The 53,370-nt window shown below is 71.8% G+C and carries 46 protein-coding genes and 1 tRNA gene (1 of these 47 only partly in view); 21 read left to right on the plus strand and 26 right to left on the minus strand.

What is annotated here, in order from left to right:
* The 3 genes in view from V8J39_RS02605 to lptF are tightly spaced (each overlapping or abutting the next) and all read right to left on the minus strand, a layout consistent with a single transcriptional unit that may run on beyond the window.
* A protein-coding gene (locus V8J39_RS02605; RefSeq protein WP_336459307.1) for an LPS-assembly protein LptD crosses the window boundary here: on the minus strand, positions 1–539 show its start. The gene continues 1,612 nt to the left of window position 1, outside the view; only the first 539 of its 2,151 coding nucleotides appear in the window; the start codon lies at positions 537–539; its stop codon lies off the left edge, out of view.
* On the minus strand, positions 539–1,630 hold the full coding sequence (gene lptG / locus V8J39_RS02610) for an LPS export ABC transporter permease LptG (protein WP_336459308.1): 1,092 nt from the start codon (positions 1,628–1,630) through the stop codon (positions 539–541). The genes V8J39_RS02605 and lptG overlap by 1 nt, the downstream gene beginning before the upstream one ends.
* On the minus strand, positions 1,627–2,757 hold the full coding sequence (gene lptF, locus V8J39_RS02615; RefSeq protein WP_336459309.1) for an LPS export ABC transporter permease LptF: 1,131 nt from the start codon (positions 2,755–2,757) through the stop codon (positions 1,627–1,629). Before lptF ends, lptG begins: the two co-directional genes overlap by 4 nt.
* Before the next feature lie 204 nt (positions 2,758–2,961).
* On the opposite strand from lptF, the gene V8J39_RS02620 reads away from it, so the two are divergent.
* Complete coding sequence (locus V8J39_RS02620) at positions 2,962–4,434, plus strand: leucyl aminopeptidase (protein ID WP_336459310.1); 1,473 nt, start codon at positions 2,962–2,964, stop codon at positions 4,432–4,434.
* Positions 4,434–4,913 carry a DNA polymerase III subunit chi gene (locus V8J39_RS02625; RefSeq protein ID WP_336459311.1) on the plus strand — a complete coding sequence of 160 codons (480 nt, stop codon included), beginning with the start codon at positions 4,434–4,436 and terminating at the stop codon, positions 4,911–4,913. Before V8J39_RS02620 ends, V8J39_RS02625 begins: the two co-directional genes overlap by 1 nt.
* A 121-nt stretch (positions 4,914–5,034) precedes the next feature.
* Here V8J39_RS02625 and V8J39_RS02630 read toward each other — a convergent pair whose 3' ends face one another.
* Positions 5,035–6,630, minus strand: coding sequence for a glucan biosynthesis protein (locus tag V8J39_RS02630; RefSeq protein ID WP_336459312.1), 1,596 nt, complete (start codon positions 6,628–6,630; stop codon positions 5,035–5,037).
* A gap of 447 nt (positions 6,631–7,077) precedes the next feature.
* Between V8J39_RS02630 and purF the strand changes: the two genes are divergently transcribed.
* Positions 7,078–8,556 carry an amidophosphoribosyltransferase gene (gene purF, locus V8J39_RS02635; protein WP_336459313.1) on the plus strand — a complete coding sequence of 493 codons (1,479 nt, stop codon included), beginning with the start codon at positions 7,078–7,080 and terminating at the stop codon, positions 8,554–8,556.
* A 218-nt stretch (positions 8,557–8,774) separates the two neighbouring features.
* Here purF and V8J39_RS02640 read toward each other — a convergent pair whose 3' ends face one another.
* Complete coding sequence (locus V8J39_RS02640) at positions 8,775–9,332, minus strand: biotin transporter BioY (protein WP_336459314.1); 558 nt, start codon at positions 9,330–9,332, stop codon at positions 8,775–8,777.
* Between the two features lie 844 nt (positions 9,333–10,176).
* Between V8J39_RS02640 and V8J39_RS02645 the strand changes: the two genes are divergently transcribed.
* A complete protein-coding gene (locus tag V8J39_RS02645; protein WP_336459315.1) occupies positions 10,177–10,881 on the plus strand; it encodes an SDR family NAD(P)-dependent oxidoreductase in 705 nt (234 codons plus the stop codon).
* 231 nt (positions 10,882–11,112) lie between these two features.
* Here the strand turns inward: V8J39_RS02645 and acnA are convergent, their stop codons facing one another.
* Positions 11,113–13,869, minus strand: coding sequence for an aconitate hydratase AcnA (acnA, locus tag V8J39_RS02650; RefSeq protein ID WP_336459316.1), 2,757 nt, complete (start codon positions 13,867–13,869; stop codon positions 11,113–11,115).
* A gap of 544 nt (positions 13,870–14,413) precedes the next feature.
* On the opposite strand from acnA, the gene V8J39_RS02655 reads away from it, so the two are divergent.
* Both V8J39_RS02655 and V8J39_RS02660 read left to right on the plus strand, forming a co-directional pair.
* Positions 14,414–15,421 (plus strand): DUF1223 domain-containing protein, encoded by a 1,008-nt coding sequence (locus tag V8J39_RS02655; protein WP_336459317.1) that lies wholly within the window; start codon positions 14,414–14,416, stop codon positions 15,419–15,421.
* A gap of 82 nt (positions 15,422–15,503) precedes the next feature.
* The gene (locus V8J39_RS02660) at positions 15,504–16,052 is read left to right on the plus strand and encodes a DUF1003 domain-containing protein (RefSeq protein ID WP_336459318.1); all 549 of its coding nucleotides are present in this window, start codon (positions 15,504–15,506) and stop codon (positions 16,050–16,052) included.
* Between the two features lie 44 nt (positions 16,053–16,096).
* Here V8J39_RS02660 and V8J39_RS02665 read toward each other — a convergent pair whose 3' ends face one another.
* The 5 genes from V8J39_RS02665 to purB all read right to left on the minus strand — a co-directional run bounded on the left by V8J39_RS02665 (position 16,097) and on the right by purB (position 22,421).
* On the minus strand, positions 16,097–17,026 hold the full coding sequence (locus V8J39_RS02665) for a lysophospholipid acyltransferase family protein (RefSeq protein WP_336459319.1): 930 nt from the start codon (positions 17,024–17,026) through the stop codon (positions 16,097–16,099).
* A gap of 103 nt (positions 17,027–17,129) precedes the next feature.
* Positions 17,130–18,071 carry a DMT family transporter gene (locus tag V8J39_RS02670; RefSeq protein WP_336459320.1) on the minus strand — a complete coding sequence of 314 codons (942 nt, stop codon included), beginning with the start codon at positions 18,069–18,071 and terminating at the stop codon, positions 17,130–17,132.
* Between the two features lie 1,434 nt (positions 18,072–19,505).
* Positions 19,506–20,582 (minus strand): flagellar motor switch protein FliG, encoded by a 1,077-nt coding sequence (locus tag V8J39_RS02675; RefSeq protein WP_442902540.1) that lies wholly within the window; start codon positions 20,580–20,582, stop codon positions 19,506–19,508.
* Positions 20,583–20,807: 225 nt separating this feature from the next.
* Positions 20,808–20,972 carry an adenylosuccinate lyase gene (locus V8J39_RS02680; RefSeq protein ID WP_336459322.1) on the minus strand — a complete coding sequence of 55 codons (165 nt, stop codon included), beginning with the start codon at positions 20,970–20,972 and terminating at the stop codon, positions 20,808–20,810.
* A 141-nt stretch (positions 20,973–21,113) separates the two neighbouring features.
* Entirely contained in the window at positions 21,114–22,421 is a 1,308-nt protein-coding gene (gene purB, locus V8J39_RS02685) for an adenylosuccinate lyase (protein WP_336459323.1), read from the minus strand.
* 140 nt (positions 22,422–22,561) lie between these two features.
* Here purB and V8J39_RS02690 point away from each other — a divergent pair, with 140 nt between their 5' ends.
* Together V8J39_RS02690 and V8J39_RS02695 are read left to right on the plus strand one after the other, a co-directional pair.
* Entirely contained in the window at positions 22,562–22,819 is a 258-nt protein-coding gene (locus V8J39_RS02690) for a type II toxin-antitoxin system Phd/YefM family antitoxin (RefSeq protein WP_336459324.1), read from the plus strand.
* On the plus strand, positions 22,800–23,066 hold the full coding sequence (locus V8J39_RS02695; RefSeq protein WP_336459325.1) for a Txe/YoeB family addiction module toxin: 267 nt from the start codon (positions 22,800–22,802) through the stop codon (positions 23,064–23,066). Before V8J39_RS02690 ends, V8J39_RS02695 begins: the two co-directional genes overlap by 20 nt.
* Before the next feature lie 23 nt (positions 23,067–23,089).
* Here V8J39_RS02695 and trpE read toward each other — a convergent pair whose 3' ends face one another.
* The 6 genes from trpE to fabI all read right to left on the minus strand — a co-directional run bounded on the left by trpE (position 23,090) and on the right by fabI (position 30,113).
* Positions 23,090–24,601 carry an anthranilate synthase component I gene (gene trpE / locus V8J39_RS02700; RefSeq protein WP_336459326.1) on the minus strand — a complete coding sequence of 504 codons (1,512 nt, stop codon included), beginning with the start codon at positions 24,599–24,601 and terminating at the stop codon, positions 23,090–23,092.
* Positions 24,602–24,854: 253 nt separating this feature from the next.
* Complete coding sequence (locus V8J39_RS02705; protein ID WP_336459327.1) at positions 24,855–26,705, minus strand: peptidylprolyl isomerase; 1,851 nt, start codon at positions 26,703–26,705, stop codon at positions 24,855–24,857.
* Between the two features lie 38 nt (positions 26,706–26,743).
* Entirely contained in the window at positions 26,744–27,949 is a 1,206-nt protein-coding gene (locus V8J39_RS02710; protein WP_336459328.1) for an aminotransferase, read from the minus strand.
* A gap of 89 nt (positions 27,950–28,038) precedes the next feature.
* Positions 28,039–28,539 (minus strand): xanthine phosphoribosyltransferase, encoded by a 501-nt coding sequence (gene gpt, locus V8J39_RS02715; RefSeq protein ID WP_336459329.1) that lies wholly within the window; start codon positions 28,537–28,539, stop codon positions 28,039–28,041.
* 73 nt (positions 28,540–28,612) lie between these two features.
* Positions 28,613–29,287, minus strand: a complete 675-nt coding sequence (locus V8J39_RS02720; RefSeq protein WP_336459330.1) for a LysE family transporter — start codon at positions 29,285–29,287, stop codon at positions 28,613–28,615.
* Position 29,288: 1 nt separating this feature from the next.
* Positions 29,289–30,113, minus strand: coding sequence for an enoyl-ACP reductase FabI (gene fabI, locus V8J39_RS02725; protein ID WP_336459331.1), 825 nt, complete (start codon positions 30,111–30,113; stop codon positions 29,289–29,291).
* Positions 30,114–30,262: 149 nt separating this feature from the next.
* On the opposite strand from fabI, the gene pdxH reads away from it, so the two are divergent.
* From pdxH to V8J39_RS02760, 7 genes are all read left to right on the plus strand, one after another.
* Positions 30,263–30,898, plus strand: a complete 636-nt coding sequence (gene pdxH, locus V8J39_RS02730; RefSeq protein WP_336459332.1) for a pyridoxamine 5'-phosphate oxidase — start codon at positions 30,263–30,265, stop codon at positions 30,896–30,898.
* A 230-nt stretch (positions 30,899–31,128) separates the two neighbouring features.
* Positions 31,129–31,728: a cold-shock protein gene (locus tag V8J39_RS02735; protein ID WP_336459333.1), complete on the plus strand. Its 600-nt coding sequence runs from the start codon at positions 31,129–31,131 to the stop codon at positions 31,726–31,728.
* The gene (locus tag V8J39_RS02740) at positions 31,728–32,309 is read left to right on the plus strand and encodes a DUF192 domain-containing protein (protein WP_442902541.1); all 582 of its coding nucleotides are present in this window, start codon (positions 31,728–31,730) and stop codon (positions 32,307–32,309) included. The genes V8J39_RS02735 and V8J39_RS02740 overlap by 1 nt, the downstream gene beginning before the upstream one ends.
* A 103-nt stretch (positions 32,310–32,412) precedes the next feature.
* Positions 32,413–32,489, plus strand: a tRNA-Pro gene (locus tag V8J39_RS02745).
* 32 nt (positions 32,490–32,521) lie between these two features.
* Positions 32,522–33,004 (plus strand): GNAT family N-acetyltransferase, encoded by a 483-nt coding sequence (locus V8J39_RS02750; protein WP_442902542.1) that lies wholly within the window; start codon positions 32,522–32,524, stop codon positions 33,002–33,004.
* Between the two features lie 207 nt (positions 33,005–33,211).
* Entirely contained in the window at positions 33,212–33,634 is a 423-nt protein-coding gene (locus tag V8J39_RS02755; RefSeq protein ID WP_336459334.1) for a hypothetical protein, read from the plus strand.
* 625 nt (positions 33,635–34,259) lie between these two features.
* A complete protein-coding gene (locus V8J39_RS02760) occupies positions 34,260–37,922 on the plus strand; it encodes a vitamin B12-dependent ribonucleotide reductase (protein ID WP_336459335.1) in 3,663 nt (1,220 codons plus the stop codon).
* 97 nt (positions 37,923–38,019) lie between these two features.
* On the opposite strand, the gene V8J39_RS02765 is transcribed toward V8J39_RS02760, so the two are convergent.
* From V8J39_RS02765 to V8J39_RS02805, 9 genes are all read right to left on the minus strand, one after another.
* Positions 38,020–40,050 (minus strand): ASKHA domain-containing protein, encoded by a 2,031-nt coding sequence (locus V8J39_RS02765; protein WP_336459336.1) that lies wholly within the window; start codon positions 40,048–40,050, stop codon positions 38,020–38,022.
* Positions 40,051–40,172: 122 nt separating this feature from the next.
* Positions 40,173–40,799, minus strand: coding sequence for an SOS response-associated peptidase (locus V8J39_RS02770; RefSeq protein ID WP_336459337.1), 627 nt, complete (start codon positions 40,797–40,799; stop codon positions 40,173–40,175).
* A gap of 136 nt (positions 40,800–40,935) precedes the next feature.
* A complete protein-coding gene (locus V8J39_RS02775; protein WP_336459338.1) occupies positions 40,936–41,064 on the minus strand; it encodes a hypothetical protein in 129 nt (42 codons plus the stop codon).
* Entirely contained in the window at positions 41,061–41,282 is a 222-nt protein-coding gene (locus V8J39_RS02780; RefSeq protein ID WP_336459339.1) for a hypothetical protein, read from the minus strand. Before V8J39_RS02780 ends, V8J39_RS02775 begins: the two co-directional genes overlap by 4 nt.
* A gap of 402 nt (positions 41,283–41,684) precedes the next feature.
* Positions 41,685–41,957 carry a hypothetical protein gene (locus tag V8J39_RS02785; protein ID WP_336459340.1) on the minus strand — a complete coding sequence of 91 codons (273 nt, stop codon included), beginning with the start codon at positions 41,955–41,957 and terminating at the stop codon, positions 41,685–41,687.
* A 93-nt stretch (positions 41,958–42,050) separates the two neighbouring features.
* Positions 42,051–43,496 carry a UdgX family uracil-DNA binding protein gene (locus tag V8J39_RS02790; RefSeq protein WP_442902560.1) on the minus strand — a complete coding sequence of 482 codons (1,446 nt, stop codon included), beginning with the start codon at positions 43,494–43,496 and terminating at the stop codon, positions 42,051–42,053.
* A complete protein-coding gene (locus tag V8J39_RS02795) occupies positions 43,493–44,725 on the minus strand; it encodes a putative DNA modification/repair radical SAM protein (protein WP_336459342.1) in 1,233 nt (410 codons plus the stop codon). Before V8J39_RS02795 ends, V8J39_RS02790 begins: the two co-directional genes overlap by 4 nt.
* 127 nt (positions 44,726–44,852) lie before the next feature.
* Positions 44,853–45,374, minus strand: a complete 522-nt coding sequence (locus V8J39_RS02800) for a pyridoxamine 5'-phosphate oxidase family protein (RefSeq protein ID WP_336459343.1) — start codon at positions 45,372–45,374, stop codon at positions 44,853–44,855.
* Between the two features lie 139 nt (positions 45,375–45,513).
* Positions 45,514–45,672 (minus strand): YqaE/Pmp3 family membrane protein, encoded by a 159-nt coding sequence (locus V8J39_RS02805; protein WP_336459344.1) that lies wholly within the window; start codon positions 45,670–45,672, stop codon positions 45,514–45,516.
* Between the two features lie 99 nt (positions 45,673–45,771).
* Between V8J39_RS02805 and V8J39_RS02810 the strand changes: the two genes are divergently transcribed.
* From V8J39_RS02810 to adh, 6 genes are all read left to right on the plus strand, one after another.
* On the plus strand, positions 45,772–46,746 hold the full coding sequence (locus tag V8J39_RS02810; protein ID WP_336459345.1) for an agmatinase: 975 nt from the start codon (positions 45,772–45,774) through the stop codon (positions 46,744–46,746).
* Between the two features lie 72 nt (positions 46,747–46,818).
* Positions 46,819–47,622, plus strand: a complete 804-nt coding sequence (locus tag V8J39_RS02815; protein ID WP_336459346.1) for an SDR family NAD(P)-dependent oxidoreductase — start codon at positions 46,819–46,821, stop codon at positions 47,620–47,622.
* Between the two features lie 127 nt (positions 47,623–47,749).
* Positions 47,750–48,556, plus strand: a complete 807-nt coding sequence (locus V8J39_RS02820; protein WP_336459347.1) for an RlmE family RNA methyltransferase — start codon at positions 47,750–47,752, stop codon at positions 48,554–48,556.
* Positions 48,549–49,649, plus strand: coding sequence for a hypothetical protein (locus V8J39_RS02825; protein ID WP_336459348.1), 1,101 nt, complete (start codon positions 48,549–48,551; stop codon positions 49,647–49,649). Before V8J39_RS02820 ends, V8J39_RS02825 begins: the two co-directional genes overlap by 8 nt.
* A gap of 510 nt (positions 49,650–50,159) precedes the next feature.
* Positions 50,160–51,119, plus strand: coding sequence for a GAF domain-containing protein (locus V8J39_RS02830; protein WP_336459349.1), 960 nt, complete (start codon positions 50,160–50,162; stop codon positions 51,117–51,119).
* Between the two features lie 546 nt (positions 51,120–51,665).
* Positions 51,666–53,192, plus strand: coding sequence for an aldehyde dehydrogenase (gene adh / locus V8J39_RS02835; protein WP_336459350.1), 1,527 nt, complete (start codon positions 51,666–51,668; stop codon positions 53,190–53,192).
* Positions 53,193–53,370 lie beyond the last annotated feature (178 nt).

A 53,370-nucleotide genomic window follows, 5' to 3' on the forward strand; every position in this document is an offset into this window, starting at 1 on the left:
GCGTTCTCGAAATAGATCTGCTTCTCTTCGGTGTCGTGGGTGACGCGGGTCGCCCGGATCTCCCACAGCGGCGTCGGGTTCGCGGCGCAGACCTCGCAGGACGAGGCGCGCACGCGGGTCGCGCGGGTATAGCGGGTGTCGATGCGCTCGAGCTCGGCGGCGGCGATCTGCAGCTGGCGGTCCATCACCAGCCGGGCGCCCTTCAGGATGCCCTGCTGCATGTCCTTGGACAGGTCGCCCTGGTCGGCGAGGATGATCTGGCTGCCGTCCTCCTCGATCAGGGTGATCGGGCCGGTGATCGCGATGCGCTCGGTCTCGGGGTCGTAGACCACCTGGTCGGCGGTCATGCGCCGGCCGGCCTGGAACGCCTCGACCGAGCCGGCGGCGGTCAGCTTGCCGTCGGCATCGATGAAGACGCTGTCGGCCACCAGCGAGGCGGGGGCGTCGGTCGTTTCCTGCGCGGTGCCGCTCTGGGCCCAGGCGAAGACGGCGGTGCCGAGGGTCAGCGCGGCGAGCGCGGAAAGGGCGAAGCGGCGCATCAGCCGTCCTCCAGGTGAAGCAGCAGTCCGAGCGAGAGCATGATCGCCGCGGCCGGCGGGCTCCAGGCGGCGAGCGCGACGGGGATCTGCCCGTTCTCGCCCAGCACCTGCGCGAAGTTACGCAGGAAGAAGATCGCGAAGCCAGAGGCGACCGCCAGCAGCACGAGCATTCCCGTGCCACCGAAGCGCGCGTGCCGCATGGTGAAGCCCGCGCCCATCAGCACCATCCCCGCCAGCAGCAGCGGCAGCGCCAGTTCCATCTGGAACCACACCGCGTGGCGGCGGGTGGCGAAGCCGGCCTCGGACAGGCCCTCGATGAAGCCGGGCAGCTGCCAGATCGGGATCTCGGACGGGGTGCCGAAGCTGTCGCGGATCCCGGCCGCGGTCAGGGGCGAGGGGATCTCGAGCGTTGGCAGGATCTTCGCGTCGCGCTCGGGATTGTCGCTGGTCAGGTCCCATTCCTTGACGCCCTCCAGCTGCCAGGCGCCGTCGCGCAGCACCGCGCGGGTGGCGTCGACGCGCTTGACCGGGCCGACATCGGGCCGGAACGACAGGAAGGTCGCGCCCTCGAGTTCGGTGCCGTCGCCGTTCGAGCGCTGGCCATGGATCACCGACTGGCCCTCGGGGCCGCCCTGGCGCAGCCACAGCCCCTCGGCGCTGATCGACAGCGCCGAGCGGTCCGAGCCCGAGAGCCGCGACGACAGCAGGTCCGACTGGCGCTGGGTCGCGGCCACGATCGGGTTGCCAAGCGCCACCGCGACCACCCCGAGCGCCAGCGCCGTCAGCACCGGCGGCACCAGCGTCGCCAGCGCCGAGCGGCCCGTCGCGCGGATCACCACCAGTTCCGACGACCGCGCGAGCGCGAGGCAGAGCGCGATCGAGGCGAGGATCATCACCAGCGGCAGGATCCGGTAGATCCCCGCCGGCGCGTCCAGCGCCGCCAGATGCGCCGCCCCGGCAAGGCCGATGTCGACGCCGAAGTCGCGCACCTTCTCGATCATGTCGACGAGGAACAGGATGGTCAGGAACACGGCGAACACGCCGAGGAAGGTCTTGAGGAACCGCCGCGCGATGTAGAACCACAGCCTCATGCCGCCACCTCGCGGCGCAGCTGGCGCGGCACGCGGCGCGACCGTCCGGCCCACCACAGCAGCCCCGCGTCGATCAGCGCCCCCACCAGCACCGGCAGGTAGACCGCCGCCACCGGGCCGCCGTCGCGCTCGGCCATCTGGTTGCCGATGTTGGCCATCAGCTGCACGACGATCGCCAGCGCCACCGCCAGCGCGATCACCCGCGCGTTGCCGAAGCGGCTGAAGGTGCCCGTCAGCAGCGCCGCCACCCCCAGCACCGCCAGCATCGCCGCCGTCAGCGGCTGGGCGATGCGGCTTTGCACCTCGACCCGGAAGGCGTGGGGGTCGGAATCCGTCAGCATCAGGTCGGCCTCGGTCTCGGCCAGCAGCCGCGGCGTCGTCAGCTCGCGGATGTCGATCGAGCCGCGCTCGCCGGTCTGGAAGATGCCCGAGATGTCATAGGTGAAATCGGTGAAATGCGTCACCGCCAGCCGCTGGTTGTCCAGCGTCAGCGCCTGCGAGATTCCGTCGAACATGATCATCTTCGGCCCGTCGTCGTCGCGCGCCAGCAGCGCCCGCTTGGCGAAATACGACGTCCGCTGCCCCGGCGCGCGCCCGTCCGAGATGTAGACGTCGAGCATTTCGCCCGTGGCCGCGATCTCGCGGATGTAGATGGTCAGGCCCTTGGTGGGGTGCTGGAAGCTGCCCTCGACCAGCATCCGCGCGCTGGTGTTGTTGGACACTTCGAAGCGCTGGTTGGCCAGCTGGTTGCGCGCGGCGGGCACCAGGAAATGGCTCAGCACCAGAAGCAGCGCCGCCACGACCAGCCCGAAATACAGCGCCGGCCGCGCCATCCGCCAGGGCGAGAACCCGGTGGCCTGCATCACCGCAAGCTCGCTTTCCGACGACAGCCGGTTGGTGACGTAGACCGCCGCCACGAAGGCCGCGATCGGCAGCACGAGGCGGATCACGTTGGGCAGCGTCATCAGCGAGAAGCGCACGAAGACCATCGCCGACTGCCCGTCCGAGATCAGCTGCTCGAACAGCGCGACGGCCTGGTTGATCCAGTAGATCGACACCAGGATCAGGCCGAAGAAGCCGAACAGCGCCATGAGCTGCGACAGCATGTATCTGTCGAATCTTGCCACGGCCCGCCCTTCTTTCTGCCCCTTGGTGTTTTTTTGCATAGCTATCCCAAACGGCCGGCCGGGAAAACTGCTATCTGGCCTTGCCGGGCCCGGGGGGCTAGGGTCGCCGGCGCCGGTCCGCCGATGCCGCCGCCATCGCCCGCGATGCCGGCCGTGCCGGGCGGGCCCCGTGATCCGAGACCCACCACGACATCGAGGTGTCCCATGACCGTACCGCCCGCCATTTCCTTCCGCGCCCCCGAAACCGCCGACCTCGCCGCCGTGACGGGGCGCCTCGCGGTGCTGGTGGCCGAGGGCGGTGCGCTCGACCCGCTCGCGCGCAAGCTCGACCGGCTGGTGAAGGGCGCGATCTCGCGCTTCGCGGCCTCGCCCGCCTTCGCCCGGCTCAAGGCCGGCGACGCGGCCGAGCTGGGCTGGCCCGCGGGCATCGCGGCCGAGGCCGTGCAGGTGATCCGCCTCGACCGCAAGGCCGGCACCGCCGAGGCGCGCAAGGCTGGCGCCGCGATCGGCCGCGGGCTGGGCGCCGCGGGCGTCACGGTGCTGGCGGGCGCGCATCCGCGCGCGGCCGAGATCTCGTTCGGGATCGCGCTCAGGGCCTATGATTTCGACATCTACAAGTCGGGCGAGAAGACCCCGGCCGGCGCCGTCGAGATGCTGGTCGCCAAGCCCGAGGCCGTGGCCGAGGCCGCGCGCCCGCTCGCGGCGCTGGCCGAGGGCGTGTTCTTCACCCGCGACCTGACCAACGAGCCCGCCAACGTCCTGACCACCTACGACTTCGCCGCCCGCCTCGCCGCGATGGGCGAGCTGGGGCTCGAGGTCGAGATCCTCGAGGAGGAGGAGCTTGAACGGCTGGGCATGCGCGCGCTTCTGGGCGTGGGCATGGGGTCCGAGAGCCCGTCCAAGGTCGTGGTCATGCAGTGGAAGGGCGGGCCCGAGGGCGAGGCGCCGCTGGCGCTGGTGGGCAAGGGCGTCGTCTTCGACACCGGCGGCATCTCGATCAAGCCCGCCGGCGGGATGGAGGAGATGACGATGGACATGGGCGGCGCCGGCGTCGTCGCGGGCGTGATGCGCACGCTCGCGCTGCGCAAGGCCCGCGCCAATGTCGTGGGTCTCGTCGGTCTGGTCGAGAACATGCCCGACGGGCGCGCGCAGCGCCCGGGCGACATCGTGCGCTCGATGAAGGGCGACACGATCGAGGTGATCAACACCGATGCCGAGGGGCGGCTCGTGCTTGCGGATGTGCTCTGGTACGCGCAGGAACGCTTCAAGCCCACCGGGATCGTCGACCTCGCGACGCTGACCGGCGCGATCATCGTGGCGCTCGGGCACGAGAACGCGGGCGTCTTCTCGAACGACGACGCCTTCGCGGGCCGGTTCCTGCAGGCGGCGGCGGCCGAGGGCGAGGGCGCCTGGCGGATGCCGCTGGGCGCGGCCTATGACGCCAAGATCAAGTCGCGGCTGGCCGACATGAAGAACACCGGCGGCCGGCCCGCGGGCTCGATCACCGCGGCGCAGTTCCTGCAGCGCTTCATCGCCGAGGGCATGCCCTGGATCCACCTCGACATCGCCGGCGTGGCGATGCCCACCGGCGAGACCGTGCTGGCGCCCAAGGGCGCGACGGGCTGGGGGGTGCTGGCGTTGAACCGGCTGATCGCCGACGGCTACGAGCGGGGCTGATGCCCGCGCTGTTCTACCACCTCACCCGCTCCTCGCTCGAGGACACGGTGGCCACGATCCTGTCGCGCGCGCTGGAGATGGGCTGGCGGGTGGTGCTGCGCTGCCCCGCGGACGGGGCGGCGCTGGCGGCGCGGCTGGACGAGCGGCTCTGGACCCGCGACGGCGGCGCCGAGGGCACGGGCTTCCTGCCGCATGGCCGCGCGGGCGGGCCGCAGGACGCGGCCCAGCCGGTGCTGATCTGCGAGGGGCCGCGCGACGCGGGCCCGGCGCAGGCGCTGATGGCCGTGGGCGGCGCCGAGGTCGCGGCCGCGGAGATCGCCGGGCACGAGCGGGTCTGGATCCTGTTCGACGGCAACGATCCCGAGGCGCTCGCCCGGGCGCGGGATCAGTGGCGCGACCTGACCGGCGCGGGCGCCGCGGCGCAGTACTGGAGCGAGGAAGGCGGGCGCTGGGAGAAGAAGACCGAGCGCGGCGGCTAGGTCCCGGGGACGCGTCGGTCAGCGGCCCGGGGAGGTGCTGGCCGGGGGGCGGAGGGGGCTCTGCCCCCGCGGCCTGCGGCCGCCCCCCGGGATATTTCGGCAAAGTCGAGGGCCGCGGCCGTCACTGGCCGGGGGCGGGGATCAGGTTGCCCTGGCGGAACTGGTAGAGCCAGGTTTCCGTCAGCGGGCCGCCGTCGAGCGCGAGGTACATCCTGAGTTCCGCCAGCGCGTCGCCCGCGATGTTGAGGTCGAAGACCGCGCGCCAGGTGTTGCCGTTCGGGACCGGCTCGATCAGCTTCTCGCCGATGGTGCCGTTCGAGGTCGTGACCTCGATCGTCGGGTAGACGCCGTAGGGGATGCGCTGCATCACCTCGGGGCGGTCGAATTCCACCGCGATCTTGTAGACCCCCGGCGGGCGCGGCAGGCCGGGCTGGCCGCCGCGGCCGACCCGGGTCGCCGTGGCCTGGGCGATGTTGGTGGCCGGATAGGGCTCGGCATCCTGCCAGAACAGCCGGTAGTGCAGGTCGAACCGGCTGCCCGCCACCGCCGGCGCCTCGGGCACCCAGAAGGCGCCGATGTTGTCGTGGATCTCGTCGTTGGTCGGGATCTCGAGCAGCTGCACCGCGCCGCGGCCGAGCGGTTTGATCGGTTCGACCCAGAGGCAGGGGCGGCGGTCGTAGAACACGCCGTCGCGGTAGTGGTCGAAATTGCGGTCGCGCTGCAGCAGGCCGAAGCCCTTCGGGTTCTCGTCGGCGAAGGCCGCGACCTGGGTCGCGGTCGGGTTGACGAGCGGGCGCCAGATCCGCTCGCCGCCGCCGGTCCAGAGCGCGAGGCCGTCGCTGTCATGCACCTCGGGGCGCCAGTCGAAGGGGCGCTCGCGGCCGTATTCGCCGTACCAGAACATCGAGGTCAGCGGCATCAGCCCCAGCCGGCCGACATCGCGGCGCAGGAACATCGCGCTCTCGATCTCCATGTTCACGCCCTTGGTGCGCTCCATCCCGCGCTGCAGGCGGAACCGGAACGCGCCGGTGATCGAGGGGCCGTCCAGCAGCGCGCAGACCGTCACCGGCGCCTCGCTGTCGCCGGTCTCCTCGATGTAGAACTCGGTGAAGGCGGGGAATTCCTCGTTGCGGTCGGGCATGGCCGCATCGACCACCACGCCGCGCGCCGACAGGCCGTACTGGCCCGAGGCGCCGATCGCGCGGAAATAGGACGCGCCGAGGAAGGCCACCCAGTCCTGCGTCGGCCAGTCGGGGGAATAGACCGCCTCCTGCAGGCGGAAGCCGGCGAAGCCCGCGTCGGGCGGCAGCTGGCGGGCGACCGAATCCGCGGGCATGTCGAAGAGCGCCGCGTCATAGGCGACCTCGCGCGCCTGGCCGTCGCTGACGAGGAACATGCGCACCGAGTTCTGGAAGTACTGGCCGAGGTGGAAGAAGGTCACCGGGTAGGCGCCCGAGCCGTCGGAGAACGGCGCCCGCTCGGTGCGGAACTTGATCGCGCCCCAGGTCTGGTAGTCGATCGTCGCCGTCACCTCGGGCATCGGACGGTAGGGCGCCTTGTACTCGGCCTTGGCCATCGCCTCGGCCCGCGCGGTCAGATCCTCGAAGCGGAACGGCTGCGGCGCGGTGTCCTGCGCCAGCGCGGCGCGGGGCAGGGCCGCCCCCGCCAGCGCCACGAGGGCGGTCTGCAGCATCAGGTTGCGTCTGGTCAGCGTCATCCTGCACTCCGGCAAGCGTTAAAAATCACGCGAACACAGCTAGGACATCCGTTGGCAAAGGCACAGCGGCAAAATGCTGCGCCCGCAAGATCCCGCAAGATCCCGCCGGCGCGTGCCCGGCCTGCGCCCGGGTGTCGGGCGCGCGTGCGAGGCGTGCCTGGCGCGTGCCCCTCCCGCCCGTGGCCCGCCTGTGGCCCGCCTGCGGCCCGCCTTTTGCTCGCCTGCGGCCCGCCGGCGCAGGGGCTTGCGGCGGCCCGCCCGAAGGCCCGCCCGACCGCCTGCCTGACGACCCGCGCGAGAACCGCCTTGCGCGTGCTGCACAGCGGCCGTGCGTCGCAGGCGGGACTGTCGGCGGAAAATGACGCGGTTGGATCGTGACAGTGACGCGACAAGCGCCTAAATAGCGCCTGAACTCCCCACTGACGGCCCCGGATTCGGAGGACTGCCATGCGTCCCTTCCTGAGCAACCCCTTTGACGACGACAAATTGAAGGAGGAATGCGGGGTCTTCGGCGTGATCGGCACCGCCGACGCCGCGAACTTCGTCGCCCTCGGCATGCACGCGCTGCAACACCGCGGCCAGGAGGCCGGCGGCATCGTGACCTATGCGCCCGAGCACGGTTTCAACTCGGCCCGCCGCTTCGGCTACGTGCGCGACAACTTCACCTCGCGCAGCGTGATGGACACGCTCCCCGGTGCGCTCGCCATCGGCCATGTGCGCTATTCGACCGCCGGCTCGAAGGGCAACACCCAGATCCGCGACGTGCAGCCCTTCTTCGGCGAATTCTCGGCCGGGGGCGCCGCGATCGCGCACAACGGCAACCTGACCAACGCCGCCGCCCTGCGCCGCGAGCTGATCGAGCGCGGATCGATCTTCCAGTCCTCGTCGGACAGCGAATGCATCATCCACCTGATGGCGCGCTCGATCCAGCGCACGGTGCCCGAGCGGATGAAGGACGCGCTGCGCCGGGTCGAGGGCGCTTTCTCGGTCATCGCGATGACCCGCACCAAGCTGATCGGCGTGCGCGACGCGCTGGGCGTGCGGCCGCTGGTGCTGGGCCGGATCGGGCCGGAAGGCTCGGGTGCCTATGCGCTGTCGTCCGAGACCTGCGCGCTCGACATCGTCGGCGCCGAGTTCATCCGCGAGATCGAGCCGGGCGAGATGGTCGTGATCGAGCATGGCCGCATCGAAAGCTCGCGCCCCTTCGGTCCGCCCTCGCGCGGGCGGTTCTGCATCTTCGAGCAGGTGTATTTCTCGCGCCCCGACTCGATCCTCGGCGGCCGCTCGGTCTACGAGACCCGGCGCCAGATCGGCGTGGAGCTGGCGCGCGAGGCGCCGGTCGAGGCCGACCTCGTCTGCCCGGTGCCGGATTCGGGCACGCCGGCCGCGATCGGCTTCAGCCAGGAATCGGGCATCCCCTATGCGATGGGGATCATCCGCAACCAGTACATGGGCCGCACCTTCATCGAGCCGACCGAGCAGATCCGCAACATGGGCGTGCGGCTGAAGCTGAACGTCAACCGCGCGCTCATTCGCGGCAAGCGGGTGATCCTCGTCGACGACTCGGTGGTGCGCGGCACCACCTCGCGCAAGATCAAGGACATGATCCTCGACGCCGGCGCGGCCGAGGTGCATTTCCGCATCGCCTCGCCCCCCACCGCCTGGCCCTGCTTCTACGGCGTCGACACGCCCGACCGCGACAAGCTTCTGGCCGCGAAGATGAGCGAGGAGGAGATGCGCGACTGGATCGGCGTCGACAGCCTCAAGTTCATCTCGCTTGACGGGCTCTACCGCGCGGCGGGCGAGGCCGAGGGGCGCAACCGCGCCAACCCGCAGTTCTGCGATGCCTGCTTCTCGGGGGAATACCCGGTGGCGCCGGCCGACATGCTGGAAAAGGGCTTCCAGATGAAGACCGCGGCCGAGTGAGCGCAGCCGGGTGACCCGGACCGGGTGACCCCAGCCGGGTGAGCGGCGCCGCAGCCTGAACCGCAAGGCCGTCCCCCGGGGCGGCCTTTCGCGTTCCGGGGCAAGGGCCGGGGGGAGCGCAGTCGCCCCGCGCTCGGATCTCTCGCGCCCCACGGAGCGCAAAAGGAAACGCCGCCCCCCGGGGGACGGCGCTCGGGTGGTCGCGATATCGGGCGGGCTCAGCCGCGGCGGGCCGCCAGCGCACCCCAGGCGCCCGAGACGATCAGCGCGGCGAGGAGCGCCTTGACCGCGTCGCCGCCCAGGAACGGCATCATCCAGCCCGACATCAGGTCGGGCACCGACTTACCCATCACCAGCGCCGGCCAGGCCAGGCCCGGCACGTAGATCAGTGCCGAGGCGGCGAGCGCCACCAGCGCGGTGCCGACGAAGCCGCGCACGCCGCGGTCGGCGGCGAAGCCCGCCACGGCCGCCATGGCGACGAAGCCGAGCAGGAAGCCCGCGGCCGGGCCGATCAGCGCGGCGGTCGAGCCGCCATGGGCGAAGACCGGCAGGCCCATCGCGCCCTCGGCCAGATAGGTGACCAGCGCGGCGGTGCCGAGGCGGGCGCCGAGCGCGAAGCCGACGGTCAGGATCGCCAGCGTCTGCAGCGTCATCGGCACCGGGACCATCGGCACGGTCACCTGCGCGGCGACCGCGATCAGTGCCGAGGCGCCGAGAACCAGCGCCGCGCGGGCCAGCCGGCCTTGCGACGGGACGAGGGCTTGGGTCAGGGTCATGATGTCTCTCCTCAGGGGACCGGGTGGGGCCGGGCCCGGTGACGGGCCGCCTGACCGCCCAAAAGCCCGATCGGCGCGCCGCTGTCAATCCGTGGCGCCGGGCGACGCCGCGTAGCCGCCTGCGACCTTCGGACAGGGGCGGCGACGCGGCCCCGACCCGGCCGCGCCGGCCCGCCCGGCGCGCCCGCGCCGCACCCGGCGCCGGAGCGGGATCCGGCCGGTGACGCGACGCCCGCCCGCAGGCACAGGACGGGGCAGCCCGACACGAGCGTCCATGCCGCGCCGCGCTTCATCGCGCCCCTCGTCCCGCGCGACCGGGCGCGTTTTGTCGGCCCGGGCCGTGGTGTGGCACGGTGCGCTGGGGGCGCGCAGGCGCCGGGGACGGCTGCGATGCCTGGCGCAGGGGCTGCCTTTGACCACCGGGCGCGCCACCGGCCCTGTGGGGCGAGGCCGGTCGCAGGCTTGCGCGAGAGGGCCGGGGTCGCCCCCGGGCATGGCAGGTCGGCGCTGGGGATCGGCCGCGATCTTCGGGCTGTGATCCGGGGCGCGCGCAGCCGGGCCGCCGCGGGGCCCGCGGGCGGGGAGGTGGCGCGGCAGCGGCGGGCGGTGGCGGAGGGCCATGGCGGAGGCCCGGTGGCGGGGGGCGGTGGCGAGAGGCGGCCGCGGGCAGGGCGGCCGCGGCGCTTGCGCGCGCGGGGCGGGACATGCCATGCAGCGCCAGAGGGGGCCGGAGGGGGCGCTCCGGGGAGGGCGCCGGGACCCGCGGCCGGCCGCGCGGCGCAGTCGCACTCTCCCCGGGATCTCCGCCGCGCAGCCCCGCACCCGATACCGAAAGGCCCGATCCATGCCCGCCAGCGACCCGACCGCAGACCCCGCGCCCGCCCGCCTCGCCCTTGTCACCGGCGCCTCGCGCGGGCTTGGCGCCGCGATGGCCGAGGCGCTTGGCGCGCGCGGCTGGCACGTGGTGGCCGTGGCGCGCACCACCGGCGCGCTCGAGGAGCTCGACGACCGGATCCGCGCCGCCGGCGGCGCGGCGACGCTCGCGCCGATGGACGTGACCGAGGCCGAGGCGATGACCCATCTCGCGGCCTCGATCGCGGCGCGCTGGGGCGGGCTGGGGCTGTGGGTGCATGCCGCGGTGCATGCCGCGCCGCTGACCCCGGCGGGCCATGTCGACGGCAAGGACCTCGCCAAGGGCGTCGCCGTCAACATCACCGCGACGCAGCACCTGATCTCGGTGCTCGAGCCGGTGCTGCGCGCGGGTGGCGCTGTGGCCGGTCCTGTCGGCGGCGGCACCGCGATCGGCTTCGAGGACCCGGTGGTCGGCAGCCGCTTCTCGGGCGGCTACGGCGCGACCAAGGCCGGGCAGCAGGCGCTGTGGCGGGCCTGGGCGCAGGAATGCGAGAAGATCGGCCCGCGGGTCCTGACCGCGACGCCCGCGCCGATGCCGACCGCGATCCGCGCCCGCTTCCATCCCGGCGAGGACCGCGCCGCGCTGACCCCCTGCCGCGACGAGGCGGAGCGGATCCTGGCAGGCTTCGGACTGTAGGACGCCCCGGGGCGGCGGCCGGCACCCGCCCTCCCGGCCTCCGGCCCATCGCGTCGCCGCCCGGCCGATCGCGTGGGTCCCGGCAGGGGCAGGCGCGGCCCTGGCTTGACCCACATCCGGCGCACCTCTGGCCCGGCTCCGGGGCCGCTCCGGGACAAGACGATGCGAAAAGGGCCCGGGGATCGCTCCCCGGGCCCTGTTTTCTGCCGGCAGGCCTTGCCGCGCGGGCGATCAGGCCTTGGCGAGGTTGCGCAGCACGTAGTGCAGCACGCCGCCGTTCTCGAGGTATTCGATCTCGACCGCGGTATCGATGCGGCTCTTGATCTCGATCTTCTTCTCGGTGCCGTCGGCGTATTTGATCGTGCAGGGCACGGTCGAGAGCGGCTTGATGTCGCCCTCGAGCCCTTCGATCGTCACTTCCTCGTCGCCCTTCAGGTTCAGGTCCTTGCGGGACATGCCGCCGGTGAACTCGAACGGGATCACGCCCATGCCGATCAGGTTCGAGCGGTGGATCCGCTCGAAGCTTTCCGCGATCACGGCCTTGACGCCCAGAAGGTTGGTGCCCTTGGCCGCCCAGTCACGCGACGAGCCGGCGCCGTATTCGATGCCGCCGAAGACCACGAGCGGCTTGCCCTCGGCCTGGTAGGCCATCGAGGCGTCGAAGATCGAGGTCTGCTGACCGTCGGGGCCCTTGGTGTAGCCGCCTTCCACGCCGTCCAGCATCTCGTTCTTGATGCGGATGTTGGCGAACGTGCCGCGCATCATGATCTCGTGGTTGCCGCGGCGCGAACCGTAGGAGTTGAAATCCTTCGGCTGCACCTGGCGCTCGGTCAGGTACTTGCCGGCCGGGGTGGTCGGCTTGAACGAGCCCGCGGGGCTGATGTGGTCGGTGGTGATCATGTCGCCGAGGATCGCGAGGATCTTCGCGCCGACGACGTTGGTGATCTTGCCCTTCTCCTTGGACATGCCCCGGAAGTACGGCGGGTTCTGGATGTAGGTCGACGAGGCCGGCCAGTCGTAGGTCTCGCTGTCGGTGGTCTCGACCGCCTGCCACTTCTCGTCGCCCTTGAAGACGTCGGCGTATTTCGACTGGAACGCCTCGCGGGTCACGGTCTTCTCGACCAGGTCCGCGACTTCCTTCGAGGTCGGCCAGATGTCCTTGAGGTAGACGTCCTTGCCTTCCGGGGTCTGGCCGATCGGGTCCTTGGTCAGGTCGATGTTCATGTCGCCGGCGATGGCATAGGCCACCACGAGCGGCGGCGAGGCCAGGTAGTTGGCGCGCACGTCGGGCGAGATGCGGCCTTCGAAGTTGCGGTTGCCCGACAGCACGGCGGTGGCGACGAGGTCGTTGTCGTTGATCGCCTTCGAGATCGCCGGATCACCCAGCGGGCCCGAGTTGCCGATGCAGGTGGTGCAGCCGAAGCCCACGAGGTTGAAGCCCACGGCGTCGAGGTCTTCCTGCAGGTTGGCGGCCTCGAGGTATTCGGCCACGACCTGCGACCCGGGCGCGAGCGAGGTCTTCACCCAGGGCTTGCGGGTCAGGCCGAGCGCGCGGGCCTTGCGGGCCACGAGACCGGCACCGATCATCACGTAGGGGTTCGAGGTGTTGGTGCACGACGTGATCGCCGCGATCACGACCGAGCCGTCACGGATCGTGTAGTCCTTGCCCTCGACCGGGGCGGTCTTGCGCGCGTCGACCGGGGTCGCGACCACGCCGCCACCCTCACCGGTCATCGCCTGCGCGCCTTCGCCCGCATCGACGCCGCGGTAGTCGGCCACGACCTTGTAGAAGCCCTGGGCCGAGTTGGTCAGCGCGACATAGTCCTGCGGACGCTTCGGACCCGAGATCGCCGGGACGATCTCGCCCATGTCGAGATGCAGGGTCGAGGTGTAGACCGGCGCGTAATCCGCGTCGCGCCACATGCCGTTTTCCTTGGCATAGGCTTCGACCAGCGCGATGCGGTCCTTGTCGCGGCCGGTGTTTTCCAGATAGCGCAGGGTTTCGCCGTCGATCGGGAAGAAGCCGCAGGTCGCGCCGTATTCGGGGGCCATGTTGGCGATCGTCGCGCGGTCGGCGAGCGGCAGGTGATCAAGGCCTTCGCCGTAGAATTCGACGAACTTGTTGACCACGCCGTGCTTGCGCAGCATCTGCACGACCTTCAGCACGAGGTCGGTGGCGGTGGTGCCCTCGACCATCTTGCCGGTCAGCTTGAAGCCGACGACTTCCGGGATCAGCATCGAGATCGGCTGGCCCAGCATCGCGGCCTCGGCCTCGATCCCGCCGACGCCCCAGCCCAGCACCGCGAGGCCGTTGACCATGGTGGTGTGGCTGTCGGTGCCGACGAGCGTGTCCGGATAGGCGACCTCTTCACCGTTCTGGTCGGTGTCGGTCCAGACGGTCTGCGCGAGGTATTCCAGGTTCACCTGGTGGCAGATGCCGGTGCCGGGCGGCACGACGCGGAAGTTGTTGAACGCGCCCTGGCCCCATTTCAGGAACTGGTAGCGCTCGATGTTGCGCTCGTACTCCAGATCGACGTTCTTCTGGAAGGCGCGCGGGTTGCCGAACTCGTCGATCATGACCGAGTGGTCGATCACGAGGTCGACGGGGTTCAGCGGGTTGATCTTCTGGGCGTCGCCACCCAGCGCCTTGATGCCGTCGCGCATCGCGGCCAGGTCGACCACGGCCGGAACGCCGGTGAAGTCCTGCATCAGCACGCGGGCCGGGCGATAGGCGATCTCGCGCGGGTTCTTCCCGCCCTTCTCGGCCCATTCGGCGAAGGCCTTGATGTCGTCGACGGACACGGTGAAGCCACCGTCTTCGAAGCGCAGCATGTTCTCCAGCACGACCTTCAGCGAGGCCGGGAGCTTGGCGAAGCTGCCCAGGCCCGCGGCCTCGGCGGCGGGGATCGAGTAATAGGCGACGGTCTTGCCGCCCGCCGAAAGCGTGCGGCGGGTCTTGGCAGTATCTTGTCCGGTGACGACGGTCATGGCGGCTCCCTTCACGAAAGAACGGGGGTGAGGCTGCACGAGACATGCCGCATCGCCGCGCGGCAATCAAGAGGTTCGGCGGGATTTTGTATGCCGTTGTATGCTGAATTGTGCCGATGGACGCGCCACCGCCGATGGCCGCAGCCGGTTGCCGCCGCCGAACGGTCCCTTGTTGACAGGCGCCGTGTCGGTGGCCCGGTGCAAGCGGGGGAGTGGGGCGCCCCTGCGCCCGCCGCACTGCGGCGCAGGGGCGCCGGCCCGCGTGCACGGCCAAGCCCGGACCGCGGGTGCCGGGACACGAAAACCGGGGCACGGAACGCGGAACACGAAACCCGCGCGCGGTGATCGCGCCGGCGGCGCAGCACGCGGGGCGGCGGTGGCGCGCGGCTGCGGGGCGTGGCACGCCTGCCGCGGCGGGCGGGAAAGCCGCGGGGCAGGGGCGCGGGGGCTGGACAGGGGGCGCGGACCCTCGCAAAACCTTGATTGGCCTTGCCCGGAGCCTGCCGGTAGCAAGGTCTGGACTGTGGGAACCGGAAGACCAGACATGCGCCGTGCGATCCGTGCCCGAGGCAGGACGTCCAACCTGACGGATCGCGCCCTGCGTCCGCGGATCGTCCGCCGGATGCGGCAGCTGTCGGGCGCCTCGCTCGTGATCGCCGTGCTCTGCGGCACGCTGCCCGCGCAGGCCCAGACCCAGACACAGACACAGTCCCAAGATCAGGCCCAGTCGGACACCCAGTTCAGGGCCAGCCCCGACCCGTCCGGCACGGGCGACGACCTTGGCAGCCGGCTGCGGGCCGAGGGCGTCTATGGCGGCACGCCGCTGCCGGTACCGCCGGCCGGTCCGGGGCGCACGCTTCTCAGCCTCATGCCGCCCACCGCCGCGGCCGGGCGCGCCGAGGCCGCCCCGATCGTCGAGCGTCACCCGGTGGTGATCGAGCTTTACACCTCGCAGGGCTGTTCCTCCTGCCCGCCCGCCGACGCGCTGCTGGCGCAGATCGCCCAGCGCGACGACGTCATCGCGCTGGCGCTGCATGTCGACTACTGGGACTACATCGGCTGGAAGGACAAGTTCGCCTCGTCCGGCCACACCAAGCGCCAGAAGGCCTATGCCCGCGCCGCGGGTGAACACGCGATCTACACCCCGCAGATGATCATCGAGGGGCAGGACCAGCTGGTGGGCCTGCGCCCGATGCAGCTGACCGACCTTGTCGAGCGCCACGGCGCCCAGACCAGCCACATCCGGCTGACGCTGACGCGCGAGGACGGGCTGATCCACATCACCGCCGAGGCGCGCCCGCCGCTCGACCGCGCGGTGCAGGTGCAGCTGGTGCGCTATCGCCCGCAAGAGACGGTGCCGATCGAGTCGGGCGAGAATGCGGGCAAGGTGATCCGCTATTCCAACATCGTCACCGACTGGCAGCCGGTGGGCGACTGGTCGGGCAAGGAGCCGCTGGCGCTCGAGCTGCCGATGACCGGCTCCGACCCGGCGGTGGTTATCCTGCAGGAGGCCGGCCCCGGCCCGATCCTCGCGGCCGAGGTGCTGCGCTAGCCCTTCCGGCCGCCGGACCCGGCGCCTAGGATCGCGCCCGCGGGCCCCGCCGCCGGCCCGCCGCATCCTGCCGGAGCCCGCGATGAGCCACGACCCCCAGACCCCCGCCGATCCCGTGCCCGGTGCCGTGCCCACCCCGCGCCTGTCCCCGGTGCTGCAGGCGGTGCTGGGGCGCATCGCCCGGCACGGACATGTCGCGCGCGACACCAACGCCCGCTTCGACGCCGAGGCGACGCTGGGCCAGCGCGTCGCCGACCGCGTCGCGGCCTTCGGCGGCAGCTGGACCTTCATCCTGCTGTTTCTCGGGCTGCTGGCGGGCTGGACGGCGGGCAACTGGCTGCTGGGCCGGGCCGCGCCCGACCCGTACCCGTTCATCTTCCTCAACCTGCTGCTGTCGATGCTTGCCGCGCTGCAGGCCCCGGTGATCATGATGAGCCAGAACCGGCAGGCCGCGAAGGACCGGCTGGACGCGGCGCATGACTACGAGGTGAACCTGAAGGCCGAGATCGAGATCATGGCGCTGCACGAAAAGCTCGACCGGCTGCGCGAGCAGGACCTGAAGGCGATGCTGACCCGCCAGCAGGAGCAGATCGACCTGCTGACCCGCCTGATGGCCGAGCGCCGCCCCTGAGGCCCGCCTGAGGCCCGCCTGACCACACCCGTGAACGTGCGCGGTCAGCGCCGGGCGCCCACGATCGCGCGCCAGCCCTTCTTGCCACCCGGCCCCTTCCAGCGCCGGTGCACCCAGAACCACTGCTCGGGATGGGCGCGGACCTGCGCCTCGAGGCTGTCGTTCAGCGCCTGGGTCATCTCCTCGGGGGTCCCGGGCGCGATCGGCGCCTCGACGAGGATGCGGAAGGTCAGCCCGTCGGGCTGGCGGATGCCGTAGATCGGCACCAGCAGCGCGTCGTATTTCAGCGCCAGATCCGCGGCCGAGGTCGCCGTCATCGCGGTCTGTCCGAAAAAGCGCAGCGGCAGCCCGTGCATCATGTGCTGGTCGACGACGATCCCCAGCATTCCGCCCGTGCGCAGGAACCGCACCATCCCCGACAGCCCCTTGGCGCCGCGCGGGAACAGCGGCTCGCCCAGGGTCGAGATCGCGCGGATGTAATGCGCGTCGAACAGCGCGTTCTTCATGTGCTTGTAGAGGCCGCCGACCCGGAAGCCCTTGGCGATCAGCGCCGCGCGCGCGACGTCGTAATTGCCGAAATGCCCGGTGACCAGCACCACCGGGCGGCTCTCGGCCCGCGCGGCCTCGAGCGTGGCGGCGCCGGGCCCCTCGAGCGGGATCGGCCGCACCCGGTCGACGAATTCGCGCCCCGAATACAGCTCGGCCACCGTGCGCCCGATGTTGTCGGGCACCGCGACCAGCATCCGGCGCAGCTCGGCCTCGGGCAGGTCGGGCCAGACATGGGCAAGGTTCTCGCGGATCCGGCGCGGCCATCCCGCCAGCGGCGCCACCAGCCGCGCCGCCAGCCACCCGGTCAGCGGCACCCGCCAGCGATAGGGCAGCCGGCGCCCGATCCCCAGCAGCAGGCGCAGGCCCGCGTCGCTCACCCTGTCGGCGAGGCTCGGGGGCAGGGGCTCGGGGTTGGTCTCTGGCATCTGGGTCTTCGCGGCAGGTTGGGCGGCGGCTCGGGTGATCGGCAGTGGCGGTCGGCGGTGGTTATCGGCGGTGGCGGTCGGGCCGGGCGGCGGGCCCGGGCGGTCAGGGGTCGGGGCGCGGCGGCGGGGCCTTGGCCCCGGTCATCCCCGCGCGCCGGTCGGCACGGGTCTCGCGGTGCCAGACATAAAGTCCGGCCCCGGCGATCACAACCATTCCCACGAATGTCTGAACGTCAGGCAGCCGGTCCCAGAACAGCCAGCTCCAGACCGCGGCAAGGATCAGGCCGGTATAGCCGAAGGGGGCCAGCGCGCCGGCCTCGGCCATGGTGAAGGCGCGGATCAGGCACAGCTGTCCCGCCGCTCCCAGCAGCCCGACGATGACGAAGCCCGGCAGGTCGGCGGCCGCGACCGGCTGCCAGACCGCCGGCAGCAGCGCGGTCGAGGCGAGGGTTCCGAACAGCCCGGCATAGATCAACGAGGTCGGCACCGGGTCGCGGCTGCCCAGCCGCCGGGTCAGCACCGCGAAGCTCGCATAGCAGACCGCGGCCGCCAGCGGCATCAGCGCCGCCGGGGTGAAGACGCCGCTGCCGGGACGGATCACGATCAGCGCCCCGGTCAGCGCCAGCGCGATGCCCACGATCCGCCGCGGCCCCAGCCGCTCTCCCAGCACCAGCGCCGCGCCCAGCGTGATCAGCACCGGGTTCACGTCCATGATCGCCGTGGCCTCTGCCAGCCCGACGAAGGGCAGCGCGCCGAAGAACAGCGCCGTCGCGCCGAACTGGAACACCGAGCGTGCCGCCTGCAGCCCCGGCGCCCGCGTCCGCAGCACCTGCCCCAGCCGCGGCGCGAACAGCACCATCAGCAGCGCGGTCTGCACCGCGTAGCGCGCCCAGACCACCTGCAGGCTCGCGTAGCGCTCGCCCAGGTGCTTCGCCATCGCGTCCATCAGCGTGTAGAACACAAGCCCCAGCAGCATGGTCAGGATGCCCTGCGCCGTCGGGCTCAGGCTGCGGCTCAGGCTGCGGGAGAGGGAGAGGCTGGGCATGGTCACCTTGCAGGTCGGTCGACAGGGAACCGGCCGGACGCTATCCGCCTCTGCGACAGGGCACAATCCGCGCCGCCGCACGACGATGCGGCACGGCGGTGCGGCACTCTGCGCGCGCCCAGGTCGACCGAACGCCGCCCGCGCCGGCGCAGCGATCCCCCGCACGCCGCGCGACGTCACCGGCTTGGCGCGTCACCCCCCCGAATGACCGTGACGCCCGGTCGCACGGGGCCATCGGCGCCCTGAAACCCGGCTCGCAAGACCCCGACACCCGCGCGATCCGCGCAACCGGGTCCGGCTGCCCAATGGCCGGCGGCGACGGGTCATCGCTATCGGGACCCGACCACCCCACGCCGACCGCCCCCTGGCCGAGGCCCGGCACGCGAGCCGTCGCCGACACCGTCCGCGCACCACTACGACGCTCCGTTTCAACGGGTTCAGTGTCGCGCCGCCCCCTGCGCGCCGCCGCCCAACCAGCGCCGCAGCCGCGCCCGGCACAGGACGATGCCCCCAAGCCCCACGGCCCGCCGGTACGGTACCACGGCGATCACCCGGCTTCGGCGGCTCAGCGGAATCCGGGCACTCTCGCCCGACCGGCGTCACGGCGTCGCGACGTGCAGGGACAAAGCCGCCGACGCCCATGTCCCGGTGGCTCCGCGGAACAGCGATGACACGGCGCCGGCCCCGCTCGCCGTGATCAGGGCGCGATCGCTCGACCGACACCAGGACATGATCCGATCGAGGGACAAATCCGCCGATGCCGACCACCCGATGGCACGGCGCCACAGTGCCAAGACGCCAACGGCGCCGCTCGCCGTGTTCAGTCGCCATGGCCCGGATGGCATCGCGGTTCCGCGCGGTGGAGAGGCATATGCGCCGGATACCCGATGGCACGGCACCAGGGCGATGACCGGGTGACGGCATCGCTCGCTGCGGTCTGGTCGCCATCTGGCCCACGTCACGGCGGCAGGCGGAAAACGGTGCCCGAGTGTGAAAAGAACCTAGGGCGTGGTGGCGCGGATGGGGCGGCGGGGCCGGGACGGGGCTGACCGGGGCCGCGGTGCCCCGTCCCGAGCGCAGGGGGGCGGCGGCGGAGGGTAGTGTCGGGCCGGCGTCGCTGCGCAGCGAGCCTGCGCCCGGCGCCAAGGCTTGCTGCGCGGCATGGGACGGCACGCCCGGAGGCCCGGTCCGGGGCCACGGCAGAGGGTCGTCCCGCCCGGACAGCCACTTGGTGCCCGGGGTGCGGATGCCGCACTGCCGCATGCGGCGGTGCGATCAGCCGTGCCGCGGTGCAGAATTCCCCGCAAGCCACCCGTCGGTGCCGCACTGCGGCATCGACGGCGGGCGGACGCCGGGCGCCAGACCGGGCCGCCAGACGCGCCGCGACGGGTCGGCCACCGGCCGCCGGGAGGCGGCGGGCGGCGGGTCGGGGCGTCACTCCTCGTCGGCGGCGATCAGGAACAGCTCTCCCCGGCCCTCGAGCGTGCGAATCGCCGTCACCACGTCGCCCATCGCCGCCTCGACATCCTTGGCCTTCGGCTTGACCGCCTGCGCCTCGTCGCGGATCGACTGCGCCATGCGCTGCGACATGTTCGACAGCACGTAGTCCACCGCCTCGCGGTCGGCGCCCTGCGCGCCGGCGACGATCTGGATCAGCGCCGAGGGCTCGACCATCTTGACCACCTTCGGCACGTCGCGCCCCTCGATCCGGCGCGGGATGTTGGAGAAGGTGAAGATCGCCTTGCGCACCTCGTTGGCGAAATCGGCATCGGCCTCGTCCAGGCCGGCCAGCACGTCGTCGCGGGTCGCGGCCTTGGACTGGTTCAGGATCGCGCCCACCCGCTGCACCGGCCCCTGGTCGAAGGCCTTGGGCGGCTCGGCATCCAGCTGCGCGGCCAGCGACTTGCCGATGCTCAGCACCGTGTCGGGATCGACATTGCCGGTCAGCGACACCGCATAGGCGATCCGCCGCGCCCGGTCGCCCGGCAACCGCTCCAGCAGCTCGGCCGCCTTCGAGATCGACAGCTTCGACAGCAGCACCGCCCCGATCTCGATGCTTTCCTCGTTCAGCACCGGCAGCAGCCGGTCGGCCTCGAGCCCGGCGATCCGCTGCCAGGGGTCGCCCTTCTGGGTGGCGCCGGCGATGCGGCGCAGCCGGCTGGCCGTGGTCGAGGACAGCTGCCCCCCCAGCAGGTCTAGCGCCCCGGTCAGCCCGTCGGGGAACGACAGGCCGATCGATTCGATGCCGCCGATGAATTCGGCCACCACCTGGTCCAGCGTGTCGCGATCGACCGAGCGCATGGTGCCGATCTGCTCGGCCAGCACGGCCTGCAGGTCCTCGGGCAGGTCGGACAGCGGCAGCTCGGCCCCCTCCTGCACCATCAGCCGCACGATGATCGCCGCCTTCTCGCGACCCGAGAGCTGGCGCGTGCGGGCGGGGGCCGCCGGTCCGAAATCGTCATCGAAGCGCAAGGCTCCGCCCCTTGGGGCGTAAGGGGTCAGATCGGCCATCTTCCATTCCGGCTCCTGCTCCGGGCTGTGCCCGCGGGGGGGCGGCCGGCGGCAGGTGCCGGCCCCGTCGGACAGGGCCGGGAACCGGCCCGCCGCAAGGATGCCCCGGCGCGGGTTAAGGCAGGCTTGAGATCGCCGCGCCGGCGGCCGGCCTCCGGGGCGCGACGCCGCCCCCCGGCCCGTCCACCGCCAGCCGCGCGGCCCGCCGGCCCGCGGGCGGCCGGATCAGCTGGTGGTGGCGATGCAGCTGCGGGTGGCGGCGTCCCAGACCGTGCCCTCGGCACAGGTCATCGACACCGAGCGGTCGCAGTTCGGCGAGGCCAGCGCCAGCCCGGGGGCCAGCGACAGCAGGAGAAGGGCGGGAAGGGTCAGCGCGGCGCGGATCGTCATCGGGTCTCTCCTCGGGGTTGCGGGTGACGCAAGGGAAGCATCCCGGCCCGAGTCGGCCCAAATCACGCGGCCGTGACACACGAAGCGGCCCGCTCCCGGAAAGCGGGGACGGGCCGGGATCATCGCGCCGGTGGCCTCGGCTCAGGCGGCGCCGAACACGCGCCGGAAGATCGTGTCGACATGCTTGGTGTGATAGTCCATGTCGAACTTGGCGTTGATGCCATCCTCGCCCAGGGCCGCCACGACCTCCTTGTCGGCCAGCAGCAGCTGGCGGAAATCAAGCCGCTCTTCCCAGACCTTCAGCGCGTTGCGCTGGACCATGGAATAGGCGTCCTCGCGGCTGACGCCGGCCTGGGTCAGCGCCAGAAGCACGCGCTGCGACATCACCAGCCCGGGGAACTTGTTCATGTTGTCGAGCATGTTCTGCGGGAAGATCAGCATCTTCTCGACCACGCCCGCCAGCCGGTTCAGCGCGAAATCCAGCGTGATCGTCGCATCGGGCGCGATCCCGCGCTCGACCGAGGAATGCGAGATGTCGCGCTCGTGCCAGAGCGCCACGTTCTCCATCGCCGGGATCACCGTCATCCGCACGAGGCGGGCAAGGCCCGTCAGGTTCTCGGTCAGCACCGGGTTCTTCTTGTGCGGCATCGCCGAAGACCCCTTCTGGCCCATCGAGAAGAATTCGGCCCCCTCCAGCACCTCGGTGCGCTGCATGTGGCGGATCTCGATCGCGACATTCTCGATCGACGAGGCGATCACGCCCAGCACCGCGAAGAACATCGCGTGGCGGTCGCGCGGGATGACCTGGGTCGAGATCGGCTCGGGGCGCAGACCCAGCTTGGCGCAGACATGCTCCTCGACCGCCGGGTCGATGTTGGCGAAGGTGCCGACCGCGCCCGAGATCGCGCCGGTCGCGATCTCTTCGCGCGCGGCCTGCAGGCGGGCCTTGTTGCGGTCCATCTCGGCGTAGAAGCGCGCGAAGGTCAGGCCCATGGTGGTGGGCTCGGCATGGATGCCGTGGCTGCGGCCGACGCGCACGGTCATCTTGTGCTCGAAGGCGCGGGTCTTCAGCGCGGCCAGCACGCGGTCCATGTCGGCCAGCAGGATGTCGGCGGCGCGCACCAGCTGCACGTTCAGGCAGGTGTCGAGCACGTCGGACGAGGTCATGCCCTGGTGGACGAAGCGCGCCTCGTCCGACCCGACATGCTCGGCCAGGTGGGTGAGGAAGGCGATGACGTCATGCTTGGTGACGGCCTCGATCTCGTCGATGCGGTCGACGTCGAACTCGACGTCCTTCGCCTTCCAGACGGCGTCCGCATTCTCGCGCGGGATCACGCCCAGATCGGCCTGGGCGTCGCAGGCATGGGCCTCGATCTCGTACCAGATCTTGAACTTGGTCTCGGGCGACCAGATGGCGACCATCTCGGGGCGGGCATAGCGCGGGATCATCGGGGCCTCGGGCTTGATGTGCGAAGGATCGCGCGCCTCTTAGACCGCACGGGGGCAGGTCGCAAGCGCCGCGCGCCCCGGCCGTCTTGACTTGTACCGAATGATGTACACATGCTGTTCCAGCCGTGGAGGGCCGAGCGATGGACATCCTGACCTATACCGACGCCCGCAAGCAGCTGAAGGCGGTGATGGACCGGGCGATCCACGACCGCGAGGAAACCGTCGTCACCCGGTCCGGGCAAGAGGCGGTGGTGATCGTGGGCAAGGCGGAATGGGACGCGATCCAGACCACGCTGCACCTGCTGACCTCGCCTGCCAATGCCGCGCGCCTGCGCGCCGCGATCACCGAGCTTGAGGCCGGGCAGGGGTGCGCGGTGGATGCGGCTGATCTTCTCTGACACCGGCTGGGACGATTGCCAGCACTGGCGCGCGACCGATCCGAAGCTGTGCGAACGGCTGAGCGGGCTGATCCGCGAATGCCTGCGCACACCCTTCGCCGGCACCGGCAAGCCCGAGGCGCTGCGCGGCGACCTGTCGGGCTGGTGGTCGCGCCGGATCACGTCAGAGCATCGGCTGGTCTACCGGGTCAGCGGCACCGGCGCGGCACAGGCGCTGGAGATCGCCCAGTGCCGCTATCATTACTGAGCCGCTGCCACTACTGACCCGGCTCAGGAATTGCCGCGACCGCGCGCGAACAGGCCCGCATCCTCGGCCGCGCGCATCAGGGCGCGCGACTTGTTGACGGTCTCCTGCCATTCGGCTTCCGGGTCGCTGTCGAAGACGACGCCGCCGCCGGCCTGCACGTAAAGCTTGCCGTCCTTGACCACGGCCGTGCGCAGCGCGATGCACATGTCCATCTCGCCATTGGCCGCGAAATAGCCCGCGCCGCCGCCGTAGATGCCGCGCTTCTCGGGCTCCAGCTCGTCGATGATCTCCATCGCCCGCACCTTCGGCGCGCCCGAGACGGTGCCCGCCGGCAGCCCCGCGAGCAGCGCCGACAGCGCGTCCTCGCCCTCGGCGATCTCGCCCGTGACGTTCGAGACGATGTGCATCACGTGGCTGTAGCGCTCGATGATGAACTTCTCGGTCGGCTTGACGGTGCCGATCTTCGCCACCCGGCCGACGTCGTTGCGCCCGAGGTCCAGCAGCATCAGGTGCTCGGCCAGTTCCTTCTTGTCGGCCAGCAGCTCGGCCTCCAGCGCCAGATCCTGCTCGGGCGTGGCGCCGCGGGGCCGGGTGCCGGCGATCGGGCGGATCGTCACCTCGCCCTCGCGCAGCCGCACGAGGATCTCGGGGCTGGCGCCGACGATGTCGAAGCCGTCCATGTTGAAGTAGAACAGGAACGGCGAGGGGTTGGTGCGCCGCAGGCTGCGATACAGCGCGAAGGGTGGCAGCGGGAAGTCCATCGACCAGCGCTGCGAGGGCACCACCTGGAAGATGTCGCCCGCGCGGATGTAGTCCTTGGCCGTCTCGACCGCGGCCAGGTAGTCGGCCCGCGCGAAGTTCGACACCGGCTCGCCGACCGCCGAGGCCTCGCCCAGCGACCGCGTCTCGCCCGCCTGCCGGTCGAGGTCGCGCACCGCGTCCATCACCCGCTCGGCCGCCTGGGCATAAGCGGCGCGCGCCGACAGGCCCGACCCGGCCCAGGCCGGCGAGACCACGGTGACCTCGCCCTTCACGCCGTCCAGCACCGCCACGACCGAGGGGCGCAGCAGCATCGCGTCGGGCGCGCCGATCGGGTCGGGATTGATGTTGGGCAGGTGCTCGACCAGCCGGATCATGTCATAGCCCAGATAGCCGAACAGCCCCGAGGCGATCGGCGGCAGCCCCTCGGGCATCTCGATGCGGCTTTCGGCAAGCAGCGCGCGCAGCGAGGCGAGCGGGTCCGCCGCCTCGTCGACGAAGGCATCGGCATCGAACCGGGCCTGCCGGTTGATCCGCGCGGTGGTGCCGCGGCAGTCCCAGATCAGGTCGGGCTTCATGCCGATCACCGAATACCGCCCGCGCACCTCGCCGCCGGTGACGCTTTCCAGAAGGAAGCTCAGCGGGCCCGCGTCGCTGAGCTTGAGCATCAGCGAGACCGGCGTGTCGAGATCGGCCGCAAGCCGCGTCCAGACGAGCTGGTTCTTCCCCGCGTCGTAACCGGCCTCGAAATCGGCATAGCTGGGGGTAAGTGCCACTGGTCTCGTCCTTGGTCTGAAGCGCGGCAAGGCCGCCGGGGTCTGAATCGCGGCAGCGCCGCCGGGTCTGTGGCGCGGCAACGCCGCGGGGATCTCGGGGCGGCGGGGCCGCCATCATGGTCTGCGGCGGGCCGCCGGCGTCCGGCTTGCGGCAGGGCCGCCGGCGTCTTGTCAGCGGCGGGGCAGCCGCCGGTCTTGCCTGCGGCCCTGCGGCCGCAGTCTTGCCGCGCGGCCGCCGGGGCGGCCGGTCGCGTCAGTTCATCTGCGCGTTCACCGCGTTCACGGCGGACTGGTTGATGCTGACACCGGCCATGTCCTGCGCGGCGCGCGTGTAAAGCTCCAGCGCATCCTGCGCGATCGACTGGCCGATCTGCTGGGCGATGCCGCCCCGGCCCGGATCGTCGGCCGGCGGGGCCGCGATGCTTTCCAGCCGGATCGCCAGCGCCGTGCCGCTGGCCGGGTCGGGCAGGGCGAGCGTGCCGCCCTCGGGCAGGGTGAAGACCTTCGCCACCGCGCCCTGCGGCAGCCCCTCGACAAAGCCGTCGCGGGTGACGGGCGACACCTCGACGACCTCAAGCCCGGTGCCCGCGACCGCGGTGGCAAGATCGGGCTTGGCCAGCAGCGTCCCGGCCTGCGCGGTCAGCGCCTCGGCGGTGGCATTGGCGGTCCAGGCGTCCGAGACCTGCTGGCGCACCGCGTCCAGAGGCCGCAGCGCCGGTTCGCGCACCTCGGTCACCTCGATCGCGAACAGCCCGCCATCCGACAGGTCGTGCACCTCGGCGAAATCGCCGGGCTGGGTCTGGAACGCGGCCTGGCGCACCTCGGCATAGGCGGCGAAGCCATCGGCATCGGCGCCGTCCTGGGTCACGTCGACGGTGCCGGTCTGCATCCCGTCCTCGGCGCCGATCTCCTCGATCGTGGCGCCGCCGGCCAGCGCATCCTCGACGGACGCGCGGCGGTCGGCGATCATCCGGCGGGCGCGGTCCATCGCGGCCTCGTCCGACAGCTCGGCCCGGGCCTCCTCGAAGGGGACGTCGCGCGCCTCGAGGATCGCGTTCATCGAGAACAGCGCCGGCCCGAGGTCGGTCTGGAACGGCCCCGCGACACCGGGACCGGCCAGCGCGAACACGCCGTCGCCCGCGGCGCCCAGCGCGTCCTTCGTCACCTCGCCCATGTCGACATCCTCGAGCGTCAGCCCGCGGTCGTTGACGAAATCCTCGAAGCTGCGGCGCCCGGCCTCGATCTCGGCCTTCGCGGCGGCGGCCTCGTCCTCGGTGCCGAACACCAGCCGCTCGACCATGCGCCGCTCGGGCTGGCGGAATTCCTCGATCCGGTCCTCGTAGGCCTGGCGCAGCGCGGCCTCGTCCAGCTCGACCGAGGGCAGCAGCGCGTCGGGCGACAGCCAAGCATAGCGCACCACCCGGGTCTCGGGCGCGGTGAAATCGGCCGGATGCGCCTCGAGCCAGGCCTGCAGGTCGGCATCGGACGGCGTGGGCACCGGCGCGGCCAGCGCCTCGGCGGCCAGGCGCACGTAGCGGAAGCTGCGGGTCTCGCCGGCCCAGTCGGCGACGCGCGCGACATAGTCCTGCGGCGCGGCGACACCGCCCGCGACCGCGCCCTGCAGCACCGAGCGCGCGGCATCGGCGCGGATCCGGGCCTCGAAGGCCTGCGGGGTCAGGCCCTGCCGGCGCAGCTGCTCGACGTAAAGCTCGCGGTCGAACTGGCCGTTCACGCCCTGGAAGGCGCGGGCGGCGGTGATCTGCTGGCGCACCGCCTCGTCACCGGCCGAGATGCCGATCTCGGCCGCGCGGTCGTCCAGCGCGGCCATCGCCACCAGCTGGCCCAGAACGGCCCGGTCCAGCCCCATCGCCTGGGCCTGGCTCATGCCGATCGGCTGGCCGACCTGGGCCGAGAAGCCCTGCAGCTCGCTCTGCAGCGCGCGGCCATAGTCGTTGACCGAGATGTCGCGCCCGCCGACCGAGGCGACCTGCTGCGCCGAGCCGCCGAAGTTGGTCACGCCGAAACCGCCCAAGCCCAGCAGCAGCAGGAGCACGAGGCCCCCGAACACCGTCTTCGATTTCTTGCCGCGCAAGCTTGTGGCCATGTCGCGCCCTGCCTCTCTGGTCCCCGGTTCGCGGCTGTTTACGGCCTCGCCCCGGCCGGAGCAAGCCCGGGGGCCAGGGCGGCGAGCCTGTCGAACAGGATGGTGATCGCGGGCACGTCGATATTGGCGAAGGCGATGCGCAGCTGGCGCAGGCCCGCGGGATCGTCCTCGGGCATGAACATGGTGCCGGGCAGGGTCAGCACGCCCGCCTCGCGCACCAGCGCCCGGGCGAACTCGGGCGAGGGGCGCGGATCGGGATGCTCGACATAGGCGAAATAGGCGCCGCAGCCCAGCAGCCGCCACCCGGGCAGCCGCGCGAAGCCCGCCCGCATCGCGTCGCGCCGCGCCAGGATCTCGGCGCGCTCGCCCGCGACCCAGTCGCGCAGGTGGCGCATGCCCCACAGCGCGGCATACTGCCCGACCTGGCTCGGGCAGATCGCGACGGTGTCGAGGAACTTCTCGACCTCGGCCAGCCGCGCCTCGCCGGCCACGATCGCGCCGACGCGGTGCCCGGTCAGCCGGTAGGCCTTCGAGAAGCTGTAAAGCTGGATCAGCACCTCGTCCCAGCCGGGATCGGCGAACAGCGCATGCGGCGCGCCGTCGCGGCCGTCGAAATCGCGATAGGTCTCGTCGACGATCAGCGCGATCCCGGCCGCGCGCGCAAGGTCGCGGAACCCCGCGAGCGTCTCGGCCGGATATTCGACCCCGCCGGGGTTGTTCGGGCTGACAAGCACGATCGCCCGCGTCCGCGGCCCGATCAGCGCCCGCGCCGCCTCGGGCTCGGGGATCAGCGTCGGGCCGGTCGCCAGCGGCACCGCGCGCACCCCCTGCATGTCCAGCCACATCTTGTGGTTGAAATACCACGGCGTCGGCAGGATCACCTCGTCGCCCGCGCCCGCCAGCGTCGACATCACCGCGCAGAACGCCTGGTTGCAGCCCTGGGTGATCGCGACCTGTCCCGGCCGGATCTGGCCGCCATAGGCCGCCGACCAGTCCGCCGCCACCTGCTCGCGCAGCGCGCCCATGCCCAGGACCGGGCCATAGAGATGCAGCGCGGGATCGCTCACCACCGCCTCGGCCAGCGCGCGGCGCAGCGCCTCGGGGGGCGGGTCGACCGGCGCGGCCTGGCTCACGTTCAGCAGCGGCCGGTCGGCCGGGAACGAGACCCCCTCGATCCAGCGCCGGGCCTCGGGCACCGGCGGCGAGAAGGTCGCGGCCATCGCGGGGTTGAGGGGCAGGGCCATCTCGTCACTCCCGGGACCGATCGCGGCCCCTCTTTCGCATTGGTCCAAATATCCCGGGGGTCCGGGGGCAGCGCCCCCGGCGGCACCGGTCACTCCTTGCCGCGGTAGGGCTGCACGTATTGCAGCGCCATGTCCCAGGGGAAGAAGATCCAGGTGTCCTGGCTTACCTCGGTGACATAGGTGTCGACCAGCGGCCGGCCCTTGGGCTTGGCGTAGACGGTGGCGAAATGCGCGCGGGGATAGAGCCTGCGCACCAGATCCAGCGTCTTGCCGGTGTCCACGAGGTCGTCGACCACCAGGATCCCCGACCCGTCGCCCATCAGCTCGGCCTGCGGCGATTTCGTCACCACCGCCTCGCGCTGCTGCTGGTTGTCGTAGCTCTTGACCGAGATCGTGTCGACGACCCGGATGTCCAGCTCGCGGCTCAGCACCATGCCGGGCACGAGCCCGCCGCGGGTGATCGCGACGATCGCGCGCCAGCCCCCCTCGGGCGCCAGCCCGTCCAGCCGCCAGGCCAGCGCCCGCGCGTCGCGGTGCAGCTGGTCCCAGCTGACGTGAAAGCCCTTCTCGTGCGGCAGGCGGTCGTTCATCTCTCTCTCCCTCGGCTCGGCCCGGCCGGGGCGTGCCGCCCGGCCCGGGTCGCCGGACCCCGCGGCCCGGCCCTCAGCTCAGCGCCAGTTTCAGCCCCAGCGCGGCCAGCAGCCCGCCGAAGCAACGGTCGATCACGGCCTTCAGCCGGGCATATCCCGCCCGCACCCGCGGCGCGGCGAAGACCCGGGCCACCAGCGCGGTCCACACGAACTCGTTCATCGCCACCGCGGCCAGGATCGCGGCCTGCAGGCCCGGGCCGGCCTGCGCCGGCACCAGGCTCGCGAAGACCGCGCCGAAGAACACCGCGGGCTTGGGATTGGCCAGCTGCACGCCCAGCCCGCGCAGGACGGTCGCCCCGACGCCGTGCCGCGGCCCCGGTCCGCCGCTCCGCGGCCCCGATCCGCCGGGCACGCCCCCGGGCGCAGCCTCGGTCACGGCCGGCAGCGGATCGCGCGCGCCGCGCCACATCGCGACGGCCAGCCACATCAGGTAGGCCGCCCCCGCCAGCCGCAGCGCCAGCATCAGCCCGGGCGCGACCTCGAACACCAGCCGCAGCCCGAACATCGCCGCCGCCGCCCAGGTGCAGGCCCCCAGCGCCAGTCCCGCCGCCAGCGCCACCCCGCGCGCGGCCCCCTGCGTCATCCCGGTCCGCGCGGCCATCAGCACCGCCGGCCCCGGCGAGATCGCCGCCAGCAGGTGCACGAACCAGATCGTGGCCAAGATCGACGCAGCGGCCGCGGGCGTCATCTCAGTGGTCCTTGCGGCCCGTCACGACGTCGATGTCGGGCGCGTCCACCGCCTTCATGCCCACGGCGTGATAGCCGGCATCGACATGGTGGGTCTCGCCGGTCACGCCCGAGCCGAGATCCGACAGCAGGTACAGCGCCGATTTCCCGACCTCGTCCTGCGTGACATTGCGCCGCAGCGGCGAGTTCAGCTCGTTCCATTTCAGGATGTAGCGGAAGTCGCCGATCCCCGATGCGGCCAGCGTCTTGATCGGCCCGGCCGAGATCGCGTTGACGCGGATGCCGTCCTTGCCAAGGTCCTCGGCAAGGTACTTCACGCTCGCCTCGAGCGCGGCCTTGGCGACGCCCATGACGTTGTAATGCGGCATCACCTTTTCCGCGCCGTAATAGGTCAGCGTCAGGCAGGCGCCGCCGGGGGTCATCATCGCGGTCGCGTGGCGGCACACGGTGGTGAACGAGAAGACCGAAATGTCCATCGTCATCCGGAAATTCTCGGCCGATGTATCGACATAGCGGCCGCGCAGCTCGTTCTTGTCGGAGAAGCCGATCGCGTGGACGACGAAGTCCATCGTGCCCCAGGCCGCCTTCAGCGCGCCGAAGCACGCCTCGACCGAGGCCGGGTCGCCGACGTCGCATTCGTGGATCTGGGTGCAGTTGATCTGCGCGGCCAGCGGCTCGACCCGCTTCTTCAGCGCCTCGCCCTGATACGAGAGCGCGATCTCGGCGCCCTGCTCGGCGAGCGCCTTCGCGATCCCCCAGGCAATGGATTTATCGTTCGCCAGGCCCATGATGAGACCGCGCTTGCCCGCCATGAGGCCGTTTGACATTTCTTTTCCCCCGCGCACATTGCGTCAAGTGCCCGACCATTAGGCGATGATCCAAGCTTCATCAAGGGCAGCGGACCGCGGCTCCGCGCCCTTGCCGGGCGGAACGTCGCGACCACGCCGGCCGCGGCCGGTTCCAGCGGAAGACGGACATGAGCAGCGACAGAGACGGCATTTTCGCCGGCGACGACCCCTTCGAGATCGCCCGGGCCTGGCTGGCCGAGGCCGAGGCGACCGAGATCAACGATCCCAACGCGATCGCGCTGGCCACGGTCGATGCCGCGGGGCTGCCCAATGCGCGGATGGTGCTTCTCAAGGAGATCGAGCCGCGAGAAACCGCTGGTGGACGCATCGGGGGTGGATTCGTGTTTTACACGAACTATGGTAGCGTGAAGGCCGACGAAATCGCCCAGGCCGGTTCCGCGGCCTTCGTCATGCACTGGAAGTCCCTGCGCCGGCAGATCCGGGTGCGGGGGCTGACCGAGAGAGAGGAGGGCGAGCAGGCGGATGCCTACTATGCCTCGCGATCGCTGAAATCCCGGCTGGGCGCCTGGGCCTCGCAGCAGAGCCGCCCGCTGGAAAGCCGGGCGGCGCTGATGGCCGAGGTGGCGAAGGTCACGCTCCGGCAGGGTCCGAACCCCTCGCGCCCGCCGTTCTGGGGCGGGATCCGGATCCGGCCTCTCGAGATCGAGTTCTGGGCCGATGGCGCCTTCCGGTTGCATGACCGGTTCCGCTGGCGGCGCGACTCGCCCGAGGCGCCCTGGACTGTGACACGGCTCAATCCGTGAGCCGCCGGCCCGAACCCCGGCCCGAACCCCGGCTCGACCTCGGGGCCGCCGCGGTGCAGCTTACCCCCTGCGGCAGCTTCCGCCGGGTCACGTGCCGCGCGGTCTGTTGCATTTCACGCTTCGTGAATGACCGGCGCCCTTGTTTTGCGTGTTTGACCTTGCAACCCTCGCAAGAGGTGTGACAAGTCAACCAGTACTCTCGGTTCGGATAAGTAGAAGCTTCGGAAAAGATGCAGAAGATCATGGAAGTGGCACAGGTCGAGGGCAGGGTTAAGTGGTTTGACCCCGCGAAAGGCTTCGGCTTCATCCTCGCGGATGAGGGCGGACCGGACATCCTGCTTCATGCCAATGTCCTGCGCAATTTCGGGCAAAGCTCGGTGGCCGACGGCGCGCGCATCGTCGTGCGGGTGCAGCAGACCCAGCGCGGCGCCCAGGCGACCGAGGTCGTCGAGATCGTTCCCCCGGAAGGCGAGGAGCCGACGCAGATCGAGGATGTCGACGACGGCGACGCCGCGGTCATCGCCGCGCTGCCGATGCTCGCGGCACGGGTGAAGTGGTTCGACAAGGGCAAGGGCTTCGGCTTCGCCAACATCTGGGGCCGGTCCGAGGATGTCTTCATCCACGCCGAGATCCTGCGCCGCGCCGGTTTCGCCGATCTCGGCCCGGGCGAGGCGATCGCGATCCGGGTGATCGACGGCAAGCGCGGCAAGATGGCGGCGCAGATCCTGTCGTGGGAAAGCGCCCCCCGCGCGGCCGAGGACGGCACCCCGGCAGACGCCGGCAGCCCGGCCGGCAGCGAGGATGGCGGCCCGGACGGGACCGCGGACTGATGATGCCGCACCGCCCGCCCGCCGGGTCGGAGGCTGACGGGCAGGGCGGGCGCCCCCGGGGCCTGCTGCGGCGCCTGTTCCCGGTCGTGCTGGCGATCGCCATCGCGCTTGCCGCGCTCGCCCCCGCGGCGATCGCGCTTCTGGCGCTGGTGCGCCCGGCCGCCGCCGCCGAGACCTGCGCCCCCGGCACCGTCTCGCTGCGCTGGGACGGCGGCTCGGCCCGCTTCTCGGTCGAGATCGCCGACACGGCCGACGAACGCGCCCGCGGCCTGATGTTCCGCGAAACCATGCCGCGCAGCGCCGGGATGCTGTTCGTCTATCCGACGCCGCAGCCCGCCGCGTTCTGGATGCGCAACACGCTGATCCCGCTCGACATCCTGTTCTTCGACCAGACCGGCACGCTGACCGTGGCCCACCCCGAGGCCGTGCCGGGCGACGAGACGCCGCTGCCGGGCGGCGACGCGGTGTCGCTCGTGCTCGAGATCAACGGCGGCCTGGCCGAGCGCATCGGCATCCCGCTCGGGGCGCAGCTGCAAAACCCCGCGGTCGACGCGGCGCTGGCCGCCTGGCCCTGCCGCTGACGCGGCCCGCCCGGGCCGGGACCGACACGGTAGGGTCGACCTTGCGCAACCCCCGCCGATCCGGCCTTCCCGTTTCCCGCCGAACCGGCTAAAGCGGATCCGTCGGGGCGTGGCGCAGCCTGGTAGCGCGACGGTTTTGGGTACCGTAGGCCGGAGGTTCGAATCCTCTCGCCCCGACCAGTCCCAGATCTGCTGCCGATGCCCGAGGGCCGATGACCACCGCATCCCTGCCAGACGGCCTCGTCCTTGCCCGCGAAAGCCCGCTCGGGCCCGATCTCGGGCTGCTGATGGCGCGCCACAGCGCCGCGATGCAGGCCGACACCCCGCCCGAAAGCATGCACATGCTGGACGCCGCCGCCCTGGCCGCGCCCACGATCCGCTTCTTCGTGCTGCGCGACGCGGGCAGCCCGGTGGCGATGGCGGCGATCAAGCGCCACGACGACACTCTGGGCGAGATCAAGTCGATGCACGTGCTGGCCGAAACCCGGGGCCGGGGCCTCGCGCGGCTGCTGCTCGAGCGGCTGATGGCCGAGGCCCGCGACTGGGGCCTGTCGCGGCTCAGCCTCGAGACCGGGGCGCAGCCCAGCTTCGCCCCCGCGCGGCGCCTGTACGAAGCCGCGGGCTTCGTCGACTGCCCGCCCTTCGCCGGCTACCGGCCCGATCCGCTCAGCCAGTTCATGACCCGCGCCCTCTAGGGGCGCTGCGCCCGCGCTCGCGCTGTGCGCGCCCGCACAGCCGCCTGCCCGCAGCCGGGGGGCGCCTTGCGCCGGCGCAGAGGGTATGGTGACCTGCGACCCGCCGCCCGGCGTCCCGCGTCCGCCGCCCTGTCCGCCCCGTCCGCGGCGGCGCCGTGGCCCGCCGGACGCCGCCAACCAGCCCGCCACAGCCTGCCGGAGACCGCCATGCCCCCGTTCCCGTCCCTGATCCGCCGCTTCACGCTTCTCGCCGCGATTGCGCTGGTCGCGCCCGCAGCCCTGGCCCCCGCCGCCCGGGCGCAGGCCGAGGGCGACGGCAGCGACGCCAACGACGCGATGGGCATGACGCGCGAGGCCTACAAGGCGCGGCGCAACGGCATCGCCCGCTCGACGCTGGGCACGATCGTCGGGCTCGAGGGGCGCACGGTCTTCTCCTCGGACGGGGTGGTGCTGGGGGTGGTCGACACCGTCACCGACCTGCCCGACCGCACCCGCCGGCTGTCGATCATCTCCGAGGCGCCGGGCGTCGGCACCGGCGGCCGGTTCGATCTGGTGGTGCCCCAGGACTTCCGCCCGCGCGCCAACATCGACCTGCACATGACCCTGGCCGAGGCCCGCGCGGCCTTCTGAACCGCCCGTGCGCGGCCTGTGCGCGGCCCGTGCGCGGCCCGTGCGCGGCCTATGCGCGGCCTGTGCACGACCGGCCCGGCACCAGATCTCGTGCCGGGCGATTCTGTTTCCACCCCTCACAAGATGATGTGGGCAGTTTGCCGCAGCCCCACCACTTGCAGCGCGGGCGACCGGCACCGTGGGGCGATGCAACCCTGCCACAGGGCCCGGTTTCGCCCCCGGTCCTGTGGACAAGTTGGGGGCAAAATGCGCGCCGCCCGCGGCAGGCCCCGCCTGCGCTGGCGATTTTTCTCCACAGCGCGCCGATCACAGCCCTTGGAGGAATCGTGGATCGCGCCCGCCAGGCCCCGGAGCCCCGATCTTCAAGCGGAATTTTTGCCGGCCGGCGGCGCGAAAACCGTTGACCCTCGAAAGACTTTGCGCCCAAGTTGTGGCCACAGCGATGCCGCACACCAGATTTAGTGGGCCGCGATAAGCCAGAACCTGAAAGGTCGACCGACCTGATCCCCGCGCTGCCACGCGGGGGCAGGCAGGGGCTTGCCGTGTGCGACCTCGGCTGACGCCCGGGCCAGAAGGCCCGGGCCGCGACGGGACAGTGTGGAACAGGACAGAGACGGACGGGGCCATGAAGATCGAGCGCAGATTCACCGAAGCCGGGCGTGACGCTTACGCGGCCCTGTCCTTCGCCACCACGACGTCGGAGATCCGCAATCCCGACGGCAAGATCGTGTTCCGCAACGAGGCGGTCGAGGTCCCCGAGGGCTGGAGCCAGGTCGCCGCCGACGTGCTGGCGCAGAAGTACTTCCGCAAGGCCGGCGTGCCCGCGCGCCTGAAGAAGGTCCGCGAGAAGGGCGTGCCCGAGTTCCTGTGGCGCTCGATCCCCGACGAGGCCGCGCTGGCCGAGCTGCCGGAAGACGAGCGCTTCACCGGCGAGACCAGCGGCAAGCAGGTCTTCGACCGGCTGGCCGGCGCCTGGGCCTACTGGGGCTGGAAGGGCGGCTATTTCTCGACCGAGGCCGACGCCTCCGCCTATTTCGACGAGATGCGCTTCATGCTGGCCGCGCAGATGGCCGCGCCGAACTCGCCGCAGTGGTTCAACACCGGCCTGCACTGGGCCTATGGCGTCGATGGCCCGGCGCAGGGGCACTATTACGTCGACTACCGGACCGGCAAGCTGGTCAAGTCCGACAGCGCCTATGAACATCCCCAGCCCCATGCCTGCTTCATCCAGTCGGTCTCGGACGACCTGGTCAACGAGGGCGGGATCATGGACCTGTGGGTCCGCGAGGCGCGGCTGTTCAAATACGGCTCGGGCACCGGCACCAACTTCTCGAGCCTGCGCGGCGAGGGCGAGCGGCTCTCGGGCGGTGGCAAGTCCTCGGGGCTGATGGGCTTCCTCAAGATCGGCGACCGCGCGGCGGGCGCGATCAAGTCGGGCGGCACCACGCGCCGCGCGGCCAAGATGGTGATCTGCGACATGGATCACCCCGACATCGAGCAGTTCATCAACTGGAAGGTCATCGAAGAGCAGAAGGTGGCCTCGCTCGTCGCCGGCTCGAAGATGCACGAGGCGCGTCTGAACGACATCTTCGCCGCGATCCGGGCCTGGGACGGCGCTGCCGCCGATGCGGCGGACCCGGCGAAGAACGCGGGTCTGAAGACCGCGATCCGGGCGGCCAAGAAGGTCTCGATCCCGGAAACCTATGTGAACCGGGTTCTGCAATACGCCGCGCAAGGCTTTGCGTCGATTGAGTTTCCGACCTACGACACCGACTGGGACTCCGAGGCGTACATCTCGGTCTCGGGCCAGAACTCGAACAACTCGGTCCGCGTCACCGATGCCTTCCTGAAGGCCGTGCGCGACGACGCCCCCTGGGAGCTGGTGCGCCGCACCGACGGCAAGATCGCCAAGACCGTCTCGGCCCGCGCGCTCTGGGACCAGATCGGCCATGCCGCCTGGGCCTGCGCCGATCCCGGCATCCAGTACCACGACACCGTCAACGCCTGGCACACCTGCCCGGAAGACGGCGAGATCCGCGGCTCGAACCCGTGCTCGGAATACATGTTCCTGGACGACACGGCCTGCAACCTGGCCTCGATGAACCTGCTGCAGTTCTATCGTGACGGCAAGTTCGACGCGCAAGGCTATGTTCACGCGTCGAAACTTTGGACCGTGACGCTTGAGATCTCGGTGCTGATGGCGCAGTTCCCGTCGAAGGAGATCGCGCAGCGCTCCTACGACTACCGCACCCTCGGTCTTGGCTATGCCAATATCGGCGGCCTGCTGATGAACATGGGGCTGGGCTATGACTCGGCGCAGGGCCGCGCGCTTTGCGGGGCGCTGACCGCGATCATGACCGGCGTCGCCTATGCGACCTCGGCCGAGATGGCGGGCGAGCTGGGCGCCTTCCCGGGCTATGCGCGCAACCGTGATCACATGCTGCGCGTGATCCGCAACCACCGCGCCGCCGCCCATGCCACCGGCAGCTACGAGGGGCTGAACGTCGCGCCCGTCGCGCTCGACCATGCGAACTGCCCGGATCAATCCCTTGTCGCGCTTGCGAAATCGGCCTGGGACGAGGCGCTGTCGCTGGGCGAGAAGCATGGCTTCCGCAATGCCCAGGCGACCGTGATCGCACCGACCGGCACCATCGGGCTGGTGATGGACTGCGACACCACCGGCATCGAGCCCGACTTCGCGCTGGTGAAGTTCAAGAAGCTCGCCGGCGGCGGCTATTTCAAGATCATCAACCGCTCGGTGCCCGCCGCGCTCGAGACGCTCGGCTACGGTCCGGCGCAGATCGAGGAGATCATCGCCTATGCCGTCGGCCATGCCTCGCTTGGCAACGGCCCCGGCATCAACCACACCTCGCTGATCGGCCACGGCTTCGGCGCCCGCGAGCTGGAGAAGATCGAGGCGGCGCTGCCCACCGCCTTCGACATCCGCTTCGTGTTCAACCAGTGGACCCTGGGTGAGAGCTTCTGCCGCGAAACCCTTGGCATCCCGGCAGAAAAGCTGAACGATCCCAGCTTTGACATGCTGCGCCACCTTGGTTTCACCAAGGCCCAGATCGACGCTGCCAACGACCATGTCTGCGGGACGATGACGCTGGAGGGCGCGCCCTTCCTCAAGCCCGCGCACCTGGCCGTCTTCGACTGCGCCAATGCCTGCGGCAAGACCGGCAAGCGCTACCTGTCGGTCGGCAGCCACATCCACATGATGGCCGCGGCGCAAAGCTTCATCTCGGGCGCGATCTCGAAGACGATCAACATGCCGAACTCGGCCACCATCGCCGAGGCGCTGGACGCCTACGAGCTGAGCCACAGCCTGGCGCTGAAGGCCAACGCGCTCTATCGCGACGGCTCGAAACTGAGCCAGCCGCTGGCCTCGGCGCTGGTCGAGGATGACGAGGAGGCCGAGGAGATCCTCGCCACCGGCACGCCGACCGAGAAGGCGCAGGTCCTGGCCGAGAAGATCGTCGAGAAGATCATCGTCAAGGAGGTGGTCCGCTCGCACCGCGAGAAGCTGCCCGAGCGGCGCAAGGGCTATACCCAGAAGGCGATCGTCGGCGGCCACAAGGTCTACCTGCGCACCGGCGAGTACCGGGACGGCGCGCTGGGCGAGATCTTCATCGACATGCACAAGGAAGGCGCCGGCTTCCGCGCGATGATGAACAACTTCGCGATCGCGGTGAGCGTCGGCCTGCAATACGGTGTTCCGCTTGAGGAATTCGTCGACGCCTTCACCTTCACCAAGTTCGAGCCCGCGGGCATGGTGCAGGGCAACGACTCGATCAAGTCGGCGACCTCGATCCTGGACTACGTGTTCCGGGAACTGGCGGTGAGCTATCTCGACCGCACCGACCTTGCGCATGTCGCGCCGAAGGGCGCGAGCTTCGACGACATCGGCACCGGGTCGCATGACGTCACCGGCCCGAACGTCGCCCCGGTGAGCGAGAGCGCGGCGTCGAAATCGCTCGAGGTGCTCAAGCAGATCTCGTCGACGGGCTACCTGCGCAAGCGCCTGCCGCAGGAACTGGTGGTGCTGCAGGGCGGCGCCGCGGCGGCGCTGGCGGGCGATCTCGATACCGTGGCCGCGCTGAACCGGCTGGTGCCCGAGACCAGCACCGCGCTGGCGAGCGGCGTGGTGTCGATGGACGCGCGCACCAAGGCGAAGATGCAGGGCTACGAGGGCGAGGCCTGCGGCGAATGCGGCAACTACACCCTCGTGCGCAACGGCACCTGCATGAAGTGCAACACCTGCGGCGGTACCTCGGGCTGCAGCTGACGGCAGCACGCGCCGCGACATGGAAAGGCCCGGCGGCACCGCCGGGCCTTTTCGTGTTCGGGCTTTGGCCGCGCGCCTGGGCGGCGCCGCGGTGGCGTCACCTGCGCCGCCGGCGCCCGCCCTCGGTGTTGAAGCCAACCTCGGGCAGGGTCACCGCGGCCGCGAGGTTCGGGAACGGGTCGGTCGCATGCGGCAGGGCCGAGGCATTGACGAAATGCTCCTGGAACCGGGGCTGGGTCGCGGTCTCGATCTTGTGGATCCTGCGCACGCCGGCCTCGATCCGGGTGCGGGCGCCGCAGTTGACCAGCGCGATGCGGGCGCCGGTCCCGGCGGCATTGCCCGCCGAGGTCACGCGGTCGAGCGCGACATCGGGGATCATCCCCAGCACCATCGCGTGTTTCGGGCTGATATGGGCGCCGAAGGCCCCGGCCAGCACCACGCGGTCGACGCGGGTCACCCCGCGCGCATCCATCAGCAGCCGCGCCCCGGCATAAAGCGCGGATTTCGCAAGCTGGATCGCGCGCACGTCGCCCTGCGTCACGGTCAGGCGGGGCCCGCCCTCGGGCGTGCCGTCGTGCAGCAGGTACTGGTGCGTGCGGCCCTGCGGCTCGCAGCGCGCGGTGCCGGTCTGCTCGGCCGAGCCGATCAGGCCCGAGGCATCCAGAAGCCCCGCGATCCGCATCTCGGCCAGCGCCTCGATGATGCCCGAGCCGCAGATGCCGGTGACGCCGGTCTGCGCGACCGAGGCGGCAAAGCCCGGCGCGTCGGACCACAGGTCGGAGCCGATGACGCGGAAGCGCGGCTCCTTGGTGGCGGGGTCGATCTCGACCCGCTCGATCGCGCCCGGGGCGGCGCGCTGTCCGCTCGAGATCTGCGCCCCCTCGAAGGCCGGGCCGGTCGGCGAGGAGCAGGCCAGAACGCCGCTGCGGTCGCCCAGCAGGATCTCGGCATTGGTGCCGACATCGACGATCAGCACGAGGTCGTCCGAGGTTTCGGGCGCCTCGGACAGCGCGACGGCGGCGGCGTCGGCGCCGACATGGCCCGCGATCAGCGGCAGGGTGTAAAGCCGGGCCGCGGGGTTGAAGCCGGCAAGGCCAAGCTCGGCCGTCGAGAGGTCGAGCGCGGCATCCGAGGCGAGCGCGAAGGGCGCCTGGCCAAGCTCCACCGGGTCGATCCCGAGGAAGAGGTGGTGCATCACCGGGTTGCAGACCACCACCGCCTCGGTGATCTCGCGCGGCTCGACGCCGGCGTCGCGGCCTAGCGCGGTGGCGAGATCGCCGATCGCCGCGCGCACGGCCGCCGTCATCTCCTCGGCGCCGCCGGGGGTCATCATCGCATAGCTCACCCGGCTCATCAGGTCCTCGCCGAAGCGGATCTGCGGGTTCATCACCCCGGCCGAGGCGATGACCCGGCCGTCCGACAGGTCGGTCAGGTGGGCCGCGATCGTGGTCGAGCCGAGGTCGAAGGCGATGCCCTTCAGGGGCTCGGTCCTCAGCCCCGGCCACAGGTCGATCAGCCGCGAGCGGCCGGCCCCGTCGGTATGGACCGCGGCGGTGACGCGCCAGCCCGCCTTGCGCAGCGCGGGCTGCAGGCGGGCGAGTTGCGCGGGCGCGGGCGCCTCGGTCACCGGGTGGCCGGCGGCGGCCAGCGCCGCGGCAAGGCGCTGCCAGTCGCCGGTCGGCTCGTCCATGTCGGGTTCGGCGACCTCGACATAGGCAAGGCGGGTGGCGGGGTCCATCTCGATCGGGCGGGCATCGGCGGACTTGCGGATCACCTGGCGGTGCAACTGGCTTTCGGGCGGCACGTCGATCAGGGTGTCGGCCTCGATGCAGGCCTGGCAGCCAAGGCGGCGGCCGGGCTGCAGGCCGCGCTTCTCGGCATAGCGCGCCTCGACCGCGTTCCAGGGCGAGAGGGCGCTGTCGGTGGCGGTGATGCCGTGCTTGGGGAAGCTGCCGGTCTGCGGCGCGACCTGGCATTTCGAGCAGATGCCGCGGCCGCCGCAGACACTGTCGAGATCGACCCCCAGCGCGCGGGCGGCGGCAAGCACGGTGGTGCCGGCGGGCACGCGGCCGCGCTTGCCGGAGGGGGTGAAGATCACCAGCGGATCGGGGGACGAGGCATCGGGCATGGGTGGGCTCCTTCCCGGTCAGGATCGCCGTGGCCGCGGGGGGCGGCTTGTCCGAATGCGTCCTCGGCCGGGGCGGCGGCGTCATCGGGGCGCGGCGGCGGAGGCGGCGCCGGCCCATCCGGTCAGGCGGCGTCGAAGGGTTCGAGCAGCTGCGGGCCGTCGTCGTGCAGGCCGAAGCGGGCGACGGGATGGTGGCGCAGGCGGGCGCCGGCGCCGAGGTCGGGCGCCTCGCTGCCCGACAGCCACGCGTCGCGTTCCTCGGGGTCGAGGATCACCGGCATCCGCGGATGCAGCGCCGCGGTGTCGGGGCCGGCAGCGCGGGTCAGGATCGTGCAGGTCATCAGGTCCTGCCAGAGCGAGTAGAGCCCGGCGAAATACAGCGTCTCGGCATTGCCGGCGGGCAGGATCGCATGGGGCTGCTTGGCGCCCCTGGTCCCGGTCCATTCATAGTAGCCGCCGGCCGGGATCAGGCAGCGGCCATAGCGCCACGCGCCCTTGAACGAGGGCTTGCCTGCCGCCTCCTCGATCCGGGCGTTGAAGGTCGTGGCCTTCCACTCGGCCAGCGTGCCGCGGTGCCAGGACGGCACCAGCCACCAGCGCGCGCGCTGCGCCTGGTCGGGGCGGCGGCCGAGGATCAGCACCTCCTCGGTCGGCTTGATGTTGAAGCGGCGGGGAAAGGGGTCGACGCGGATCTGCGACAGCTCGGTCTCGGTGCCGCGCAGGTTGGGGTCGATGAAGCGGCCGCACATGGCTGGCGCCCTCTGTCTTCGGATCGGGTCGGGGGGCTGGGACGGTCAGCGGAGGCCGGTCATCCGGACCCCGTGGTCCTGGCCCCGAGGTCTGCGCCCGAAGGTCCAAGCCGGGGCACCCGGTGATCCGGTCAGGTCATTCGGCCGGGTGGTGGCGGCGGGACAGGTCGCGGTCGATGCTGCGCGCCTCGCGTCGCAGCAGCCAGGCGCCGGCGCCGGCGACGGCCAGCGCCACGACGGGGACAAGGAATTCGAACAGGGTCATGCGCGTGCCTCCTTCCTCAGGTATCCCAGAATATAGTGCGAAGCGCCGTGCAATGCGAGTCCGCCGAGCCCCCACCAGTAGGACATCGCGGTTAACGACATCGGCTGGTCGGTTGCGGGGCGCAACACGGCGAAGCCGATCAGCCCCAGCGCGACGGCATTGACGAAATTCGCGAAGATCTTCACCCGCTCGTTGTGGCTGGCGAGGCGGTCGCGCATCGGGCTCTCCTGCGGCATCTCGGGCCTCCTCTGTCGCAGGACCGGGCCGCAGGGGCAAGATCGGCGGCCGAGATCGCGCCGCGCGGGCGGGCTGCCGGGGCAGGCGCGGGGCGAAGGCTGCGGCGCGCGCCCGGCCGGGAGAGGGATCGGCCGGGGCGCGCGCGGCACCTCGGACCCAAGGGTCGGGCTGCGCGCGCGAGAGGGTGCGGCGCGGCCGTCGCCGCGGGTCCGCGAAAGGCCGGGTCGCCTGCAAGGGCCCGGCCTGTCGGATCTGGAGCGAAGGGGCCGGCCCGAAGCGGGCCGGTCAGGCGCCCGCCGGTGGCGGCGTCGTCAGGCCGTCCGCCGGAGGCGGGGTGACGCCGGCCGCGGGAGGCGAGGTCAGGCGGGGCGCCGGAGGCGGGGTCAGGCGAGGCGCCGGCGGTTCTCGCCCACGATCTCGCGGTAGTCGCCGATGGTGTCGAGCATCACCGCGTCGGGCGAGATGCCTTGGGCGAGCATCATGCTGGCGCGGCCCATCGACAGGCCGGCCTGCCAGAACTTCTCGCCCACCATCACCATCGCCTCGACCGGCGCCTCTGGCGCGCCGGAGACGAAGAGCGCCATGCGCTTCTCGATCACGTCGCCGGCCTCGAGGGCCAGCAGGGCAGACTGCATCAGGATCGGAACGAAGAGCATGGGAGAGCCTCGTAACTTGCGTGTGACGATTACCTTATCGGGGCGGGAGGTCAGCGGTAAGTTGTCGGAAAGTCTTAATTCCGACGGTCGGTATCAATTGTCCGAAACAAATCCCAGAGATTTATTAAGATCGTTTCGGAAGTCGCGGATCTGTTGCGCCGCGGTCTCCGGGTCGGGCTGGCGCAGCAGCGCCGAGGGGTGCAGCGTGATCAGCACCGGGGTGCCGTCGGGCAGGTGCTCGACCCCGCCGCGCCGGCGCAGGATCCCGGCGCCCGAGCCGGTCAGCGCCTCGGCGGCGGTGGCGCCCATGGCCAGGATCGCGCGCGGCCGCACCAGCGCGGTCTCGAGCCCGAGCCACCAGCGGCAGGACTGGATCTCGCCGCTCGTGGGGCGCTGGTGGATCCGGCGCTTGCCGCGCGGGGTGAACTTGAAATGCTTGACCGCATTGGTGATCCAGGCCTGCCGGCGGTCGAGCCCGGCCTCGGCCGCGACGCGGTCGAACAGCTGGCCGGCGGGGCCGACGAAGGGGCGCCCGGCCAGATCCTCGTGATCGCCGGGCTGTTCGCCCACGATCATCAGCCGCGCGTCGGCCGGGCCTTCGCCGGGCACGGCCTGGGTGGCGTGGCAGTACAGCGGGCAGCGGGTGCAGGCGGCGATCTGGCGGGCAAGGTCGGGCAGGGTGTCGGGGCGGCCCTCGGGCGGGGCGGCGCGCTCGGGCAGGCGGCTGTTGCGCTGGCGCGCGGCGGTCTGCGGCGCGGGGGCGCTGCCAAGGTCGGCCGCCATCCGGGCCGCCCGGGCCGGGGCCTCGCGCACCAGCTGCGCGATCAATTGCGCCTCGGGCAGGTTGGCCCAGTATTTCTTCGGCATTTCCGACTGCATGGCACGTGTCATCAGCCTCGCCGGGTTGAAGATGCTTGCATAGTACGTCTGCCAGAGGCTTTCGGTTCCGTCCTCGGGCGGGCGCGGCTGGTCGGGCGGGGTTTCGTGCAGCGTCAGCACGCCATCCACGAAGCGCGCGGTGAGGCCGGGCGTGGCGATCGCCCAGTCCATGTCGCCGAAGCGCCGGGCGAAAAACGGCACCCCGGGTTCGAGACAGGGGTGGGTCGGTTCGAACCAGGCGGCGAAGCGGCGGCGCGGGCCCTGGGCCGGCAGTTCGCGGAAGCGCACGAAGGCGTGCATCTTGTGGATGTCGCGGCGCACGGCCTTGGCCTCGGCCATGACGCGGTGTTGGGCGGGGTCCGACCGGTCGCCCCAGCGCGCCTGCCCGCGCGACAGCGCCAGAACCAGCGCATGGGCGCGGGCGAAGCGCCCGGGGTCGGAGTGGTGCAGCGCGCAGTCGATCTCGGCCAGGGCCGGGCGGGGGATCTTCAGCGCCGGTTCCGGCGCGGTGCGGGCGTCGTCGGCGGCGAAAAGATCGGGCTCGGCAGGGCCCAGCGACCAGCGCACCGCCTCGGGCGCGATGCCCAGCGCCGCAAGGCGGCGCACCTCGGCGCGCCAGGCGGCTGTGGTGCCGATGCGGGGCAGGGCGACCTGCATCAGATCAGCTGCAGCTGCTCGGGCGGCGGCGCGAAGCGGGCGCGCAGGTTCTCGCCCTCGAGCAGACCGCGCGGGCTCCAGCCGGTCATGGCGATGAAGGCGCGGGCGTGCTTCATCACCGCGCCCATCGCCACGAGGTCCTCGTAGCGCAGCGCGCGGTGGCGGCGGGCGGCGAGGATGCGCTGCACGGTCTTGGTGCCGAAGCCCGGCACCCGCAGCAGCATCTCGCGGCTCGCGCGGTTCGGATCGACCGGGAACTGGCCGCGGTTCGCCAGCGCCCAGGCCATCTTGGGATCGATGTCGAGATCGAGCATCCCCGAGGGCCCCGCCGTGATCTCGGAGGGCGCGAAGTCGTAGAAGCGCATCAGCCAGTCGGCCTGGTACAGGCGATGTTCGCGCATCAGCGGCGGGCGGCGGGCGGGCAGGACGCTCGAGGCTTCGGGGATCGGCGAGAAGGCCGAGTAATAGACCCGGCCCAGGTTGTATCCCGCGTAGAGCCCGGCGGCGTTGCCAAGGATCGTGGCATCGCTCGCGGCGTCGGCGCCGACGATCATCTGCGTCGACTGCCCGGCGGGGGCGAAGCGGGCGGCGCGCTTGCCGGTATGGCTGCGCTCGCGCGAGGCGTCGCGGCGCATCCGCACCTCGGCCATCGCCTTGCGGATCGTGCGCGCGGATTTCTCCGGCGCCAGATCGGTGAGCGCGCGTTCGGTCGGCAGCTCGACGTTGATCGACAGGCGGTCGGCGAAGCGCCCGGCCTCGTCGATCAGTTCCGGCGCCGCGTCGGGGATCGTCTTCAGGTGGATGTAGCCGCGGAAGTTCTCGCGCTCGCGCAGGGTGCGCGCGATGCGCACCATGTCGGCCATCGTGTCGTCGGGCGAGCGGATGATGCCGGACGACAGGAACAGCCCCTCGATGTAGTTGCGCCGGTAGAACTCGATCGTCAGGGTCACGACCTCTTCGACGCTGAAGCGCGCGCGCTCCACCCGGCTCGAGGCGCGGTTGATGCAATAGGCGCAGTCGTAGATGCAGAAGTTCGTCATCAGGATCTTCAGCAGGCTGATGCAGCGCCCGTCGGGGGCATAGGCGTGGCAGATCCCCGACTCGCCCGACGACCCCAGCCCCTTGCCATCCGCCGACGACCGCCGCTCGCCCCCCGACGAGGCGCAGGAGGCGTCGTATTTCGCCGCGTCCGAGAGGATGGCGAGCTTGTCTTGCAGGCTGCGGGTGGCCATGGGAACCCCGGTGTTTCGGCTGTGTTCTGCGGATGTTCACAATATGTACATCCGCGCCGCCTTGGCAATCCCGTTCGGGCGGGGCCGCGATCACGCCCCCGTCACCGGTGCCGAAAGCCGCCCGGCCTCAGCCGTTGAAGGGGATCGCCACCTGCACGCCAAGGTCCGGCGCATGGTCGGGATCGAGGGTCGCGCGCAGCCTCTCGATCCCGGTGCGCAGGGTCGAGGTCGAGGCCGCCCAGGCCATCGCCTCGCTCAGCGTCATGCGCAGCGCCAGCAGGTCGGGGTCGTCGCGCCCGCCGGGGAACCAGTCCGCCGGCCGCCCCCGCGCATCGGCGCCCGACCACAGCCGGTCGAGATGGCCGGGATCGGTGCTTTGCACGATCGCGCCGGCGAAGGAGGCCTGCAGGCAGTGGTCGTCGGAGGTGACGGTGAAATGCGCCCGCGCGCCCTGGCCTATGGCGCGCACGATCTCGGTCTCGCGCGAGGTCAGGAACCACAGCTCGCCGCGGTCGGGATCGGTGTCCTGCGTCATCGGCTGAGGATGCAGGGCGCTGCCGTCGATCGACAGCATGCCCACGGGCGTGCGCGACAGCAGCGCCAGCACGGTGCGGCGCGGATCTTCGGAAAGGTCGCTGCGATGGCTCATCTGTGCTCCTTCGGACGGGCCGGGTTGGGACGGGCCGGGGTTGGACAGGGCGGGGCTGCGGCCCCGGGGAGGCGTGGATGCCGGGTCGGCACAGAACCGGCACCGGCGCTGGCGGCGGCCGCGGGGCGCCGTGGCGCGCTCAGCGGCGGGCGATGACCCAGACGGCATGGACGATGCCGGGGATGTAGCCCAGCAGCGTCAGCAGGATGTTGAGCCAGAACGCGCCGCGCAGGCCCACTTGCAGGAAGACGCCCAGCGGCGGCAGCAGGATGGCGAAGATGATGCGGATCAGGTCCATGATGCGTCCTTGCGGTTGCCCGCACCCCCTTGCGGGCCGGGCTTTGGCCTGCAACGCTCCGCACCGGAAAAGCGTTCCGCGCCGCGAGGATACCAGAGCATGACCACCGATCCGTTCTTCCACCCCGTCTCGGGCATGGAGATGCCGCGCTTCGCCGGCCTGCCGACCTTCATGCGCCTGCCCTACCTGCCGGTGGGGGCGCCGCGGCGCGACGAGGTCGCGATCGGGCTTCTGGGCCTGCCCTTCGACGGTGCGGTGTCGAACCGCCCCGGCGCCCGGCACGGGCCGCGGGCGCTGCGCGACGCCTCGACGATGATCCGGGCGCAGAACGGCGCGACCCGGCTGCGCCCGTTCGAGATCGCGGCCTGCGCCGATCTCGGCGACATCGGGCCGAACCCGGTCGACGTGATGGACACGCTCGCCCGGTTCGAGGCGGCCTATGCAGGCCTCGCGGCCGAGGGGATCCGGCCGCTGACCGGCGGCGGCGACCACCTGTGCACGCTGCCGGTGCTGCGGGGGCTTGCCAAGGGGCGCGCGCCGCTGGGCCTGCTGCATTTCGACAGCCACACCGACCTCTACCCGGTCTATTTCGGCGGCAAGGTCCTGACCCACGGCAACCCGTTCCGCGTCGCGGTCGAAGAGGGGCTGCTGGACCCGGCGCGGATGATCCAGATCGGCATCCGCGGCACCACCTACGACGATGCCGACGTCGATTTCGCGCGCGCCCACGGCATCCGCATCGTGCGCGCCGAAGAGCTGTTTGCGCGCGGCCTCGCCGACGTGATGGCCGAGGCGCGCGAGATCCTCGGGCAGGGCGCGACCTATCTCAGCTATGACATCGACTTCGTCGACCCCTCGGTCGCGCCGGGCACCGGCACGCCGGAATGGGGCGGGCCGATCGCGCGCGAGGCGATCGAGGTGCTGCGGCTGGCGCGCGGGGTCAACGTGGTCGCGGGCGACCTCGTCGAGGTCTCGCCGCCCTTCGACGCCTCGGGCAACACCGCCTGGCTGGGCGCGAGCCTGATGTTCGAGATCCTGTGCCTGATGGTCGAGGCCCGGCGCGACTTCGGCTGACGCGACGTTCGCGCCGCGGGCCCGGGCCCGGCTGCTAGCCTTGGGGTGGCGGCGGCACAGGGAGGGCGGCGGATGCGGATCGAGGGCGCGCGGGTGGTGGTGACGGGCGGGGCCTCGGGCCTCGGCCGGGCGGTGGCCGAGCACTTCGGCGCGCGCGGCGCGCGGGTGGTGGTCTTCGACCGCGATCCGGCGGTGGCGGGCCGCGCCGCGGCGGCCGGAGCCGAACCGGGTGGCGAGCCGGGAGCCGGGCCGGACCCGGCCCCGGACGCGAGTCCACAGGCGCATGGCGTCGTCGTCGATGTCACCGACGCCGCCTCGGTCGCGGCGGGGATCGCCGCGGCGGTGGCGCGGCTGGGCGGGATCGACGCGGTGGTCAACTGCGCCGGGATCGTCGCCGCCGGGCGCGTGCTGGGGCGCGACGGGCCGCACCCGCTCGACGGCTTCCGCCGCGTGCTCGACGTCAATCTTGCGGGGTCGTTCAACGTCCTGCGCCTCGCGGCCGAGGTGATGGCGGCCAACCCGGGCCCCGAGCGCGGGGTGGTGATCAACACCGCCTCGATCGCGGGCTTCGAGGGGCAGGCGGGGCAGGCGGCCTATGCCGCCTCGAAGGCGGGGATCGCCGGGATGACCCTGCCCCTGGCGCGCGACCTCGCCCGGCACGGGATCCGGGTCTGCGCCATCGCGCCCGGGATCTTCGCCACGCCGATGATGGCGGGCATGGGCTGCGAGGTGCAGCAGGCCCTCGCGGCCGCGGTCCCGTTCCCGCGCCGCCTCGGCGATCCCGCGGAATTCGCGGCCCTCGCCGCCTTCATCCTGGACTGCGGCTACCTGAACGGCGAGGTCATCCGCCTCGACGGCGCGCTCAGGATGGCCTGAGCCCGACCCTCGACTTTGCCCAAATATCCCGGGGGTGAGGGCCGCAGGCCCGAGGGGGCAGCGCCCCCTTCCTTGCCTTGTCGGGCGCGCTTCGCTATCCGGGACGGCAACGAAGGGGATCTCAGTCATGGTCAAGTCGCCGAAATCGGGGGGAGGCAACACCTCGGGACGCGGGCAGCGCGAGCTGCGCGTGCGGGTCAAGACCGCCAAGGGGCGCAAGCTCAGCTCGACCCTCTGGCTCGAGCGGCAGCTCAACGACCCCTATGTCGTGCGCGCGCGCAAGGAAGGCTATCGCGGCCGCGCGGCCTTCAAGATCCTCGAACTCGACGACCGCTACCGCTTCCTCGTGCCGGGGGCGCGGGTGGTGGACCTCGGCTGCGCGCCGGGGGGGTGGTGCCAGGTCGCCGTGCAGCGCGTCAACGCGCTTGGCGAGAAGAAGGGCAAGCGCGTCGGCACCGTGCTCGGGGTCGACCTGCAGGAGGTCGAGCCGATCGCCGGCGCCGACATCCACCAGCTGGACTTCCTGGCCGAGGGCGCGGATGCGCAGGTCAAGGCCTGGCTCGGCGGCCCGGCCGAGGTGGTGATGTCGGACATGGCCGCCGCCGCCTCGGGGCACAAGGGCACCGACCACCTGCGCATCATCGCGCTGTGCGAGGCGGCGGCGCATTTCGCCTTCGACGTGCTGGAAGAGGGCGGCACCTTCGTCGCCAAGGTGCTGGCGGGCGGCGCCGAGGATGCGCTGCAGGCGGTGCTGAAGAAGAACTTCCGCTCGGTCGCCAACGTGAAGCCGCCGGCAAGCCGCGCCGACAGCTCGGAAAAGTTCGTCGTCGCCATGGGCTTCCGCGGCCGGCGCGACGAGCTTGACCCCGGCGAGGAGCTCGACGATCCCCGCTTCGACGTCCAGGACGATCCCTGGTCGGCCGAGAATGAGTGACCGGCTGCGCCTCGCGGTGCGGGGCGCGGCGGTCGAGATCGACCTGTCGCGGGGCGGGCTGACCGACCTTGTCTTCACCGTGGGCGGGCGCGACATCCGGCCCCTGCACCGCGCGCACTGGGTCGGCGGGCCGGTGCCCGCGGGCCTCGCGCCGGTCGAGGCGGCGCTGCAGGGCGATTTTCTGTCGGCCCCGTTCGGGCGCGACGACCTGTGCCCGGGCGGGCCGATCCACGGGCCGGCGGCGAATGCGCGCTGGGACGTGGTCTCGTGCACCCGCGCGGCCAGCGCCGCCGAGGCGGTGCTGGCGCTGAGCCAGCCGGTCCGGGGCGCGCGGATCGTCAAGCGGCTGCGGCTCGCGGACGGGGCGCCGGTGCTGGTCACGACGCACGAGATCACCGGCGGCAGCGGCACGCTGACGCTGGCGCATCACCCGATGCTGCGCTTCGCGGCGCCGGGGCGGCTGAGCTTTTCGCCCAAGCGCGCGGTGCTGACGGGGCAGGGCGTCGCGCCCGGGCGCCACCGGCTGGCGGTGGCGGCGCGGGGGGAGGACCCGGCCGCCGTTCCGGGGGGCGTCCCGGGTGCCGTCGCGAGGGACGGTGGCGATGTCGGGGCGACGCAGGACCTGACGCGCTGGCCCTGGCCGCCGGGGCACGAGGATTTCTGCACCCTTGTCGAGGCGGCGGGCGCGACGCTTGGCTGGACCGCGGCCCTGCGCCCGGCCGAGGACGACCTCGTCTTCGTGCTGAAGGACCCCTCGACGCTGCCGGTGACCATGCTGTGGCTGTCGAACGGCGGTCGCGACCACGCGCCCTGGGACGGCCGCCACCTGGGCGTCGTCGGCATCGAGGACGGCTGCACCGCCGGCGACGAGGGCAATGCCGCCGCGGCCCGCGGCGGCTCGCGCGTCGCGCGCGAGGGGGTGCCGAGCGCGCTGCCGCTGGCACCGGGGCGGGTGCACCGGACCTGGCACGCGATCGGCGCGGTGCCGCGCCCCGCCGGCTGGGACAGCGTCGCCTCGATCGCACGCCGGGGCGCACGGCTGCGGATCGAGGGCCAGGGGCCGCCGCTGGTTCTGAACCTGCCCGACGGCTGAGCGCTGCCCGCGCACCCTGTCCCCTGCGCGGAGCCTCCACACCCGGCCCCGCACCTCGGGCGCCGTCCTTCTCCTCACCCCCTGCGCCAAGCCTCCTGCGCCAAGCCTTGAGCGCCGTGCCCCCTGCGCCGTGCCCTGTGCCTTGAGCGCCGTGCCCTGATGCTGCTCCCCGTGGGTTTTTGCCGATGTGCCGTGCCCCCCGCGTCTTGGCGGGCGCTCCGTGCACCGGGTCCGGTCCGGCGTGCCTCCTATGCCGGGACCCGCGCGTGGCGCTCCCTGTCCTGCGCCCCGTGGCCCTGCGCCATGCCTCCTGCGCGGTGCGCCTCGTCGGGTGAGCCTTATCCCGCGCCCCGCCAGCCACCGTCCAGCCGCCGCGGGTGGCCCGGGGCCGGGGCCCCCGGTCCCGCCGTGTCCCGGCCCTGCGACCTTGGTCGTAGCGCCGGGGGGCTGGCCGGGATGCCCCCCTGCCGCCTATCCTGCGCCCGAGGTGAAGAGGGGAGCTTCACGCCGATGACCCGGGCCCTGAGACATGATCACGCCGAGATGGTGCGCGCGGTGGCGCTGTCCGCCGCCGCCGGGCGCTCGGCCTTCGCCGCAAGCTGGCGCCGCTCGCTGCTGCACCACAACGTCGATCCCGCGACCGGCACCGCGCCCGACCGGCTCGAGGCGGCCGAGCTTGCGCGCCGGACCGAGGCGGCGGGCCGGCTGGTGGCGGTGGCGCGCCCGATCCTCGACCGGCTGGCGCGGGCGGCGGCGGATGCGGGCTGCTCGGTGCTGCTGTCGGACCCCGGCGGGCTGGTGCTCGACGACCGGGTGCGCGCGGGCGATGCGGCGGAATTCCACGGCTGGGGCCTCGCGCCCGGCGCGGTCTGGTCCGAGGCGGCCGAGGGCACCAACGGCATCGGCACCTGCCTGGCCGAAAAGCGCCCGGTGATCGTCTGGCGCGGCCAGCATTTCCGCGCCCGCAACACCCGGCTCGCCTGCATGGGCGCCCCGGTCTTCGGCCCCGAGGGCGAGGTCGCGGGCGTCATCGACGTGAGTTCGGTGCGCGAGGACCTGACCGAGGGCTATGCCCGGCTGATCGCGCTGACCGCGCAGGATGCCGCCCAGCGCATCGAGGCCGAGCTGTTCCGCGCGGCCTGGGCCGGCAGCCGGATCCTCGCACCCGAGACCGACGAGGGCGACGGCACGGGGCCGGTGCTGCTGGCGCTCGACCGCGACGACCTGGTGATCGGTGCAAGCCGCGCGGCGCGGCGCAGCTTCGCCCTGACGCCCGAGCGGCTGGGCCGGGTGCCGGCGGGCGATCTTCTGGGGCTCGGGGCGCCGGGGGGCCTCGACGGGGCCGAGCGGGCCGAGCTGGCGCGGGCGCTGGCCCGCGCGGGGGGCAATGTCTCGGCCGCGGCCCGGGCGCTGGGGATCGGCCGCGCCACGCTCTATCGCAAGATGAAGGCGCTCGGCATCGAGGGCTGAGGCGGCGGCGAGCGAGTCGCCGGGGAGATCCGGGGGCGATCCCGCGGCCATCTCCGGGGCTGGCCCCCCGGGGCTTCGGGCCGCCCGGCGTTGCCACAGGGACCGCGGCCGGATCCGGCCGCCGCCCGATCGGCGTGCCCCCTCGGCGCTGCCGTCCTGCGCGCGCCTGCTGCGCGCTTCTGCTTCCCCACGGCTCTGGCGCCCACCGTGGGTGCGGTTGCCCATGCGGGGCATGGGCGACGGGCGCCGCGCCCCTCTGGGCCGGCGGTGCCGGACCGGCCCACCGTTCCCCGCGCTGTCACCAGCCCGCCACTGGCCCGTCACTACCCGCCGCCAACGCGCGCCGCCTCCGGCGCCGGGGCCGCCTCGCGGGCGCCGCCCCCCGCGCCGCGCCGCGGCATCGCGGTTTCCGCGCGCGCACCTGTCTCGTGCCTGAGACAGTCGGGCCGCGCGCACCCCGCGCCCCGTCTGGGCAGGCCGGACCGCGCCGGGCAGTCTTCGGTCATGGCCCCGGGAGGACGGGGCGACACGAGGGAGGAGATCCAGATGGCCAACGACATGGCGAGCGAATTCCGCGGCGTGATGACGGTCCCGTTCCGTCCGCGCTATGACAACTTCATCGGCGGCGAGTTCCGCGCCCCGAACGCGGGCCGCTACTTCACCAACACCACGCCGATCACCGGCCTCGCCTGCGGCGAGATCGCCCGCTCGGACGCGACCGACATCGAGGCTGCGCTCGACGCCGCCCATGCCGCGAAGGACAAGTGGGGCACGACCTCGGTCACCGAGCGGTCGAACCTGCTGCTGAAGATCGCCGACCGGATGCAGGACAACCTCGAACTGCTGGCCACCGCCGAGACCTGGGACAACGGCAAGCCGATCCGCGAGACCCGCGCCGCCGACATCCCGCTGGCGATCGACCATTTCCGCTACTTCGCCGGCATCGTGCGGGCGCAGGAAGGCACGATCTCGGAAATCGACCACGACACCGTCGCCTACCACTTCCACGAACCGCTGGGCGTCGTCGGCCAGATCATCCCGTGGAACTTCCCGATCCTGATGGCGGCCTGGAAGCTTGCCCCGGCGCTCGCCGCCGGCAACTGCGTGGTGCTGAAACCGGCCGAGCAGACCCCGGCCTCGATCATGGTGCTCGTGGACCTGATCGCCGACCTGCTGCCGCCGGGCGTGCTGAACGTGGTCAACGGCTTCGGGCTCGAGGCCGGCAAGCCGCTCGCCTCCAGCCCCCGCATCTCGAAGATCGCCTTCACCGGCGAGACCTCGACCGGCCGGCTGATCATGCAATACGCCTCGCAGAACCTGATCCCGGTGACGCTCGAGCTGGGCGGCAAGTCGCCCAACATCTTCTTCAAGGATGTCTGCAACGAGGATGACGACTTCTTCGACAAGGCGATCGAGGGCTTCGTGATGTTCGCGCTGAACCAGGGCGAGGTCTGCACCTGCCCGTCGCGCGCGCTGATCCACGAATCGATCTACGACCGCTTCATGGAGCGCGCGATCAAGCGCGTCGAGGCGATCACGCAGGGCGATCCGCGCGACGCGGCCACCATGATCGGCGCCCAGGCCTCGGCCGAGCAGAAGGAGAAGATCCTGGGCTACCTCGACATCGGCCGCCAGGAAGGCGCCGAGGTGCTGACCGGGGGCTCGGCCTCGCTGCTCGGGGGCGAGCTTGACGGCGGCTACTACGTGAAGCCCACGGTGCTGCGCGGCCACAACAAGATGCGGGTGTTCCAGGAAGAGATTTTCGGCCCCGTCGTCTCGGTCACCACCTTCAAGGACCACGAGGACGCGCTCTCGATCGCGAACGACACGCTCTTCGGCCTTGGCGCCGGGGTCTGGAGCCGCGACGCCAACACCTGCTACCGCTTCGGGCGCGCGATCAAGGCCGGCCGGGTCTGGACCAACTGCTATCACGCCTACCCGGCCCACGCGGCCTTCGGCGGCTACAAGCAGTCGGGCATCGGGCGCGAGACGCACCGGATGATGCTCGACCACTACCAGCAGACCAAGAACATGCTGGTCAGCTACGCGACTTCGAAGCTCGGCTTCTTCTGACCTGACCCGTCCCATATCCTCCCCGGAGGACGGGACAGAGGGGGCGCGTACCGGACCCGACCGGTGCGCGCCCCCGACTGCGTCCGCGCCAGCCGCGCCGCCGCCCCCACCCGAGACCGCGCCGCCCCCCTTTCGACTTTGCCCAAATATCCCGGGGGTGGGGGGGGAGAGCCCCCCC

The sequence above is a fragment of the Frigidibacter sp. MR17.24 genome, assembly GCF_037095655.1.
Taxonomy (GTDB): Bacteria; Pseudomonadota; Alphaproteobacteria; order Rhodobacterales; family Rhodobacteraceae; genus Frigidibacter.

Bases quoted from the DNA above. Each gene is read 5' to 3' on its own strand.
- lptG (WP_336459308.1), bottom strand. From the start codon at position 1,630: ATGAGGCTGTGGTTCTACATCGCGCGGCGGTTCCTCAAGACCTTCCTC.
- V8J39_RS02620 (WP_336459310.1), top strand. From the start codon at position 2,962: ATGACCGTACCGCCCGCCATTTCCTTCCGCGCCCCCGAAACCGCCGAC.
- V8J39_RS02625 (WP_336459311.1), top strand. From the start codon at position 4,434: ATGCCCGCGCTGTTCTACCACCTCACCCGCTCCTCGCTCGAGGACACG.
- V8J39_RS02630 (WP_336459312.1), bottom strand. From the start codon at position 6,630: ATGACGCTGACCAGACGCAACCTGATGCTGCAGACCGCCCTCGTGGCG.
- purF (WP_336459313.1), top strand. From the start codon at position 7,078: ATGCGTCCCTTCCTGAGCAACCCCTTTGACGACGACAAATTGAAGGAG.
- V8J39_RS02640 (WP_336459314.1), bottom strand. From the start codon at position 9,332: ATGACCCTGACCCAAGCCCTCGTCCCGTCGCAAGGCCGGCTGGCCCGC.
- V8J39_RS02645 (WP_336459315.1), top strand. From the start codon at position 10,177: ATGCCCGCCAGCGACCCGACCGCAGACCCCGCGCCCGCCCGCCTCGCC.
- acnA (WP_336459316.1), bottom strand. From the start codon at position 13,869: ATGACCGTCGTCACCGGACAAGATACTGCCAAGACCCGCCGCACGCTT.
- V8J39_RS02655 (WP_336459317.1), top strand. From the start codon at position 14,414: ATGCGCCGTGCGATCCGTGCCCGAGGCAGGACGTCCAACCTGACGGAT.
- V8J39_RS02660 (WP_336459318.1), top strand. From the start codon at position 15,504: ATGAGCCACGACCCCCAGACCCCCGCCGATCCCGTGCCCGGTGCCGTG.
- V8J39_RS02665 (WP_336459319.1), bottom strand. From the start codon at position 17,026: ATGCCAGAGACCAACCCCGAGCCCCTGCCCCCGAGCCTCGCCGACAGG.
- V8J39_RS02670 (WP_336459320.1), bottom strand. From the start codon at position 18,071: ATGCCCAGCCTCTCCCTCTCCCGCAGCCTGAGCCGCAGCCTGAGCCCG.
- V8J39_RS02675 (WP_442902540.1), bottom strand. From the start codon at position 20,582: ATGGCCGATCTGACCCCTTACGCCCCAAGGGGCGGAGCCTTGCGCTTC.
- V8J39_RS02680 (WP_336459322.1), bottom strand. From the start codon at position 20,972: ATGACGATCCGCGCCGCGCTGACCCTTCCCGCCCTTCTCCTGCTGTCG.
- purB (WP_336459323.1), bottom strand. From the start codon at position 22,421: ATGATCCCGCGCTATGCCCGCCCCGAGATGGTCGCCATCTGGTCGCCC.
- V8J39_RS02690 (WP_336459324.1), top strand. From the start codon at position 22,562: ATGGACATCCTGACCTATACCGACGCCCGCAAGCAGCTGAAGGCGGTG.
- V8J39_RS02695 (WP_336459325.1), top strand. From the start codon at position 22,800: ATGCGGCTGATCTTCTCTGACACCGGCTGGGACGATTGCCAGCACTGG.
- V8J39_RS02705 (WP_336459327.1), bottom strand. From the start codon at position 26,705: ATGGCCACAAGCTTGCGCGGCAAGAAATCGAAGACGGTGTTCGGGGGC.
- V8J39_RS02710 (WP_336459328.1), bottom strand. From the start codon at position 27,949: ATGGCCCTGCCCCTCAACCCCGCGATGGCCGCGACCTTCTCGCCGCCG.
- gpt (WP_336459329.1), bottom strand. From the start codon at position 28,539: ATGAACGACCGCCTGCCGCACGAGAAGGGCTTTCACGTCAGCTGGGAC.
- V8J39_RS02720 (WP_336459330.1), bottom strand. From the start codon at position 29,287: ATGACGCCCGCGGCCGCTGCGTCGATCTTGGCCACGATCTGGTTCGTG.
- fabI (WP_336459331.1), bottom strand. From the start codon at position 30,113: ATGTCAAACGGCCTCATGGCGGGCAAGCGCGGTCTCATCATGGGCCTG.
- pdxH (WP_336459332.1), top strand. From the start codon at position 30,263: ATGAGCAGCGACAGAGACGGCATTTTCGCCGGCGACGACCCCTTCGAG.
- V8J39_RS02735 (WP_336459333.1), top strand. From the start codon at position 31,129: ATGCAGAAGATCATGGAAGTGGCACAGGTCGAGGGCAGGGTTAAGTGG.
- V8J39_RS02740 (WP_442902541.1), top strand. From the start codon at position 31,728: ATGATGCCGCACCGCCCGCCCGCCGGGTCGGAGGCTGACGGGCAGGGC.
- V8J39_RS02750 (WP_442902542.1), top strand. From the start codon at position 32,522: ATGACCACCGCATCCCTGCCAGACGGCCTCGTCCTTGCCCGCGAAAGC.
- V8J39_RS02755 (WP_336459334.1), top strand. From the start codon at position 33,212: ATGCCCCCGTTCCCGTCCCTGATCCGCCGCTTCACGCTTCTCGCCGCG.
- V8J39_RS02760 (WP_336459335.1), top strand. From the start codon at position 34,260: ATGAAGATCGAGCGCAGATTCACCGAAGCCGGGCGTGACGCTTACGCG.
- V8J39_RS02765 (WP_336459336.1), bottom strand. From the start codon at position 40,050: ATGCCCGATGCCTCGTCCCCCGATCCGCTGGTGATCTTCACCCCCTCC.
- V8J39_RS02770 (WP_336459337.1), bottom strand. From the start codon at position 40,799: ATGTGCGGCCGCTTCATCGACCCCAACCTGCGCGGCACCGAGACCGAG.
- V8J39_RS02775 (WP_336459338.1), bottom strand. From the start codon at position 41,064: ATGACCCTGTTCGAATTCCTTGTCCCCGTCGTGGCGCTGGCCGTCGCC.
- V8J39_RS02780 (WP_336459339.1), bottom strand. From the start codon at position 41,282: ATGCGCGACCGCCTCGCCAGCCACAACGAGCGGGTGAAGATCTTCGCG.
- V8J39_RS02785 (WP_336459340.1), bottom strand. From the start codon at position 41,957: ATGCTCTTCGTTCCGATCCTGATGCAGTCTGCCCTGCTGGCCCTCGAG.
- V8J39_RS02795 (WP_336459342.1), bottom strand. From the start codon at position 44,725: ATGGCCACCCGCAGCCTGCAAGACAAGCTCGCCATCCTCTCGGACGCG.
- V8J39_RS02800 (WP_336459343.1), bottom strand. From the start codon at position 45,374: ATGAGCCATCGCAGCGACCTTTCCGAAGATCCGCGCCGCACCGTGCTG.
- V8J39_RS02805 (WP_336459344.1), bottom strand. From the start codon at position 45,672: ATGGACCTGATCCGCATCATCTTCGCCATCCTGCTGCCGCCGCTGGGC.
- V8J39_RS02810 (WP_336459345.1), top strand. From the start codon at position 45,772: ATGACCACCGATCCGTTCTTCCACCCCGTCTCGGGCATGGAGATGCCG.
- V8J39_RS02815 (WP_336459346.1), top strand. From the start codon at position 46,819: ATGCGGATCGAGGGCGCGCGGGTGGTGGTGACGGGCGGGGCCTCGGGC.
- V8J39_RS02820 (WP_336459347.1), top strand. From the start codon at position 47,750: ATGGTCAAGTCGCCGAAATCGGGGGGAGGCAACACCTCGGGACGCGGG.
- V8J39_RS02825 (WP_336459348.1), top strand. From the start codon at position 48,549: ATGAGTGACCGGCTGCGCCTCGCGGTGCGGGGCGCGGCGGTCGAGATC.
- V8J39_RS02830 (WP_336459349.1), top strand. From the start codon at position 50,160: ATGACCCGGGCCCTGAGACATGATCACGCCGAGATGGTGCGCGCGGTG.
- adh (WP_336459350.1), top strand. From the start codon at position 51,666: ATGGCCAACGACATGGCGAGCGAATTCCGCGGCGTGATGACGGTCCCG.